Source organism: Bacillus sp. REN3 (genome assembly GCF_017912555.1).
Taxonomy (GTDB): Bacteria; Bacillota; Bacilli; order Bacillales; family Cytobacillaceae; genus Mesobacillus.
Genome location: NZ_JAERSD010000012.1, coordinates 57,672 through 115,342, shown reverse-complemented (window position 1 = coordinate 115,342; position 57,671 = coordinate 57,672). Strand labels below are relative to the sequence as shown.

Annotated in this window: 54 protein-coding genes and 2 pseudogenes (1 of these 56 only partly in view); 39 read left to right on the top strand and 17 right to left on the bottom strand. The window is 46.4% G+C overall.

The genetic code is table 11. The annotated features are described in order from the left end of the window. The first annotated feature begins 57 nt into the window (after positions 1–57). The 7 genes from JJQ88_RS12370 to JJQ88_RS12340 are packed head-to-tail and all read left to right on the top strand — an operon-like array spanning position 58 to position 5,364. A complete protein-coding gene (locus JJQ88_RS12370) occupies positions 58–333 on the top strand; it encodes a BMC domain-containing protein (protein WP_210366210.1) in 276 nt (91 codons plus the stop codon). A 2-nt stretch (positions 334–335) separates the two neighbouring features. Beyond that, complete coding sequence (locus JJQ88_RS12365; RefSeq protein WP_210366209.1) at positions 336–1,001, top strand: phosphate propanoyltransferase; 666 nt, start codon at positions 336–338, stop codon at positions 999–1,001. 15 nt (positions 1,002–1,016) lie between these two features. Next, complete coding sequence (locus JJQ88_RS12360) at positions 1,017–1,277, top strand: EutN/CcmL family microcompartment protein (RefSeq protein WP_210366208.1); 261 nt, start codon at positions 1,017–1,019, stop codon at positions 1,275–1,277. Between the two features lie 22 nt (positions 1,278–1,299). Beyond that, on the top strand, positions 1,300–2,463 hold the full coding sequence (locus JJQ88_RS12355) for an extracellular solute-binding protein (RefSeq protein ID WP_210366207.1): 1,164 nt from the start codon (positions 1,300–1,302) through the stop codon (positions 2,461–2,463). 3 nt (positions 2,464–2,466) lie between these two features. Then, entirely contained in the window at positions 2,467–3,798 is a 1,332-nt protein-coding gene (locus tag JJQ88_RS12350; RefSeq protein WP_210366206.1) for a CoA-disulfide reductase, read from the top strand. Positions 3,799–3,811: 13 nt separating this feature from the next. Further along, positions 3,812–4,645, top strand: coding sequence for a CoA transferase subunit A (locus JJQ88_RS12345; RefSeq protein WP_210366205.1), 834 nt, complete (start codon positions 3,812–3,814; stop codon positions 4,643–4,645). Continuing rightward, positions 4,642–5,364, top strand: a complete 723-nt coding sequence (locus JJQ88_RS12340) for a CoA-transferase subunit beta (RefSeq protein WP_210366204.1) — start codon at positions 4,642–4,644, stop codon at positions 5,362–5,364. The genes JJQ88_RS12345 and JJQ88_RS12340 overlap by 4 nt, the downstream gene beginning before the upstream one ends. Positions 5,365–5,669: 305 nt before the next feature. Here JJQ88_RS12340 and JJQ88_RS12335 read toward each other — a convergent pair whose 3' ends face one another. After that, entirely contained in the window at positions 5,670–6,881 is a 1,212-nt protein-coding gene (locus tag JJQ88_RS12335) for a M14 family zinc carboxypeptidase (protein WP_210366203.1), read from the bottom strand. Between the two features lie 296 nt (positions 6,882–7,177). Between JJQ88_RS12335 and JJQ88_RS12330 the strand changes: the two genes are divergently transcribed. Continuing rightward, entirely contained in the window at positions 7,178–7,867 is a 690-nt protein-coding gene (locus JJQ88_RS12330) for a SurA N-terminal domain-containing protein (protein ID WP_210366202.1), read from the top strand. Positions 7,868–8,212: 345 nt separating this feature from the next. Further along, entirely contained in the window at positions 8,213–8,614 is a 402-nt protein-coding gene (locus JJQ88_RS12325; protein WP_210366201.1) for a DUF3139 domain-containing protein, read from the top strand. Positions 8,615–8,906: 292 nt separating this feature from the next. Here the strand turns inward: JJQ88_RS12325 and JJQ88_RS21890 are convergent, their stop codons facing one another. From JJQ88_RS21890 to JJQ88_RS12310, 3 genes are all read right to left on the bottom strand, one after another. Next, positions 8,907–9,188: a transposase gene (locus JJQ88_RS21890; protein ID WP_481748302.1), complete on the bottom strand. Its 282-nt coding sequence runs from the start codon at positions 9,186–9,188 to the stop codon at positions 8,907–8,909. 41 nt (positions 9,189–9,229) lie between these two features. Further along, complete coding sequence (locus JJQ88_RS12315) at positions 9,230–9,415, bottom strand: hypothetical protein (RefSeq protein WP_210366199.1); 186 nt, start codon at positions 9,413–9,415, stop codon at positions 9,230–9,232. Between the two features lie 85 nt (positions 9,416–9,500). Then, a complete protein-coding gene (locus JJQ88_RS12310) occupies positions 9,501–9,887 on the bottom strand; it encodes a hypothetical protein (RefSeq protein WP_210366198.1) in 387 nt (128 codons plus the stop codon). 293 nt (positions 9,888–10,180) lie between these two features. On the opposite strand from JJQ88_RS12310, the gene JJQ88_RS12305 reads away from it, so the two are divergent. The 15 genes from JJQ88_RS12305 to arcC all read left to right on the top strand — a co-directional run bounded on the left by JJQ88_RS12305 (position 10,181) and on the right by arcC (position 25,891). Beyond that, positions 10,181–11,473, top strand: a complete 1,293-nt coding sequence (locus JJQ88_RS12305) for a helix-turn-helix transcriptional regulator (RefSeq protein ID WP_210366197.1) — start codon at positions 10,181–10,183, stop codon at positions 11,471–11,473. A 309-nt stretch (positions 11,474–11,782) separates the two neighbouring features. Continuing rightward, complete coding sequence (locus JJQ88_RS12300) at positions 11,783–12,235, top strand: chemotaxis protein CheW (RefSeq protein WP_349237130.1); 453 nt, start codon at positions 11,783–11,785, stop codon at positions 12,233–12,235. A gap of 243 nt (positions 12,236–12,478) precedes the next feature. Further along, positions 12,479–13,048 (top strand): helix-turn-helix domain-containing protein, encoded by a 570-nt coding sequence (locus JJQ88_RS12295; RefSeq protein ID WP_210366195.1) that lies wholly within the window; start codon positions 12,479–12,481, stop codon positions 13,046–13,048. Between the two features lie 110 nt (positions 13,049–13,158). Continuing rightward, positions 13,159–13,587 (top strand): type IV pilus modification PilV family protein, encoded by a 429-nt coding sequence (locus JJQ88_RS12290; protein WP_210366194.1) that lies wholly within the window; start codon positions 13,159–13,161, stop codon positions 13,585–13,587. Positions 13,588–13,600: 13 nt separating this feature from the next. Further along, positions 13,601–14,035: a PulJ/GspJ family protein gene (locus JJQ88_RS12285; RefSeq protein WP_210366193.1), complete on the top strand. Its 435-nt coding sequence runs from the start codon at positions 13,601–13,603 to the stop codon at positions 14,033–14,035. Continuing rightward, positions 14,035–15,264, top strand: a complete 1,230-nt coding sequence (locus JJQ88_RS12280) for a type IV pilus modification PilV family protein (RefSeq protein WP_210366192.1) — start codon at positions 14,035–14,037, stop codon at positions 15,262–15,264. The genes JJQ88_RS12285 and JJQ88_RS12280 overlap by 1 nt, the downstream gene beginning before the upstream one ends. Positions 15,265–15,584: 320 nt before the next feature. Continuing rightward, positions 15,585–16,490 (top strand): DUF2935 domain-containing protein, encoded by a 906-nt coding sequence (locus tag JJQ88_RS12275; RefSeq protein ID WP_210366191.1) that lies wholly within the window; start codon positions 15,585–15,587, stop codon positions 16,488–16,490. 18 nt (positions 16,491–16,508) lie between these two features. After that, positions 16,509–16,850: a YmaF family protein gene (locus JJQ88_RS12270; protein ID WP_210366190.1), complete on the top strand. Its 342-nt coding sequence runs from the start codon at positions 16,509–16,511 to the stop codon at positions 16,848–16,850. A gap of 411 nt (positions 16,851–17,261) precedes the next feature. Beyond that, a complete protein-coding gene (locus tag JJQ88_RS12265; RefSeq protein WP_210366189.1) occupies positions 17,262–19,007 on the top strand; it encodes an alkaline phosphatase D family protein in 1,746 nt (581 codons plus the stop codon). A 433-nt stretch (positions 19,008–19,440) separates the two neighbouring features. Beyond that, on the top strand, positions 19,441–19,896 hold the full coding sequence (gene argR, locus JJQ88_RS12260) for an arginine repressor (protein WP_210366188.1): 456 nt from the start codon (positions 19,441–19,443) through the stop codon (positions 19,894–19,896). A 27-nt stretch (positions 19,897–19,923) separates the two neighbouring features. Continuing rightward, the gene (locus tag JJQ88_RS12255; RefSeq protein ID WP_210366187.1) at positions 19,924–20,622 is read left to right on the top strand and encodes a Crp/Fnr family transcriptional regulator; all 699 of its coding nucleotides are present in this window, start codon (positions 19,924–19,926) and stop codon (positions 20,620–20,622) included. Positions 20,623–21,030: 408 nt separating this feature from the next. Continuing rightward, a complete protein-coding gene (gene arcA, locus JJQ88_RS12250; protein WP_210366186.1) occupies positions 21,031–22,317 on the top strand; it encodes an arginine deiminase in 1,287 nt (428 codons plus the stop codon). A gap of 27 nt (positions 22,318–22,344) precedes the next feature. Next, complete coding sequence (gene argF / locus JJQ88_RS12245) at positions 22,345–23,355, top strand: ornithine carbamoyltransferase (protein ID WP_210366185.1); 1,011 nt, start codon at positions 22,345–22,347, stop codon at positions 23,353–23,355. Positions 23,356–23,437: 82 nt separating this feature from the next. Next, complete coding sequence (arcD, locus tag JJQ88_RS12240) at positions 23,438–24,853, top strand: arginine-ornithine antiporter (protein ID WP_210366184.1); 1,416 nt, start codon at positions 23,438–23,440, stop codon at positions 24,851–24,853. A 75-nt stretch (positions 24,854–24,928) separates the two neighbouring features. Beyond that, positions 24,929–25,891, top strand: a complete 963-nt coding sequence (gene arcC, locus JJQ88_RS12235) for a carbamate kinase (protein ID WP_210366183.1) — start codon at positions 24,929–24,931, stop codon at positions 25,889–25,891. A gap of 442 nt (positions 25,892–26,333) precedes the next feature. Here the strand turns inward: arcC and JJQ88_RS12230 are convergent, their stop codons facing one another. The 3 genes from JJQ88_RS12230 to JJQ88_RS12220 all read right to left on the bottom strand — a co-directional run bounded on the left by JJQ88_RS12230 (position 26,334) and on the right by JJQ88_RS12220 (position 27,017). Then, the gene (locus JJQ88_RS12230; RefSeq protein WP_210366182.1) at positions 26,334–26,477 is read right to left on the bottom strand and encodes a YvrJ family protein; all 144 of its coding nucleotides are present in this window, start codon (positions 26,475–26,477) and stop codon (positions 26,334–26,336) included. Positions 26,478–26,542: 65 nt separating this feature from the next. Continuing rightward, a complete protein-coding gene (locus JJQ88_RS12225) occupies positions 26,543–26,761 on the bottom strand; it encodes a DUF2922 domain-containing protein (protein ID WP_210366181.1) in 219 nt (72 codons plus the stop codon). A gap of 37 nt (positions 26,762–26,798) precedes the next feature. After that, positions 26,799–27,017, bottom strand: a complete 219-nt coding sequence (locus JJQ88_RS12220; RefSeq protein WP_246861130.1) for a DUF1659 domain-containing protein — start codon at positions 27,015–27,017, stop codon at positions 26,799–26,801. 174 nt (positions 27,018–27,191) lie between these two features. Between JJQ88_RS12220 and JJQ88_RS12215 the strand changes: the two genes are divergently transcribed. Beyond that, positions 27,192–27,887, top strand: coding sequence for an N-acetylmuramoyl-L-alanine amidase (locus JJQ88_RS12215; protein WP_210366180.1), 696 nt, complete (start codon positions 27,192–27,194; stop codon positions 27,885–27,887). Between the two features lie 530 nt (positions 27,888–28,417). Continuing rightward, entirely contained in the window at positions 28,418–29,101 is a 684-nt protein-coding gene (locus JJQ88_RS12210) for a SurA N-terminal domain-containing protein (protein ID WP_210366179.1), read from the top strand. Between the two features lie 90 nt (positions 29,102–29,191). Here the strand turns inward: JJQ88_RS12210 and JJQ88_RS12205 are convergent, their stop codons facing one another. Continuing rightward, a complete protein-coding gene (locus JJQ88_RS12205) occupies positions 29,192–30,118 on the bottom strand; it encodes a peptide ABC transporter permease (protein ID WP_210366178.1) in 927 nt (308 codons plus the stop codon). An 18-nt stretch (positions 30,119–30,136) separates the two neighbouring features. Further along, positions 30,137–30,985 (bottom strand): ABC transporter permease subunit, encoded by an 849-nt coding sequence (locus JJQ88_RS12200; protein WP_210366177.1) that lies wholly within the window; start codon positions 30,983–30,985, stop codon positions 30,137–30,139. A gap of 205 nt (positions 30,986–31,190) precedes the next feature. Between JJQ88_RS12200 and JJQ88_RS21885 the strand changes: the two are divergent. Next, a pseudogene (locus JJQ88_RS21885) lies at positions 31,191–32,003 on the top strand (HAMP domain-containing protein); the annotation flags it as partial. Further along, positions 31,995–32,942, top strand: coding sequence for a methyl-accepting chemotaxis protein (locus tag JJQ88_RS21880; RefSeq protein ID WP_481748304.1), 948 nt, complete (start codon positions 31,995–31,997; stop codon positions 32,940–32,942). The pseudogene JJQ88_RS21885 and the gene JJQ88_RS21880, both read left to right, overlap by 9 nt. Here JJQ88_RS21880 and JJQ88_RS12190 read toward each other — a convergent pair. Both JJQ88_RS12190 and JJQ88_RS12185 read right to left on the bottom strand, forming a co-directional pair. After that, positions 32,889–33,227 carry a hypothetical protein gene (locus JJQ88_RS12190; RefSeq protein WP_349237129.1) on the bottom strand — a complete coding sequence of 113 codons (339 nt, stop codon included), beginning with the start codon at positions 33,225–33,227 and terminating at the stop codon, positions 32,889–32,891. The genes JJQ88_RS21880 and JJQ88_RS12190 overlap by 54 nt on opposite strands. 95 nt (positions 33,228–33,322) lie before the next feature. Next, positions 33,323–33,534, bottom strand: a pseudogene (locus tag JJQ88_RS12185) (alpha-amylase family glycosyl hydrolase); the annotation flags it as partial. Between the two features lie 236 nt (positions 33,535–33,770). Here JJQ88_RS12185 and JJQ88_RS12180 point away from each other — a divergent pair. Continuing rightward, entirely contained in the window at positions 33,771–33,956 is a 186-nt protein-coding gene (locus JJQ88_RS12180; RefSeq protein ID WP_210366175.1) for a hypothetical protein, read from the top strand. Positions 33,957–34,324: 368 nt separating this feature from the next. Continuing rightward, entirely contained in the window at positions 34,325–34,588 is a 264-nt protein-coding gene (locus JJQ88_RS12175; protein ID WP_210366174.1) for an IDEAL domain-containing protein, read from the top strand. A gap of 77 nt (positions 34,589–34,665) precedes the next feature. Here JJQ88_RS12175 and JJQ88_RS12170 read toward each other — a convergent pair whose 3' ends face one another. Then, positions 34,666–35,154, bottom strand: a complete 489-nt coding sequence (locus JJQ88_RS12170) for a sigma-70 family RNA polymerase sigma factor (protein ID WP_210366173.1) — start codon at positions 35,152–35,154, stop codon at positions 34,666–34,668. Between the two features lie 660 nt (positions 35,155–35,814). Between JJQ88_RS12170 and JJQ88_RS12165 the strand changes: the two genes are divergently transcribed. Beyond that, the gene (locus JJQ88_RS12165) at positions 35,815–36,363 is read left to right on the top strand and encodes a competence protein ComK (RefSeq protein ID WP_210366172.1); all 549 of its coding nucleotides are present in this window, start codon (positions 35,815–35,817) and stop codon (positions 36,361–36,363) included. Between the two features lie 67 nt (positions 36,364–36,430). Here the strand turns inward: JJQ88_RS12165 and JJQ88_RS12160 are convergent, their stop codons facing one another. Beyond that, a complete protein-coding gene (locus tag JJQ88_RS12160; protein ID WP_210366171.1) occupies positions 36,431–38,938 on the bottom strand; it encodes an NEW3 domain-containing protein in 2,508 nt (835 codons plus the stop codon). A gap of 358 nt (positions 38,939–39,296) precedes the next feature. On the opposite strand from JJQ88_RS12160, the gene JJQ88_RS12155 reads away from it, so the two are divergent. Genes JJQ88_RS12155 through argH form a run of 5 tightly spaced genes read left to right on the top strand, consistent with a single transcriptional unit; the run spans position 39,297 to position 45,953 of the window. After that, positions 39,297–40,508 carry an ROK family transcriptional regulator gene (locus tag JJQ88_RS12155; RefSeq protein ID WP_246861128.1) on the top strand — a complete coding sequence of 404 codons (1,212 nt, stop codon included), beginning with the start codon at positions 39,297–39,299 and terminating at the stop codon, positions 40,506–40,508. A gap of 16 nt (positions 40,509–40,524) precedes the next feature. After that, complete coding sequence (locus JJQ88_RS12150; protein ID WP_210366170.1) at positions 40,525–41,610, top strand: extracellular solute-binding protein; 1,086 nt, start codon at positions 40,525–40,527, stop codon at positions 41,608–41,610. 12 nt (positions 41,611–41,622) lie between these two features. After that, positions 41,623–42,729: an ABC transporter ATP-binding protein gene (locus tag JJQ88_RS12145; RefSeq protein ID WP_210366169.1), complete on the top strand. Its 1,107-nt coding sequence runs from the start codon at positions 41,623–41,625 to the stop codon at positions 42,727–42,729. Beyond that, entirely contained in the window at positions 42,726–44,417 is a 1,692-nt protein-coding gene (locus tag JJQ88_RS12140; RefSeq protein ID WP_210366168.1) for an ABC transporter permease, read from the top strand. The genes JJQ88_RS12145 and JJQ88_RS12140 overlap by 4 nt, the downstream gene beginning before the upstream one ends. 45 nt (positions 44,418–44,462) lie before the next feature. After that, positions 44,463–45,953, top strand: coding sequence for an argininosuccinate lyase (argH, locus tag JJQ88_RS12135; protein WP_210366167.1), 1,491 nt, complete (start codon positions 44,463–44,465; stop codon positions 45,951–45,953). Between the two features lie 58 nt (positions 45,954–46,011). On the opposite strand, the gene JJQ88_RS12130 is transcribed toward argH, so the two are convergent. The 4 genes from JJQ88_RS12130 to JJQ88_RS12115 all read right to left on the bottom strand — a co-directional run bounded on the left by JJQ88_RS12130 (position 46,012) and on the right by JJQ88_RS12115 (position 54,555). Beyond that, a complete protein-coding gene (locus JJQ88_RS12130; RefSeq protein ID WP_210366166.1) occupies positions 46,012–46,977 on the bottom strand; it encodes a LacI family DNA-binding transcriptional regulator in 966 nt (321 codons plus the stop codon). Positions 46,978–47,044: 67 nt separating this feature from the next. After that, positions 47,045–48,664, bottom strand: a complete 1,620-nt coding sequence (locus JJQ88_RS12125; protein ID WP_210366165.1) for a glycoside hydrolase family 13 protein — start codon at positions 48,662–48,664, stop codon at positions 47,045–47,047. Positions 48,665–49,017: 353 nt separating this feature from the next. Beyond that, positions 49,018–52,359 carry a GH36-type glycosyl hydrolase domain-containing protein gene (locus tag JJQ88_RS12120; protein ID WP_210366164.1) on the bottom strand — a complete coding sequence of 1,114 codons (3,342 nt, stop codon included), beginning with the start codon at positions 52,357–52,359 and terminating at the stop codon, positions 49,018–49,020. A gap of 27 nt (positions 52,360–52,386) precedes the next feature. Next, the gene (locus tag JJQ88_RS12115; RefSeq protein WP_210366163.1) at positions 52,387–54,555 is read right to left on the bottom strand and encodes a glycoside hydrolase family 3 N-terminal domain-containing protein; all 2,169 of its coding nucleotides are present in this window, start codon (positions 54,553–54,555) and stop codon (positions 52,387–52,389) included. 407 nt (positions 54,556–54,962) lie between these two features. Between JJQ88_RS12115 and JJQ88_RS12110 the strand changes: the two genes are divergently transcribed. The 3 genes from JJQ88_RS12110 to JJQ88_RS12100 all read left to right on the top strand — a co-directional run. Next, complete coding sequence (locus tag JJQ88_RS12110) at positions 54,963–56,231, top strand: sugar ABC transporter substrate-binding protein (protein WP_246861126.1); 1,269 nt, start codon at positions 54,963–54,965, stop codon at positions 56,229–56,231. A gap of 87 nt (positions 56,232–56,318) precedes the next feature. Continuing rightward, positions 56,319–57,206: a carbohydrate ABC transporter permease gene (locus tag JJQ88_RS12105; protein ID WP_210366162.1), complete on the top strand. Its 888-nt coding sequence runs from the start codon at positions 56,319–56,321 to the stop codon at positions 57,204–57,206. 41 nt (positions 57,207–57,247) lie between these two features. Next, positions 57,248–57,671, top strand: partial view of a carbohydrate ABC transporter permease gene (locus JJQ88_RS12100; RefSeq protein WP_481748303.1) — the 5' portion only. The gene runs 407 nt beyond the window's last position; the window shows 424 of its 831 coding nt (coding positions 1–424); it begins with the start codon at positions 57,248–57,250; its stop codon lies beyond the right edge, outside the window.

Below are 57,671 nucleotides of genomic sequence, written 5' to 3'. Positions count from 1 at the left end.
AATCAACAGTCAAATATGACATGCCTATGGAAAAATAAAAAACTGGAGGCGAAAAACATGAGTGGATCATTAGGAATCATTGAAACAAGAGGACTTACAGCAGCAATCGAGGCGGCAGATGCCATGCTGAAAGCAGCAAGCGTCGAAATCGTAGGCAGCGAAAAAATTGGCTCCGGCCTTGTGTCTGTCATTGTCAGCGGTGAGGTTGGCGCGGTCAAGGCTGCGACAGAAGTTGGAGCGGAAGCGGCACAGCGGGTGGGGGAATTGGTGGCCGTCCATGTCATCCCAAGGCCGCATGGTGATGTTGCGAAATTGATGACTGGATTGAAGTAAACATGAATGCTGTGAATCAATCAGAGTTATTGGTTGAAATTACGAAATCAGTCGTTGACGAACTTAGGAAACACAAGCTTTTAAGTGAGCCTTCCCGCAGGGAATACGTGCCTGTCAACATCTCTGCCAGGCATGTCCATCTTCAACAGGATCATGTCAGCCAACTCTTTGGGGAAGGTTACCGCCTGACAAAGATGAAGGAGATTTCGCAGCCTGGGCAATTTGCCTGCCATGAGCAAGTAACGATCCAAGGTCCCAAGGGCACGATTGAAAAAGTCCGGATCCTTGGCCCGTTGCGGAATCAGACACAGGTGGAAATCGCGAGGACCGATGCCAGGAAGCTCGGCCTCAATCCGCCTGTCCGCCAGTCTGGAAACATCGAGGGATCTTCGCCGATTACCATCATCGGGCCACGCGGGAAGGTCGAATTGCATGAAGGCTGTATCATCGCTGACCGCCATATTCATATGACGCCAGCGGACGCTGCCCAATTCGGCGTATCCGATCAGCAGAAGGTATCTGTCGTTGTTGAAGGGGAAAAGGGCGGTCTCATGGGCCAGGTGACCATCCGCGTGAGGGACAATTATGCGCTGGATATGCATATCGATACAGACGATGCCAATGCATTCGGGCTTGCAGGGAATGAAGAGTTGAAAATAATTCCCTAAAAGGGGGAGTAGATGATGATGATTGGCAGGGTTGTCAGCAGTGTAGTGTCATCAAGGAAATACCAGGAATTGCAAGGGTTCAAGCTTCTCGTCATCCAGCCTTATTTCGGCGGCAAGGAAGACTGCCTTGTCGCAGCGGACGAAATTGGCGCTGGAGAAGGGGAACTAGTCCTTGTGACCAGAGGCAGTGCCGTTGAGCACGGTCTGAGCAGGAAAGCACCAGTAGATGCTGTGGTAGTTGGGATCCTCGATCACGATCCGATTTTAAAAGATTAGGTTGACGGGTGGTGCAGATTAAATGTTTCCAATATTAAGGGTTCTGGCGGTCGCTGATCCCGCTGTCTATGCCTATACCGATCAGCGTTACAGGATTATTGGCACATTCAATGAAGTGAAGAATACAATGGTAGATTTCAAGATTGTTCCATGGGCGGAATACTATCCAAGGATGATCGAGGCGCTCGAAGGGAAGGCGGACTTTGATATCGTGATGGCTGCCGGCCATCTCTGGCCGAAGGACTTCGCAACCAAAGGCTATATTGATGAAGTGGCCTTTCCCGATACTCCGTCCTACAATCGCATGGATATCCTCCAACCCATCCGGGAGGAACTGACTCTCGACGGAAAACCTTACTTGTACCCGTCCTTTTGTGATGGCCACGTCTTGCTCTACCGGAAGTCCGCAGCTGAAAAAGCATTTGGCGGCCCGCTCCCAGAAGTGGTCGATCCGGATACTGTCATTTCCCTTGCTTCCAGGCTCCATGGCGAGGATGGAATGGCAGGCATCAGCATGAAGGCGCATGAAAGCGAAATTTTCCTTGATTTCCTCCCTTATTTGAGAAGCGAAGGAATCGATGCCTTCGATGAGCATACCCACGAACCTTGCTTTTACCAGGAAAAAGGGATCAAGGCACTCGAAAAGTACCTGTCCCTAAAGGACCTCGCGCCAAGGCATGTCCATATGTATGGAAATGATGAGGTGAGGGAAAGCTTTCAGAAAAAGCAAGCGGCACTGGCGATCACCTGGGGCGGCCAGCTTGGTTTTGTCATGGATGATCGCTGCCTTGAAAAAGAGGATGTCGGCTTCGCTGCGATCAGCACTGCATGGAACGTGACCTGGGGTTTTGCCATCAATAAGAAATCGGCCAATAAACAATTGGCGAACGAATTCCTCGGTTATCTTTCTTCCCCGCCAATCGACAGGATTGTCGGGAGCTATTCAGGCGCGCCGGTCAGGGAGTCGTCTTATGAGGAAAATCGCGAGGACCATCCCTGGTATCCTGTGCTGCATCATTCAATCAGGGAATACGCCAGGCCATTACCGAAGATGGAGGATGCAGGTGAAAGGCTAGCGCCGTTATATACTCATATCCATAAGGCGTTTACGGGGGATTTGGCACCTGGTGATGCGCTGAAAGCAGCTGAGGATGAAATCCTAAAAATAAATTCCAGGGAGAAATAGTCTATGAAGCTTATCGTGATTGGCGGGGTTGCGGCAGGGATGTCGGCAGCTTCCAAATTGAGGAGGATGGACCGGGACGCACAGATTGCCGTCTATGAAAAAGGGAGCTTCCTTTCTTATGGTGCTTGCGGACTGCCATACTATGTCTCTGGTGAGAATGATGATTACACAAAAATGATCGCCCGGACGAAGGAGCAGTTCGAGTCAATGGGAATGGAGATTTTCCTTAAGCATGAAGTTGTCAAGGTCGTCCCCGAGAAGAAGCAGGTGATGGTCCGCGACCTTGAGAGCAACAGGATGTTCCTTGACGGCTACGACAAGCTGATGGTCGCCACGGGCACCTATCCTATTGTCCCGCCATTCAGCGGCAGGGAGCTTGATAATATCCATGTCCTGAAGACATTGGAGGATGGGATTGGGCTAAAGGAGATTGCCAGCCAGCCAGAGATCAGGAATGTTGTCATCGTCGGGGGAGGCTATATTGGAATCGAGGTAGCCGAAGCGATGGGACATTTGGGCAAGAACATCCGTGTCATCGAATTATCTGACCGGATCATGCGGACATTCGATAAGGAAATCACCGACCTTGCAGAAAAAGAACTGGTCAGGCAAGGCGTCCAGCTTAACCTGAACGAGAAGGTGGTAGGCTTTATTGGCACTGGCAAGGTGGAGGGTGTTCAAACCGATAAGGGGACCTATCAAGCCGACCTGGTCCTCCTGTCCTTGGGAGTCAGGCCAGCAACGGGCTTTTTGGAAGGGTCCGGGATCGCGCTTTCCGAGAATGGTGCTGTCATCATCGACAGGGAAATGCGCACCAATATCGAAGGTATCTATTCAGCGGGCGATTGCGCGCTTGTCTATAACAAGGTAATGGAAGAAAACAGCTACATTCCGCTCGGCACAAATGCCAACAAATGCGGAAGATTGGCAGGAGCGAACATTGCTGGCAGCCATTTGAAATACATCGGGACCCTTGGAAGCGCGGCCATCAAGGTATTCGACCTTGAAATGGCGAGGACAGGAATGTCCGAAGAAGATGCAAAGAACTTAAAGATCGAATATACGACCGTGTTTGTGGAAAGTGCGGACCATCCTGGCTATTATCCAAATCAAACGCCAATCTGGATCAAACTGATTTGCGAGAAGCGTACGAGAAGGATTTTGGGAGCGCAGGCTGTTGGCAACAAAGGAGTCGTTTTGCGAATCGATATTTTTGCTGTCGCCATCCATGCGAATATGTCCGCTGATGACCTCGGGATGGCTGACCTATGCTATGCGCCGCCTTTCGCCGGTGTATGGGATGCTGTCCACATCGCCTGCAATGCAGTGAAATAATGGTGGTGATTTTATGGGAAAAGTAATGAGTTTAACCGATGCGGCGGCTCTGTTAAAAGATGGGGATACGGTTGCGTTCGGCGGGAACGTCCTTCACCGTGCCCCGATGGCCTTCGTCAGGGAAATCGCAAGGCAGGGAAGGAAGGAGCTGAAAATCGTCAAAACGGCAGGTGCCCATGACATTGACCTTCTTTGTGCCATGGGCAGTGTCTCGACGGTCGATGCCGGCTTTGTCAGTTATGAAACGAAGTTCGGCCTTGCTTCCCACTACCGCAAAGCGGTCCAGGACGGTGTCGTCAAAGGGAATGAGCATGCCTGCTATACGGTCATTTGCGCGCTCCGCGGCGCCCAGATGAATGTCCCTTTCATGCCGGTAAAAGGGTTGGTCGCGGGGGAGCTGCTGGACAAGAATGATTATTTCATGGTCGTTGAGGATCCTTTCGGCGGGGAGCCTGTCACTCTTGTGAAAACGATTGTGCCTGATCTGGCTGTCATCCATGTCCAGGAATGCGACGCCAATGGCAATGCGAGGATTTACGGACCGAAATTCGAAGATGTGCTGATCAGCAGGGCAGCCAAAAAGGTGCTGATCACAACCGAACAAATCGTTCCTTCAAGCAAGATGAAATTGAATGCAGAATATGTGGACATTCCCGGGTTTTTGGTCAGCGCTGTCGTACATGCGCCGAAGGGTGCCAGTCCGACTTCCTGCCACAGGAAATACGATATCGATGAAAAAGCCCTTGTGTCTTTCTTGGGCTTGAAAAACAGGGAAGAAATAAAAAAATATCTATCAAACTATGTATCTCGCGATCACTCAGGAGAAAGGACGGCGATCAGATCATGACCCAAATGTATCGCCCAGTCGACATCATGACATGTGCCATTTCCAATATGCTTGGGGATGGAGAGACTGTGTTCCATGGAGTATCCTCCCACCTGCCTATGGTCGCGATGAGCATGGCCAGGCAGATGCACGCCCCTGGCCTCGTCCATTTGAACATTCCTGGCGGCGTGAATCCCAGCTCCATCCAAAAGGCATCCTATTCTTCGGCAGGCGCAGACCTGCTTGACAGCGGCGAGGCTTACTTCCCTCTGGAGGAAGTCTTCGACCTGTCGATGAGAGGCAGGCTGGACGTAGCTTTTTTGGGAGGAATCCAGTTTGATATCAATGGGAATGTCAACGCTTCGGTCATTGGCGAGTACCACCGCCCAAAGCTTCGCCTTCCAGGCGGAGCCGGGAGTGCAGTGCTGATCCCGACCGCGAAAAAAGCGATTATCTGGAGGACTAAACACGACATCCGGACATTTGTCGAAAAAGTAGACTTTGTCACCACCCGAGGGAACCTGTGGAAAATCGTCACCCCGCTCTGCGTGTTTGAATTCAAGGGCGGGAAACTCCAGCTTGATACCATCCACCCAACCTCAACGCTGCAGGAAGTGCAAGAGAACACCGGGTTCAAGCTGATTTATGACCAAATCAGATACACCCCGGCACCGACAAAAGAAGAACTCCAGATGCTAAGAAGAATCGACCCTCATGACTATCGTTCCATCGAAATGTAGGCAGGGGGTGATCACTCCTCCTGAAGAATGATTTGATGGGCGCAGCGCTGTTCCCGGTCATGCATTCTGGGTGCTTTTTAATTCGATCCGATAAAAAAGGAAATCCCCCGGCCAATCCGAGGGATTTTAATTATGCATTGTCATCTCAGCCTGGCGCCACGATAATCAGCCGATCTGCAGGCAGTATGCCATATGCCAGTCCAATGCATGGCTATGGACCAAGCGTATCCTCTTCACAAAAAATCAAAAGGCAGCCCCGGATTAAAGGAGAGTGGACCGGTCCACTCTCCTTTTCAATCAATGATTCAAATGCCAGGCTGATAGGCTGTCTCAGGGATTTTTTCATAGTCGTCAGGGTTGAGTCCGTAGACACTTCCATCCGCTACACCATTGATGATTCCGTACAGGCCGGTTTCGACTGCTTTGACAAGCTGGCCTTTTTTCTTTTGGCCAAGGGTGTGGGATTGGCCCCTCACTTCAAATAATACCGTTCCGCTTCCATTCAGGGCAAAGCTGCCGAGGGCAGTACCCGGAAGGTCGAGGTTCCGCTGGTAAAGGGTGATGTTGTTGAATGGCGAGCTGGCTCCAATAGATTGGAGGGCATTGTAAGCTGCCAAGTTCAGCTGTTTTGAAAACTCCCCTTCATAGTTCCCTGCGTAAGCAGAATACTTGGCGCCTTCTGGTGTGCGGGGATCCGGGACGAATTCACCAGATAGCGACATGGTCACAAGATCGTCCGTTCCTTCCACGTAGTATTGTCCCTGATGGTGCAAGTCGATGAACACATCCACCTTCCCGAACTCGTCCTTCAATGACTTGTACACATCCCGGACAGTCTGCGCTTCCGGTGTGATGTACCATCCCGGTTCACTGGACTTGCCAGGCATATCCTCTGCTTTTGGCACATAATCCAAATCCGGGTTGAAGTCACGGTTGACATCGAAACCAGGCTTGCCGAAATAGTCCCGATCCTGGAGGATACGATCCGTATAGTAATTCCAGGTTGGACCGGAGAGCGAAGCGAGCTGAGGGAAATCCTCGACGACTTCGGCCCATGACAGATCGTTTCCGCGCCGATCCAGCTCGGAAGCGTCAGGATTCATTTTAGGCAAGGCAACGAGGGTGATTTCACTGCGGATTTTCTTCGCTTCAGGCGAGTCGCTGGAACCCAGGTATTGAAGAATGTTCAGGATAGCCTCCGTCCCTGTTTTTTCATTGCCATGGATTTCACTTTCGATCAGGACCACTTTGTCCCCGGTACCTACCCTCGCCTGGTAGATCTCCCTTCCTCTGTTCGATTGCCCCACAGTTTCGAGGGCAACCCTTCCCTGGCTGTTCCGGGCGATTTCCTGGAGACGATTGGCCATTTCCGCATGATTCGTAAAGCCTTTCACAGAGTAAACTTGTTGGTCATTGGTCAGATTCCCATTAGGGGAATTGGATGCCAGCGAAGGGGAAGCCAGGCCGGCACATAGTGCAAGTACACTTAATCCAGTCATAACCTTTTTCTTGTTCATATACTCGATCACTCCTTGGCATAGTTCATTACAAGATAAATATTAGAATATTCAGAAATAAAAGTATACTATTTACTTCGCAAAACGAAATAAACAGGAAAAACGTCCTGGCATACAACCCGACGCACGGGGACGGTTCTCCTGCTTCATCGCTGAATGGTGGGAAGAATTACTTACAAATATTAAATCCGCTATAAAAATATTAAAATCGTATAACGATTCATTTACAGTTCGTTTTGCAGGCGGAAAATATGTTAGTATGACGGACATGTTTAATGAAAGGGGACTGATCAGGAATGAAAAGAATCTTTACAAGCATCCTTGCTTTGAGCATAGCTGTTCTTGTGCTGGCCGCATGCGGCAGCGGAAGCCCGGAAGGAAAGGCGGATAAAAAGAAGAAAGAGGATTTGGTCGCGACCGTCAATGGAGAGGAAATCTCGAAAAAAGAGTATAAGAAAGAACTTGATGCCGCAAAGTCGACCTATGAACAACAGGGAATGCCTCCTGACAAAATGGACAGCAAAATGAAAAAAAAGTTGGAAAAGTCGGTTCTGGATCAAATGATCAATGCTGAACTGCTTCTGCAAACAGCGGAGAATGACGGCATAGCGGTTGAGCAAAAAGAAGTGGATGCGGAACTGGAAAAAATCAAATCCGGATTCAAAAACGATAAGCAATTCGATGACGCGCTGAAAAAGAATAAACTGACCGAAAAAGAGCTGAAAACCCAGCTGGAACAGCAAATGATGGTCATGAAATACATGGATAGCAAGATTGGCAAGATCGAGGTTTCCGATCAGGAGGTCCAATCGATTTATGAACAATATAAAAAGCAGACCGAAAGCCAGAAGCAAACGCCGGAACCATTCGAAAAGGTAAAGCCGCAGCTGGAGCAGCAGGTGATTGCCCAAAAGAAAGAAGAAAAAGCCAGCAAGCTGATCGAGGAAATCCGTAAAGCGAATGAAGAAAAAGTCAAGATTCTCTGATTTTATTAAAAACCATCCCAACTTGGAAAATAACCCGTTCGGTTGATAGGGAGAAAAACGGAAATAACCAGGCTTTTAGAGGTGGAATTAGCACGCTAATTCGCACCTCTTTTTTTCGTTAATAGTTCAATGATTTCGGTCATTTTACATGGATTTATCTTGTTAATTAGTACCACTTTGAGCATACAAATTCGCGAGCGTCCAATCATTTATGTACACTTGTTAAAAGATGTGTTAATTGGGTTATTATTTTGTGTTCAAAAATATAATAACTCGATTTTTATGGTAAAGTAGAATTATTTCTTATGTTATAATTAGTGTAATATTACACTAAGGGTGATTCTTGTGAAGAAAAAGGTGATTATTGGGATTACTGCAATTGTCCTTTTTTTAGTCTGTTTTATTGTTTGGTATGTGAATTTTCCTGGTTACAAGAATATCGCAGAAGATAGAATTGATACATATATGGAAGCTCAGAAAGTAGATTTGGAGCAAGGATACAAAAAAAGGTCATCAAGGGACTTTAAAACAGGAAGATGGATGATTGTTTATAAATTTGCTGAGGAACCAAATCTGATATATGAATACGAGTACGATAGAAATACGAACAGTGTTTTGCTTATCGTATTTGAATCACCCACTATGAATGGTGGGAGTTCAATTGAAAAAGGTATGCATTATCCAAGTCTAGAAGATGGCTGGTCTAAATTCGATTCTAATGGGAATTTGATTTTAAATTCTGACTGATGAGTAAACTATCTAGTTCACTACTGTGTTTTCAGAAATAAGGACCTTAATTGGGTCCTTGTTCCATTTATCGGAGCTTATTTTATAAGCCGGATTGTGAATCAATGCACTTAAATTATCGGGTGCTTAAGTTTAAGAAGACTGCAAATTCAAAGCAAAAGAATCAGATATAATCGATAGCCCTGCAAAATGGGTGAATATTTCATATCTAAGTACTAAAAAACAGCACCAGTTTTTTTACATATACTGGGTGCTGTTTTTGTAATTGATATCATCTAATCCCCTTTGGGGATTACTGGAGGGTCTCCTCAAGCTTTATCATCCTCTTCACATTGACGGTAAATGCCGTCAAGAAGGCTTGAATGCGCATACCAAAGAGACCACGGTATTTGGCCATGGTTAGCCCATGCGCTCTCTTCATTTCCGAGTTCTTGTGTTCAATTCGTAAGCGGACCTTTTTTCTTTCTTTATACTCAGATGACTCGGGAAATTCCATTTGTTTTTTATGTTCTTCTGACTTAATGGAAATGGAGTAGGTCTTACTTTTGCCGCCGTTATAACAACCATCCCTCATTGGACATTCCTTACAGAGGTTGATGTCAAAGAAATAGGTCATCATTTGGTTGGTCCCGGTATTCTTTCTTCCGGTTTAGCTTTTTTAATCGTCCATTGGCCAGCGGGGCACTGAACCTGATCCTTTTCCTTATCGTACCTAAATGGGTCCTCTTCACGGCCTTCAGCAATAAGGAAGGAAAGAGGCGAGGCCGCTGCGGTTTCCTTTGAAATAATGCCGTTTTTCAACTGTTTCTTTCCTCCAAGAAGGAGGGCGCGAACCGCCCACTTGTCCAATTCACTTCCACTCAGGGTCTGGGGGATTCCCTCCCTTTTAAGCTGCTTTTTGAAAAAAAGAATGTCTGCCTTGATGGATAGGGCATCTCCCGATAAAAGGGAAAAATGCGTGCCATCCTCTTCTATGCCGTGTCATTGATTGCCTCTCTAATGACTTTCGATGAAAACCTGGCTGGATGGCTGCTCCTGGCTGCGGTTCTTGCCCTAGCGCTCCATTTGCTGGTACCGAAAATGAGGGTTTCAGCCAGCTCCTGACCAGCAGGATGCCAGCGATAACCGAATAGACCGACATCGAAAAAATGGACATCGAATCGAGGTAATAAGCGATAAGTATGAGGGCAAAGACCGTCAGCATCAAACCTCTGCCGGCAAAACGGGTCAGCCGATCGCCAAGCAGTCCAGTCCGCTTAGCCTCATCAAGCACACATGAAAACCACGCTTTTTCCTTCTCCAGGTAAGACTTGTATCTATGGTAAAAATTCAGGATTCGTCACCGTCATTTGTAAACATTAAATTTATTGCTATTTTATGTAATTTATTTAGGGATAAAGGTTCGTTTAGCTTTAATTAATTTTCTTTCAAATAAGATGGTAATTAATTTCCTATATAATAACGATATAAATAAAAAAATTCATTCAGATAAAGAGGATGACACTTCCTGTTTGTTGCTACCCTTTAGTTCAGTAAATACAAACGGATCTCTGAGGAGGTTTTTCCATGGATAAGGTGCTTGGATTAAATTACAAATTGAAAAGAATGTCTCTGGGTTTGTCGCAAGAACAGCTATGTGAACAAATTCATCTCAGATATGGATATATAGTAGTTCCGCAGCAAATTAGTGAACTCGAGAATGCAAAGAGAATACCAAGTCCTTCCGTAATCAATTATCTGAATCATACTCTTTCACTTACATGGGATGATTTATTGGAGGACTATTTGAACCATATTAATGAGCCCAGGGATTTATTGGATTTACTTGAACTGCTACTTATTGATCGAAGCAGCTTTTCCAATAAAGTAATGAGAAAATTAGTAAGAACAGTCAAAGGAAACCCAACGCCAAAAAACCTTCAAATAAATATCAGGGCTATGTTCTATTATGTAATTTGGAAATCGAAATATAAGCGCAGCAAGGTTTTGAATTTAGTAAAAAAGCTGATGAGTGAGATTCCAAAAAAATCTCAAATCAACTTATTGGAGGAATTTTACCTATATTCAAATAATCATACAAGTTTACATAAATATATATGGTTCACCCGTCCAATGTTTGACATGATGATTCCATTTAAAGTAAATCATTTTACAATATTGGAGTATTATTCATCTGCGTTATTTAAGGAAAAGAGATATCTGGACATTGTATTATTATCTGAAAAAATGCAGGAAATCCTCGCAGATTCGAATTGTCCAGAGAAAGACTATCTGTCATTCACTTATCGGTTTGCCTTGTCCTACCTCTATCTTGGTTACTTTTCTGAATCAAGAGACCGGTTAATAGAAATTCTTAACAGGATAAATGATAATAGGGAGCTGAAAAGGGACTGTCATCACGCAATCGCATTTAGTTATTTTAAAGAAAAAAAATACGTAAAAGCGAAATCTCATTGGGATGAAGCGTTGAGTCTTTGTTCCGACTATGATTCGAAAAAAATAAGGATCTTATCTTATTATTGTTATACAGAAATCCTGAGTTCCAATGGAGAAGCAGCAGAAAATCTCTATTACCAGACCCAGCTTTGTCTTGATCAATTAGCGGGGGAAACTGAAGGGAGAATCGATTTAGCCCTTCATATGAGAAATGAAGCATTGTTTAGAATCAAAAACAAAGAATATAGAAAAGCCATTGAACTCCTGGTTAGTTCTATTGAAATCCTGAAAAATACACCTTATGAAGATGAAGTGATGAATTCCTGGCTTGCGGTTCTATATGGGCTGGGCCGCAATGCCATTGATTCATCAAGCAATGTGATAAAAGAGGCGGAACTAAATTCAATCATGTCTTTAACTTGATTTAGTCGCTTTTTGTCGAATACTTCCCTTTGTTGATTAAAAAAACGGAAAACCCGAAAAATACTGATTTAAAAATCAGTAAAAAAGACTTATTCTCTAATTTAGGCATTATTGCCTAATTTTTTTGCCGAGAAAGTAGGAATTTTCATGTATTAGGGATGCTATCTTGGATATTGTGAAAGAAAAAAGATTCCAGGATACCGGTCTTTGGTAATAACTGAGGCATTTGACAATGGCGGTCGATTTAACCTGTACCTTTTGCAGGACAAATAAAAGCAGCGGACCGCATTGAAATGGAGAGAACCAGTTGTGGAGCAATCTGAAAAGAGAAGGATAATTATTGTTTTTCAATTAGGGCAAGAGCACTTTGGTTTGGATATTGGCTTGGTAAAATCGATTGAAAAAGTATCAGGAATAACTTCCGTCCCGCAAGTCAATGACATCATATTAGGAGTGATCAAACTAAGGGGCGGCAGTTTTCCCATAATAGACTTAAAGAGAAGGCTTGGGCTCGGCCATACCTCGCTGTCCGAAAATACAAAGGTATTGTTTGTTCAGATAGATGGAGCCAATATTGGCCTGGCAGTTGACACAGCAAATGATGTCATAGACTTGGGCAGTAAATCGGATGGATTCCAAATCAAACCCTTCTCCGGACCAGGAAGTGAATATATAGAGGGAATAGCAAAACTTGATACTTTTGTATGTTTGCTTAATTTGAAGAGCATTTTGGAGTTTGATGAATTGATCGATTTGAAATAGGGATGAAACATTTAAAGAAGATGGAGAGCCTGGCTTTCAAGAGAACATCAATGTATGGCTTCAAGTAATTGAAGAAGCTGGGGCCGGGAAAGCCGCGTTGATAAAGATAACAGAGGTAGGGCGTCTGGTACATGGGATATTCGCTGAATGTATATATGCTCAGCAGATAATCTGGATTAATTGGAAGAAAGAGGAATAAATATCGGCCTGACTGTTAGGGATGAAAGGAGAAATTGAGTTTCTGTGAGTAAAAATCAATTAGAATTGAAGTATCTTGAAGAAAATCTTGGTTCATTGCCATTGACTACTATCGCCAAAAAAATGGGGAGGTCTGTTAAAACACTTGAAGTCACTATGAATAGGAAATTTGGCTCCTCTAATACTAAATCCCATACAGGTATGATTACTGCTGGTGAACTGGCAAGAGCCTTAAAAGTGGATAGGAACACTGTGATGTGCTGGATAAAAAGACATGGATTAAATTCAAGGCAAAGGATTACGCACACAAAAAAAAGATTTACCTTTATCGATATTCAGGATTTTTGGGAATGGTGCTATCACCATCGTGAAAAGGTAAACTTGGCATTGCTTGAAAAAAACGTCCTGCCTCCTGAACCGGAATGGGTTGAAGCGGAAAGAATGAAGCCCAAAAAAGTGCATAGCTATAAACCATGGACCGTAAGCGAGGAGACTATACTATTGGAATATATACGGCAGGGAATGGGATTTAAAGAGATTGCTGATAAGCTTGGCAGGACCTCCTTCTCTGTGGAAAAGAAATATTGCCGATTGAAAGACAAAAATGAAAGTTAAGACATGGCTAATCCAAATTAGGATTGGCCGTTTTTTATGGAAATCACACTAGATAAATAGTCTCTAGTGCTATAATCATAGTAAAAGACGTAAGCGGGGGGAGCGGTTAAATGCTGGCAGATGAAAAAGGTGTGACGCTTGTTGAAATCCTGCTTTCCATCGTGATTCTATCATTCGTGCTTATTTCTGTGATGAATCTCTTCCCACAGGCCGGTTTGCTGATCGAGAAGAATGAAACGAAGTCGAATGGAATCCATGCGGCACGGGAGCTGCTTGCATCCTGGCAAGGCTCAATGGAGGCCAAGGTGTTCCTTGAGCATCCTTCGGAAGAAAACAGGCCAGCATCGTTTGTAAAAGAGGAAGGCGGCTATTACTTCTTCCAGACGGACATCGGTGAATACATAGGAGAGATCAGGATCAAAAAGGCTGCCGACCTGGATTCCGCGCCTGCCAAGCCGCACCTGGTCCATATAAAAGTCCTTGATCAAAAGAATGAAAAAATCAGTGAAACCCACGGCTATCTTATCGTTGATCAATAAGGAGGTTGATGGCATGTTACGGAATGGACGCGGTTTGACACTGGTAGAGGTACTGGCCAGCCTGGCTATCCTCTCTTTTGTCGGTTTATTGATCTGGCAGGTGTTTTTCCAGGGCCTTGACTATTCGGCAAGGGCTGTTTCGAAGAATCAGATGCAGCAGGAAGCGAATATTTTTTCCGCGAAATTGACGCGAATCCATCAAACCTCAACCGTATATGAGGTTTCGGCATCCCCTTGCAAGGTAAAGGTCGATTTCACGAAACAAGGTGTAACGGGCGAGGAAGAATTCAGCCATCCAGGCATGTGCTTTGAGGTTGACTTTACTGGGGACATTGACCCGAACCTTGAGGATCTTCCTTTGACCCTGACGATTTACGATAAAAACAATCCAGAAAACCGGATTGTCATCGATACTTTTCTATATAGGCTGAAGGCGGAGGGGAACTGATGGACGCTGGGAAAAACGAACAAGGATATGCACTGCTGACGGTCCTGGTCATGTTTGTCATTTTCATGTCGCTCGGAATGACAATCTTCGCGCATTCCTATAACAGCACAAAGCAAAATAACAGCATTGAGGATGACAGCCAAGCCGTTGCGCTTGCCGAAATGGGAATATCCTATTTCCAGGCTGCCGTCAACAACGCCTATATTTCAAATCAGCCAGCCGTCTATGATCAAGTCATGGCGATCATGCTTGCCGACTTTGAAAAAAAGAAGGGCAGGCCGGAGGGATTTTACACAGATCAAGCCATTGCCTTGATGGCCGATTCCTTGCAAACGGACCTTGATGGAGTGGAACAGGCCGTTACAATGGAAGATCAGCCAGATGCCTCTTTTTCGATAAAGAACCTTGTGATCGAGCAACATTCCAAAGGCATCCGGATTGTCTATGACAGCGAAGGGAAGGAAGGAGAACAAGAAGCGGAACTGGGGGCGAAATTGGACATCCCAATATCAGGAGTGGATCCAACTGGCCATCCAGGCCCGGGTTCCGGTGAGGGCGGTCCGCCTTATGTGCTCCCGGATTTCAGCGTGATCCCATATCCGGAAGGTGTATCAGCCTATTGTCAAAGTCCAAGGAGCCTGAACGTTGATTGCCAGGAAATCTTGATCAATGGATCCAGAAACTATACTGCGAATTACAATCGGCTTTCAGGAAAAACAATCTATTCCACAGGATCCCTCGTAATGGGCGGGAATGGGAATAATATGGAGAACATCGAGTTGCACACGGACGGATCCTTCTCGATCGACAAGAATATGAATAGCCTGACTGCTTCGATTTTAGAAGTGAAAGGCTCTGCCACTTTTGACGGCCATCTGGAGCTCTGGCAAGATACCGGGGCATTTGTCGGAAGCAGCCTGAAAGTCATGAAACATCTGGACTTGAATGAGTCCAGCCTGTATGTCGGCGGCAGTGCAGCCATTGGCAATCAATTGAATATCAATGAAAATTCAAAGATGTGTGTAGCCGGCAACCTCTCTGCCAAATCAATCAATTTAAAGGGGAAGTTATATATTAAAGGTACCATCCAGGGCAGGATTTCAGGCAATCCTTCCTATGTGAACGACCAGCAATTCATTGAAGCATGCGGCAGAGAAGCGGAGTCCGGACAGCCGCAACTCACCATCGATTGGGGAAAACTCATCAACAATATAGAATACACCTATTAACGAAAAAGGAGCCAGCCGCCCCGTCCTAGGGGACTGGCTCCCTTTTAATTTCGGTGGCCAGAATCTGTTTTCTTCCTGGTATCCTGGTCGGTTTCCGCAGTGGCGGCGCCCGGCCAGCAAGCCAGGCCTCCTCCTTTCGCTATTTTTAAGATGACCGTGATCCAGTAAAAAGAAGATTGCCCGTTATTTCCCCGTCTGCGCCATTCGCCTCGTTAGCACCAGCCACTCGAAGGGTTCATTTTGATTGAAAGCTATTAGCATATTCTCCTGGCCCCCTTAATACAATGAATATGAAATTTGCTATGAAGGGGGGAATACCGATGCACTATCAGCCTCCGCTGCCAGGACATGTGAGCAGGGACCAGTTCAATCAGATGCTGCAGTCACCGGAATCGTTCGCTGCGAAACCCGAGTCTCTTGATGAACAGATGTTCATTGAACGGTCACTTACGGAAAATCGGTTCTGGCTCAGGATCATGAAAGAGCATGCTTTGTTCCTGGGAGAGGGGTTCAACCGCAAGGATACGCAGTTGATCCAGCAAACAGACAGGTTTCATACTTATTTTGAACAGCAGGAGAGAAAAGCTTATCAGGCACCAAAGAATACTGAAGCAGTCAGGAAACTGAATGAGGAGAGCATCGAACTGGCCCATGGATTCAGGAACTTCAAAAGGAACCTGCTCATCCTCATCGTCAACTGCAAGGTAAGCGGCTTCAACTTTCCCTTGCTCGTCGATCATATCGCTAGGGAAGCCGAATACTTCATGAGGACGCTGAAAAAATTCAACGATGGCATCCTTGACCCTATCCAAGATGCGATCATCAGTGAAAATGTGTTCTGGCTCCGCATCATGATGGAGCATTCCCGCTTCATATCTGCCCTTCTCGATCAGTCTGAAAGAAATCTTGTCAATACAGCGAGGAAATTTGGAGATGACTTTGAAACGCTCCTGAACCAGGCAAGGGATGTAGAATCCATGCTATATCGAAAGCACCCTACATACCCAATCATCGGGAAAATGAACAAAGACAGCGAGAGCGCGGCCTCGGAACTAAGGGATTTCAAGAAAGCTGGCCTGGATCTGATCCGTTCCTGCCAAATCCGCAATGTGATCAATCCGTTGCTGGCCGACCACGTCGTCAGGGAAGCGGAACATTTCCTGTATATGATCCATGTGCTGCAAGGAAGGCTGGACAAGAAAATCATGGCTGAACAAGGCCAATAACCTTTTAGGGGTGGGAGAATGGCGAAAGTAGGGAAAGACGACTTCGTTAATGGGTTTGTCCCGCATCATACTCACGGATCGGTGGACTATACCTCTGTGGAGGCTGGACATGTGCATCAATGTTTGGATGTGACTTCTCCTCCAATCCCTACAGAGGACCATAGCAGCCACATCCACTATACAGAAGGGTATGTGGTGTTTGAGAACGGGCACACCCATCATTACAAAGCCTATTCGGGGCCAGCCATTCCGGTGGGGAATGGGATGCACGTCCACTACTATGATTTTTATACGTCAGAGGATGATGGACACAGGCATCATGTAAAAGGAGTAGATCAGCCCGCTCCGGGCAACAGATAGGATAGAAGATGAATCGCCAGCCTCCTGAAAGGGCTGGTTTTTCAGTTTCATCGCAGGCTGGCGTTTTCAGTTCTCCTTTTGCCGACAGGAGAAGCAGCCAGGCTGTTCCATCTAAAGTTGTGAAGCATCGATAGTTTGGCAGGAAGGTTCCTTCCCACTCACTTTGTAATTTTTACATAAAGGAAAAGTTAAAAAAACCAGGCTGAAAAGACTATGAAAATCTCCGCGATTTTTCCATCGGCATAGGAATCTATTGGTTGAACCAATCCTCCCATCCCACAATGCCTGATAAAAAAGGCTTACTCAAACCCCGATGATCAGTTTATGCGTTTACATACTTTTACACGGAATTAAAACTAGCAATCTATAATCGACCCGGAAAGGAAAATTAATCTGAGAGGGGAAAAAATCATGAAATTTGAGACGCCTTTTGATGATTTGTTCAGGAAGTTTGATCAGGACACTTTCAGGAAGAACATGGACCGCAGAAGCTTTTTGAATGGTGCGGGTAAATTTGCAGGGATGTCCCTTGGGCTAGCGATTGCTTCATCCCTTGGCGGCTTCAAAGTGGAGGCGGCTCCGGTGTTCAGCAACTATCCATTCACCCTTGGAGTTTCTTCCGGTGACCCGCTTTCGGACAGTGTCGTCCTTTGGACACGGCTTGCACCCGATCCATTGAATGGCGGCGGGATGCCAGCCCATCTCGTTCCTGTCAATTGGGAGCTTGCGTCCGATATGCATTTCCGCCGGGTCATCAAGCGGGGGACCGAGCATGCTTCACCGAGCCTTGCGCATTCCATCCATGTAGAAGTGACGGGCCTGAAGCCAAACACTGTATATTTTTACCGATTCAAAGCCGGGAACGAAATCAGCCCTGTCGGCAAAACGAAGACCCTTCCTGCAGCTGGGGCCGATGTTGCCAGCATGACATTCGCCTTCGCTTCCTGCCAGCAATTTGAGCATGGATATTATACCGCTTATAAGCATATGGCAAAAGAGGATCTCGACCTTGTTTTCCACCTTGGCGATTACATATATGAATATGGAGCGAACGAGTATCTCTCACCAACTGGAAATGTCCGTACCCATAAGGGCCAGGAAATCATCACCCTAGATGATTACCGGAACCGCTTTGCCCAGTATCGTTCAGATGAAGACCTGAAGGCTGCCCATGCTGCTTTTCCATGGGTCGTAACCTGGGATGACCATGAAGTAGAAAACAACTATGCGAATATCATTCCTGAAAAAGGCCAATCAGTTGAAGAATTCGTCAAGAGGAGGGCAGCGGCCTATCAAGCTTATTACGAGCACATGCCGCTCCGCAAGGCGTCATTGCCAAACAATGGCGGGATGCAATTGTATCGCGATTTCGCCTATGGGAATCTGGCGAACTTCTATGTCCTTGATTCACGGCAGTACCGCGATGACCAGGCGAATGGCGATAAATCCTCCCCTCAGACGCCGGAATCGCTGGATCCTAAACGTACCCTCCTTGGTACAGAACAGGAAGACTGGCTGCATGACCATCTGGAAAAGTCAGCTGCCCACTGGAACGTCCTGGCGCAGCAAATCTTCTTTGCCCAGCGGAACTTCGGGACAAGCACAGCTCCTAGATTCAGCATGGATTCATGGGATGGGTACCCGGCTGCGCGTCAGCGGCTCACGGATTTCATCACAGAGAAAGAACTCAATAATATGATTGTCCTGACCGGCGATGTCCACGCAAGCTGGGCTGCAAACCTGACGACTGATTATAACGACCCGGAAGCCCCGATCTTTGGCGCGGAATTTGTCGGCACGTCGATTACCTCAGGCGGGAACGGGTCGGATGTGCGCGCGGACACAGAGAAGGTATTGAGGGAAAACCCGCATATCCAGTTCTTTAACAATTTCCGCGGCTATGTGCGCTGCCAGGTGACCCCGGAGCAGTGGCGCGCTGATTATCGGGTTGTCCCATACGTGACAAAGCCAGGCGCGGATATCTCAACGAGAGCATCGTTCGTTTATGAAAAAGAAGCTTCAGGACTGAAAGAGGTGGCTTCAACGGCCGTGCCGACGGGTGTCCAAATGTCTGCCGAGGTGGAGGAAGACCGCCATCGTGCCCACAGCCGCGCTCACCAGAAGCAGAAAGAGAAACGCGGTGCGGTCCTTAACTAGATTGGAAGTCCGGTAAACTAGCGTTCATTTTACCCGGGCAAAAATACAGGAAAGAATGGCAGACTTTTAAATGAGTCTGCCATTCCTATATATACTTTGATTGGATATTTTGTGTGAGTCCGTCCGTGGACTTTTCCGAATGTAAAAGGAAGACCGCCAGGCAGCGGCGAAGACGAAGGAAATGAAGTCAAATCTTGTTTTTTCAGCCATTCCGCATAGACTGCGGGACGGCTGTTTATTTTTTCAGGCATTCCTTTTCCCGGTGCAGGCCGAAATGCTTTCCGGATTGAGCAATCAAAAAAACAGGTCCTGGTTTCCGTATTGCACCGTAGGCTCATGAACAGCGATTCAATTGTTCATGATTTGTCCATACCAATTTTATACAATTTTTCCTATGATGAACTAGAGGAAACCTTTTGAAGAGGGGATTACCATGAATAAAGATTTGCGCTTGCAGCTGATCACACAGCTTATTACAGAGCAGGAGGTCAGGACGCAGGAAGAGCTTGTGGAGCTATTGTTCGAGAAAGGGCTGAATGTCACTCAGGCAACCGTGTCAAGGGACATTCACGAGTTGGGGCTGATCAAGCTTCCTTCCAGGGATGGGCGGCTGAGGTACAGTGTGAATGTGGATAACGACTGGCTCGTATCCGAGAAGCTGAGGCATAAAATGGGTTATGCCTTGACCAGTATGGAACTGATCAATTACTTCATTATCATTAAGACATTGCCAGGTCATGCCCATGCGTTTGGCGCCCTTCTTGATTCCATCGAACTTGATGGAAAGGCAGGGACAATCTGCGGGAACGATACCTGCCTGATCATCTGCCGTTCGCCTGGGGATGCCAATCAAATAAAGGAGCAACTGGATTTACTGTATCGACGGTGATCATGATTTGCGAAAGGAGAGAAAGTCATGGATTCGCTGATGGTCAACATGGATTTCCTTGCCGATTTGGAGCAATTCGAGGTGTTTTCTAACCTGTCTGCAAAAAAAATGAAAGAATACCTTCCTTCCTTTTACTTCCGATCATATAAGAAGAACCAGGTTCTTTATATGCAGGGAGATCCCCGCGACAAAATCTTTTTCCTGCTCGATGGGTATGTGATGTTCGAACGGAGCAGCGAAGAAGGAAATATGCTTTATTTGGATTTTATTAAAAAAAATCAAATGTTCCCGTATGGCGGAATCTTTAAGGACGAGGTCTATAAGGATTCTGCCATTGCTCTCACAGACGTGTATCTCTATTTCATTCAGGCAAGTGTCCTTGAAGAACTGCTTAAATCCCAACCGAAAGCTTTGCTGCATATCATTGCGAAGCTTTCCGATATTTTGACACTTCATCAAAGGCGGGTGCAGCAGATCCTTCTCCCTCACTCCACCGATCGGGTCCTCCAATCCCTTCACTTTTTAATGGACGATCTTGGCGAGAAGCATGGCGGGGAAATTGTCATTCCATGTCCATTGACGGCTGCCTGCATTTCGAAAATTTCCGGCACCACCCGGGAGACGGTAAGCTTATTGATGAACGAACTCAAAAGAGCTGGAATCATCTCAGTCGAATCAAAAATCATCACTGTCCATCAGCCGGATTATTTCAGGAATATCAAATAGGACGATCAAAAGAAGCTTTCAAAAGGTCATCGTTTGACCTCTTGAAAGCTTCTTTTCCATTTTATAATAGCTCATTCCCTTCAAAAGACTGGCCAGGAGGACAGATTCTATTACCCAATTGATAGGATCCTGCCTTGCAAGCGAAAACAACATGAACGAATGAATTTTCTTAATTTTAGAACATTATTTGTGAACTTTCTTTGACATCCATTGAATATGCGATGCTGTCTGATAAAATCCATCCTTATTCATGAATGTATTCATAATTATGCAATTGGATTAGGGACAGTCAGTAAAAAAGTGTAAGCATTATTACATTTGCAGTGTAAGGGAACTAACAAAAGAAAGGGTATTCATCGCTTAGAATGAAGGTGTAGCAAGGATTCAATAAAGAAGGAGGAAAAGAAGATGAGCGGTATTTTGGTAAATGCAAAACAGGCGGAGCCACAGAACCAGTTAAAGCACCCGATCCATGTCACATCGGAAATCGGCACGTTGAGAACCATTGTGCTCAAGCGGCCTGGAAAGGAAGTCGAAAACCTGACACCTGAATATCTGCAAAGACTTTTATTCGATGATATTCCTTACTTGCCAATCATCCAGAGGGAGCATGACTATTTTGCCGAGACATTAAAAAATAGAGGCATAGAAGTTCTATACCTCGAGAAATTGGTCGTTGAGACCTTAAGCAAACCAGAAATAAAAAAACAATTTGTCGATGATATTTTACGAGAAAGCAAAGCCAATGTCAATGGGGCTGCCAACGTGTTAAGGGATTACCTACTCTCATTCCCTACTCCGGAAATGGTAGACAAAGTCATGAGCGGAGTCCTGAAACGGGAGATTGAGCCGAGCAAGAAAACGCATCTATACGAGTTGATGGATGATCATTATCCATTCTACCTGGATCCGATGCCAAACCTGTATTTCACCCGTGACCCGGCAGCAAGCATCGGGAACGGATTATCGATCAACCGGATGCGGGAACCAGCGCGTCGGCGCGAATCGTTGTTCATGCAGTACATCATCAAGCATCACCCACGGTTTGCGGGCCATGATCTGGATATCTGGCTGGACCGGGACTATGGATTCCCGATTGAAGGCGGGGATGAACTTGTTCTCAGTGAAGAAGTCATCGCAATCGGCGTCTCTGCCCGTACTTCTGCAAGGGCAATTGAAAAACTCGCGCTTAATCTGTTTAAAAAGCAAGATTCCATCAAGAAAGTCGTAGCTGTCGAGATTCCAAAGAGAAGGGCGTTCATGCACCTGGATACAGTCTTCACAATGGTGGATTACGATAAGTTCACGATTCACCCGGCGATTCAAGGGCCGAAGGATTTCATGAATATCTATATCCTTGAGAAAGGCCCGGATGAGGAGCATGTGAACATCTCCCATCGGACAAACCTGAAGGAAACCTTGCAGGAAGTCCTTGGACTGGATGAAATCGTCTTGATCCCATGCGGCGGCGGTGATGAAATCGCAGCTTCGCGGGAACAGTGGAACGATGGTTCCAATACACTCGCCATTGCGCCAGGCGTGGCCGTAACGTATGACAGGAACTATGTTTCGAATGAATTGTTGCGTTCGCACGGAATCGAAGTGATTGAAGTCTTAAGCTCCGAACTGTCGCGGGGACGGGGAGGCCCACGCTGCATGAGCATGCCGATCGTCCGTGAGGATTTGAAAAAATAAATTTTTGAATGCAAAGGAGAGGTCCATATGCAGACAGTCAACATCCCCAAATTACATGGTAAAAGCTTTCTTGCGGAAAAGGATTTTACAAAAGAAGAATTTATGTATTTGATTGACTTCGCTTTCCGGTTGAAGGAGGAAAAAAAGAGCGGTATCCAGCATCGGTACCTTGAAGGGAAAAATATTGCCCTCCTTTTTGAGAAGCCATCCACACGGACACGCTGTGCTTTCACCGTCGCTTGTACCGATTTAGGGGCACATCCTGAATATTTGGGAAAAGACGATATCCAGCTGGGCAAAAAAGAATCAATCGAAGATACAGCAAAAGTATTGGGACGCATGTTCGATGGCATTGAATTCCGGGGTTTCGAACATAAAAAAGTCGAGATGCTTGCGGAGCATTCAGGCGTCCCTGTCTGGAATGGCCTTACAGATTTATGGCACCCAACCCAGACGCTGGCAGACCTTTTGACTGTAAAAGAAAACTTCGGCAGGCTGGAGGGCATCAGGCTTGTGTATGTGGGCGATGGCCGCAATAATGTCGCGAACAGCCTGCTCGTGGGAGGCGCGCTAGTTGGAATGGATGTCCGCATCTGCGCACCGGAATCCCTGTTCCCGGCGCCTGAAGTCGTTGAATTGGCTGAAGGCTTTGCCAGGGAATCAGGCGGGCGGGTGACTATCACAAGCGATGTCCTGAAAGGTGTCGCTGGAGCGGATGCGATTTATACAGATGTATGGGTATCCATGGGGGAAGAAGATAAATTCGCCGAGCGGATCAAGCTTTTATCCCCTTATCAGGTAACAATGGAAATGATCAAGAAAACGGGAAATGACAATGTGATTTTCCTTCACTGTCTGCCTGCATTCCATGATCTTGAAACTTCATACGGAAGGCAAACATTTGAAAAACATGGTCTGCCAGAAATGGAAGTAACGGATGAAGTCTTCCGCAGCAAGCATTCAAAAGTATTTGACCAGGCCGAGAACAGGATGCATACAATCAAGGCAGTCATGGCCGCAACACTAGGAAATATTTAATCATGCAGCAAGGGAGGGGCTTCTTTCTCCCTTCCTTGTTCATTCATTCCCAATTCCAATCCATATGGAGGAGTGAGGTAAAATGGCTGGTGGCAAAAAATTAGGGCTATTTTCATTGATCGCGATTGTCGTCGGTTCGATGATTGGCGGCGGTGCTTTTAACCTGGCCACTGATATGGCGGCAGGGGCATCGGCAGGCGCGATCATCATTGGCTGGCTGATTACTGGTATCGGAATGATTGCCCTCGGACTCAGTTTCCAGAACTTAACCGATAAACGGCCAGATCTTGACGGAGGGATCTTCAGTTATGCAACAGAAGGCTTCGGGAAGTTCATGGGCTTTAATAGTGCCTGGGGCTACTGGTTCTCAGCCTGGCTGGGAAATGTGGCATACGCAACGCTGGTGTTTTCATCGATAGGCTATTTCTTCCCTGTTTTTGAGGGCGGCCAAAACGTGGCATCGATCATCGGAGCCAGCTTTATGCTCTGGATGGTCCACATGCTTATCCTCCGCGGTGTGCAGTCTGCGGCCTTGGTCAACCTGATCACTACGATCGCGAAGCTTGTGCCAATTTTCTTGTTCATCATAATCGGAATCTTCGCATTTCATTTTGATACCTTTACGGCTAACTTTTGGGGAACTGGCGGCGGATTCGAATTCTCCGGTGTCATGACACAGGTGAAAAGCACGATGCTTGTAACGCTCTGGGTGTTCATCGGGATTGAAGGGGCAGTCGTCCTCTCAAGCCGCGCAAAGGATAAGAAAGATGTCGGGAAAGCAACAATCATCGGTTTGCTTGGAACCCTGGTCATTTACATCCTGATTTCCGTCATGAGCATCGGGATCATGGGCAATCCTGAGGTGGCAAAGCTCGGCAACCCTTCAATGGCTTATGTATTTGAGAGTGTCGTAGGAAAGTGGGGAGCGACCGTTATTAATGCCGGCCTGATCGTTTCTGTTCTTGGGGCGTGGCTTGGATGGACCTTGCTGGCCTCAGAGATTCCTTACCTGGCAGGAAAAAGCGGATTATTCCCTAAATGGTTTGCGAAAGTGAATAAAAACGGAGCGCCGGTCAATTCCCTTTGGCTTACCAATGGTTTCATACAAGTATTCCTGATCACCTTCCTGTTTACTGAGAAAGCTTACAACTTTGCCTTCTCGCTTGCCTCATCAGCGATATTGATCCCGTATGCATTTTCGGCTTTCTATCAACTCAAATACTCGATCCAGACCAGTTACCAAGACAGGGCTAAAAATATCATCGTCGGGTTGGTCGCGAGCGTTTACAGCGTGTGGATGATCTATGCGGCCGGAATGGGCTATCTGTTATTGACGATGCTTCTCTATGTGCCTGGCATTCTCGTATTCAGGCGGATCCAAAAAGAGTCGAATGTCGAGCATCCATTCAAAAGGGGGGAATTCGCGACAGCCCTTGGATTTACGGTATTGGCGGTCATTGCGATTTATCAGCTGGCAGCCGGCATCTTAACGATTTAACAGTATTCGGTTATGACCATACAAAGGTGGAGGAACTTTGGCCTCTATTGACTATCGGATCGGAGGTTCATCATAATGAAGAGGAAAAAAGTAGTCATTGCTTTAGGGGGCAATGCCATTCAGTCAGGCGACGCTACGGCGGAAGCCCAGCAGCTGGCGCTTGAAGAAACTGCGAGGCAGCTTGCTGATTTTATCGAACAGGGAATAGACATTATCATCTCACACGGCAATGGTCCCCAGGTGGGGAATATCCTGCTGCAACAGGCAGCGGCGGATTCAACGAAGAACCCTGCGATGCCGCTTGATACCTGCGGGGCAATGAGCCAAGGGATGATTGGCTATTGGATGCAAAATGCGATGGATAAGGTATTGAAAGAAAGAGGCATCTTTAAAAATGTGGTCACGGTCATTACAAGGGTGATTGTCGATCAGGACGATCCGGCGTTCGCTAATCCAACCAAGCCAATCGGACCTTTTTACAGTGAAGAAGAAGCCAGGAAGCTTAGCGAAGAAACGTGCAGCATCTACAAAGAGGATGCAGGGCGGGGATGGAGGCGGGTCGTTCCATCGCCAAAACCGGTAAGCATCAAGGAGCATGATGTCATCAACACACTTGTCGAGCAAGGAAATATTGTCATTGCTGTAGGGGGCGGAGGCATTCCGGTTGTCGAGACGGCCGAAGGATTACAGGGGGTTGAAGCAGTCATTGATAAAGACTTTGCTTCTGAAAAGCTGGCAGAACTCGTCAATGCGGATGCTTTGATCATCTTGACCGCAGTTGACCATGTGTATATTGACTTTAACAAACCAACCCAGAGGAAATTGAGCGATGTGTCAATCGCAGAACTAGAATCCTATATTGCCAGCGGGCAATTCGCGCCGGGAAGCATGCTTCCAAAAGTAGAAGCAGCCATCAGCTTTGCCAGAACCCATCCAGACCACAAGACGATCATCACATCATTGGAACAAGCGCAAAACGCCCTCTACGCCAGGGCAGGGACGATTGTCACCATGGACACAGCTTCGATTGCCCACTAGGAACAGAAGCAGGACAAAAAGGAAGAACCATCCACTTTTTCACATGTGGATGGTTTTTATTTCACGGCTTTGTTAAAGACCAGTGTTGATTTTTGAATACTTGCTGGCTGGAGCGGAAGGCACGCAGACTCCTCGAAGATGCTAACGCATTTCCTTCGTGCGTGGGCAAACTCGAGAGAGCCCATTCAGTGTCCAGCGGGAATAGGGGCAGGGGAGACCCCGGAGGCGCAAAGCGCCGAGGAGGCATCCCCGCACGTCCGCGGAAAACGGCCGACTAAAACCGCCGCGTCCTGCGGCAAAGTCAGCACTAGGACTTCCTGTCCATCGAAGTGCCTGGAGTGGAAATCAATAGTTAAATTTCTCAGGGCCTATTTCAAAAGCTGCTGCATGTTATTAAGCGACTTAAACAAATATTCATACAATAAATCCTTTGCGGATCTGGTCACGCTTTTTCCTGCATTCTCGCTGGCAGGCTTTGGATCGATTGGACAACGGTATCGAGCTTCGCCTCAATCCGGTGAAGCAAGTAAAGTGTCACGACGATTGGGAACCCTACCTCGCTGATGAAGGGAATCAGCTGCTCCATTTTTTGTACCTCCTCTCATTGTTATGGAAAAAGCCGGTGCCAATCAGGCAACCGGCTTACACTCATTACACAAGTTCGTATTCAGTCACGCTGCGATCGATGACACGGGCACGGCCAACGGCCACAAGTGCGCCAGACCTGGTCTGGAATACGCTGGACGCGATGATTTGCTCCATTGCCAGCTTGACAGCCGCTGGATCAATCGGTTCCTTCGGGTTATCCACTGTAAGCTTCGCGTTCTTGCCAAGGTCAGTGGCAAACTCCAATTCAAGCGTCTTTGCCATGTTTTTTCACCTCCTGTCAGATTATTTCGAGCCAAGATTAAATGATTTCGAAGTTCTCGGAACGTTCAATCGCTCCCAGCGGAAGGGTGCTAAGGCTTCCAAGAGCATCCGCAGCCTGCTTGACCTGATCCACAGTCGCCTCATTCTTCACATAGGCGTAAGTCTTGCTCTTGTAGACCGGCCTTCCAAGCTCATCGACTCCAGTCTCGAACTTCAGCTTCATGCTTGATTGCTTAAAAACTTCCATCGCCATCATCTCTCACCTCCTCTCACCACCTATATACAAGCGAAGAGATAAAAAAGACAGGCAGAAGAGAAAAAAGGGAGCAACTTGTAACGAAAGGGATATTAAAATCATAAAAAGGAATCCTGGCCAGTGAACAGAATTATTATAAGAAGATTTATACGATGGCAATTTAGGGGAATGACGATGAAAAAGAGCGGAATGGCAGTCTTTGTGTTTTTGATCATTTTGATGGCCGGGTGCGAGTCCAGGGGCGCAGTGACAAAAACGCAACCCGAAAAAGCAAAGGTTGCCCCGGCAATGGTCCAGATTCCTGTAGTGAAAGATTTCTTGCCGAAATTTCATTTTGAACGCCGCCAGGAGACCAAAACCCATGTGGTGCTCCATTTTAGCAGCAATGCGGCAATGAATCTTGAAAATCCATATATTTACGAAGAAATCAGGAAAATTTTCGTGGAATATAATGTTTCTCCACACTATTTAATAGACCGGGATGGTATTATTTATTTCTTATTGCCCGAAAATAGGGTGGCTAGACATTCTGGCAAGGGGGAGTTGACAGGATATCCTGGATACAAAGACCGGCTGAATGATTTTTCAATCGGGATTGAACTGATGGCAATCGGAACAGAACTCGAAATGCAATCAATCATTTCTTCGGAAGACTATAAAAAGATCCCTGAACATCATATCGGGTATACAGAAGCCCAGTACACCGCCCTGAATGCATTACTTGATGACATCCTTACCAGAAACAAAAACATCAAAAGGGACCGAAAACATATAGTGGGACATAACCAATACGCCCCAACCCGAAAAACAGACCCAGGCACCCTATTCGACTGGACCAGAATATTGAAGAAAGCGGACGGTTCGGATTAAGTGAAAAACTAGCTTTTTTCATAAAATTTTATTACGCATCTAAAAAAGTAGGGAAAATCCCTTTTATTAAACAAATTTGCAGAAAAAAAAGAGGATACGATCTTTGCTATCCTCTTTAAGCTACAGTTATAGCGCCAGTTTTGATTGTATGGACACGATACTAGGCCATGCCTGCTGGCTAGGGATAGTCCGTGAAACCTCTTGAGTCTTCGCGTTTTTTCCTTCGATGGTTGTTCGCTTTTGATATTTTTGTTTGTTGGTATTTTTAGAGGATGCTGACCCTTCCCTTTGCTATTAACATGCTCCACAATTGCCTAGCCATCTATTAATCTGGAACAACCACAGCTTATCCGATATCACTTCATTATTTACCGGCATTTTTTTACACAAAATAGCACAATGGCGGCCAAATGAAAGTGAGAATAGTTATAAGGAGCAACGGGCAGCCTGATGAATTTTGTTTACAGCAACCCATCGGAACAGATAATATTACATATGATTGAACGATTTATAAAAGGAGATATCTCAGAATGAAGCGGATGATGAAAAGGGTTTTTGCAATGAGCATGGCTTTACTGGTACTAGGAGCCTGCAGTAAAGAGATCACAAATGATAAAGCTGTGCAAAAGGATAAAAAAGAAGAGTTAGTGGCAATCATCAATAGCGAGGGAATTACAAAAACAGAATATGAGGCTCAATTGGAATCAGCTCAACAACAGGGCCTGTCTTTTGAGGGCATGGACAAGAAAATGCAGGATAAAATGAGAATGTCGATTTTGAACCAGATGGTCAATGCCGAGCTGCTGTTACAATCAGCCGAGAAAGAAGGCGTAGAACTTGATCAGAAGGATCTTGATGCCGAGATGGAAAAGATCAAATCTGGGTTTGAAAACAAAAAGGAGTACAAAGAAGCGTTAAAGAAGAACTTATTAACCGAGGATGAACTGAAGAGCCAGGTGAAAAAGCAAATGCTCGTGACGAAGTACATTGACAGCAAGGTTGGAAAAATCAGTGTCGATGAAACCGAAATCAAAAAAATGTACGAAGAATACAAAAAAGAAACGGAAGGCTTGGACCAGGCGCCAAAAAAATACAAAGAAGTTAAGCCACAGCTGCAGCAGCAGATGATTGCCAAAAAGAAAGACGAAAAAGCAACAAAGCTAATTGAAGTTCTCAGAAAAGAGAATGAAAAGAATATTGAGATCAGGCTTTAAAAGATTTTAATAAGAATAATAAAGAAAAACAGCGAGCGTGATGATATCACGCTGCTTTTTTCTTTTCTGGAGAATCGTCACCGTGAAAACTTACCTACTCTTCCGCAGATTATCTTTTGTGTTGAAAAACTCTTTCAATGACTGATTGATCATGGCGACGCTGATGGCTGTAAGGATGAAGAATAGGATCGGGACATAGACGATCCACTCACGGGTGAGCATGAATCTTTTGTTTAGGCCGATTAGGCCGGCCCATTCATGGGTTACCGATGTTGGAGGGCCGCCGTCGCCCATGATGGTACCGCCGAACAGGACGAGCAGCACGCCAAGGTGGACGAGCAGGGTGAGCACCTGCAGGAACTGCTGGCCGAACATCAGTATCCATTCTTCATACAATTGCGGAAGGATGTGCTTGAAATAGATATGCCTCTTGCTTCCGCCCATCACGATGGCCGATTCAATGAACTCTTCCTGCCACACCCGCCGTTTTTGCTCAATGAGCTGCACGGTAAGGGACGGCAGGGCAACGGCGATCAAGATGACGAATTCATAAAAAGCCCTTACCCAGAATGGGTGATGGAAGCCATCCATCGTATACATGATAACTGTTCTTAGCAGGAAGTATGCGATCAGCGTCTGCGGGAAGAACGACAGCGGTTCAGCCACGGTTTTGATCCATTTAAAAACGGACTCCGGAACCCGGAACAGGAAATAGCTAAGCCCGATTGAAAACAGCATCCGGAAAAATGCCACAATCAAAACAATGCCGATCGAATACTTTGCGCCCTCGATCACGGTATGGAGCATGTCATATCCGTACATGTCCGAACCAAACAAATAAACGTCGCCGGGCGGATAGGGCGGAGCTTTCTCCAGTTCACCTTTTTCATCATAGACAAGGAGAGTCTGGCGGATTTTCCCATCATTGAAAATCGTGTTGGATATGCTGAGGAGCAGCAGAATCACCAGAAAGGAAGCCCCAATCAAGAATTTTTTCTTTTTCAATAATTTCCGCATCAAGATAACCTTCCAATCCTACCGTCTTAGCTCTATCAAGCGAAATAAGATGAAGAACGGCGTGAAAAATAAAATACAGGTGAACACAAAAAGGTCCACTGACATATTTTTAATGTTGAACAGCATCAGCCCGTCCAAGTTGAAGATATACTCAACCATTAAAAGGGTGGAAAGCATGATCCAGATAATCGTCTTGAAATGGCTGAGCAAATTGCCGATGATGTTGCGGATGACATGGATATTCAGCATGTACACATACGATAAACCTTTTGATTTGGCAAAAGTGACGTATGGTTTATCCAGCTCTTCGAATATTTTCAGTACAATCAATTGCGTCAAATAAAGAAACACCGGTAAACTCAGGCTGATGAGCGGGATGAGGACTGCCTGGTTTTCCGAACCAAGCGACACGGTTTGAGCCAATTTCACCCCGTATGCCTTATAAACCAGGATAATGGATGTCTGGAGCAGGAACATGACAACCACATCCGGTATGGACTGAATGATTTCAAACACACCCAGAATGGCATCTTTTCTTTTTTCGAAAAAAATAACGATGACATAAGAAAACAAGAATGCGAGAATCAAAGCCACAAGAAACGCAGTGGCCAGCGTAGTCATCGACAGGAGGAACCGGTCTCCGACGATCGGCAACAACGGCTTTTCGCCTCTGAATGTAGAATAAGTCAAATCGCTCATCGTCAAAATTTTAATGATCATAGATTTGACGGTGATAAAATAACCTTCGAAATCGTACGTCAAATCCCGCAGAAAAACCGGCAGGGCGCCGATCAGTATAAAAAGCAAGACCCCGATTATGTATTGCACAACAATCCTCATCAGCGGCAAAATTCCTAATTTGGTCATATTGGAACTCCTTGGAAATTAGTATGAATACATTATATTCTAAGTGTTTGATATTTTCTATTTTTATAGGAAACATAGGTAATGATTACGAATTTTTAGATGAAAGTGTGTCTTTTATAAGAATTTACAGTTTGAAAGGTAAATAAACTGTTACCACAAACGATATTAGTTTTGTTATTTAATTTTAGATAAATTGGAGGCCATCATGAGAGTCAGGTCGGAGCAAAAAAATTATTACTCAACGAGTGAAAAAGACTTTGGTGAAAGCAAAATGAAGTTGAATATGAAAATCTTCTTGTTCCTTTTCGGGTTATCAGCGCTCGCAATTGGAATCATAGCGCTTTCTAGTTATGCAATCAATACTTCAAAAAATGAAGTCAATGATTTGCTCAATGAAGATTTAGTCTTTTTGTCGAATACAAAAGAAGTTTATACACAGGGATTGCAGAGAGGACAGGCTGTCCGGAACCTGATTCTTAATCCTGAAGACGACAAGGCGAAGGAGAACTTTGATGCTGCGGCAGGGAGGTCCCTTCAAATAGTGAAGGAACTAATTGCTGTGGCAGACAGATATGGACTTGGAAAAGAAATGAGCGACCTTAAGTTACTCACAGAGCAGGATATTAAAATACAGAAGCAGGTAATTGAAATTACAAAGGGGAATAAAGAGGAAGCTTTACTATTAATAAAGGAAAAGGAAACGCCGATATGGAGAGAAATAAAAGAGAAGTATTTTTCGACTGAAAAAGAAATCGTCAGTGTTTTTGAGAAGAGTCAAAAACAAACGAATAAAGACATCGAATACAATCTTATGCTAATTTATATTTTATTGGCTCTGTTTGTAGGCGTTTCTATCTTTCTGTTTTGGTATATGCGTAAAATCATTACCATGCCAATCACTCGTTTGAGTCGGGAATTCCTTCGATTAGCAAATGGAGATCTTACAATAGAACCGATGGAATCAAAAACCAAAGATGAAATTGGCATGTTGATCAGGTCTTTCAATAAAATGATCTTGGATTTAAGGCAGATGGTTACTAGAGTAAAGAACTCCGCTGAAAACGTAGCCGCTTCTTCGGAAGAATTGATGGCAGGAGCAGAGCAAACCAATAAAGCAACTGAGCATATTGCCTCAACAATGGAGCAGTTGGCGGCAAGTACAGAAAATCAAGTTATAGGTGTCCAGGAAACTTCTGTTGTAATAAATGGAATGACAGATGGTCTGAAGAATATAGCCTCAAGGGCAAATTCAGTGTCGGATTCCTCCATAGAAACTAATGACAAATCACTTACTGGTCAACTATCCATTTCTAAGGTAAAGGAGCAAATGGATTTGATCAATGAGAATGTGGACCAGCTGTCAATTTTGCTTAAAGGACTTGGTTTGCGGTCGCATGAGATCGGAAAAATTATTGAAGTGATTACCGATATTGCAGCTCAAACCAATCTTTTGGCACTCAATGCTGCAATAGAAGCTGCCCGTGCTGGAGAACATGGCCGTGGCTTTGCGGTGGTGGCAGACGAAGTAAGGAAGCTTGCCGAGCAGTCGGCCAGTTCAGCAGCGCAGATTGCAGATCTGATTACGTTCATCCAAACAGAGACAGAACAAGCTGTTTCTTCTATGGACCTTGTGACAGAGGGGGTTGGACAAGGTCTGAAAGTAGTAAACCAAGCAGGTGAGGCCTTTGAACAGATCAAGGAATCGGTGAATGGAGTTGCCGGACAACTTCAGGAAATAGCTGCTGAGGTTCAGGAATTGAGCCAGGGCACAAGTAAAGTCATTTATTCCATGGATACAGTCTCCCGCATAGTAGAAGAGAATTCTGCCGGCTCTCAGAGTGTATCTGCCGCAGCTGAAGAACAACTCGCATCAATGGAAGAAATCTCATCCTCGGCAGTTGACTTATCCAATATGGCCGAAGAACTGAATCAGACAATAGGAGAGTTCAAGGTTTAGAGCAATCTTTGGGGCCTGCTCCCCACCGCTTAAAAGCGATGGGGGGGGCAGGTCCCATTTTGTTATTTTTTTGTTGCCTGGGTAATCTGTCACTTTCCGGTTCAGCTTGATGAAGACGATGGTCAGCGGATCAATGGTCAGGGTAAGCTGGTTGAGTTTGAAGCCTGAGCTTTCAGATACTGGCTTTGTTCTGGCTTCGTCAGTGTCGGCAAGGACCTTGCAGCCCGCAAAGTTGTAGTCTCCCGCCGTCAGTGTCGGCGGTTTGTTGTCCGCATTGACTAACACATAGTAGTTCCGGTGCCATCTGTTGAAATGTTTTTGTAAGCGATCAGCAGATCGTTTCCGTTGATTTCAGTGAACTCCAGCAGGTCAGGTTATGGGAAATATTCCATTATTCCGAAGTGCGGGTTCAACTGGTCGAAATTGTTCGCCCAGTAGCCATGGTAGGCATAAGAGGAATGTCTTTAGGGTTATCGTAACGGACATCGTGCTTGATGTTTTCGACAATCGGGCTGACCCAGATTGTATTGACGCCAAGCTTGTCCAGGTAATCCAATTTCTCCGTGATATCCTTGAAATCGCCGCCCTGGTAATGCTTCGGTCGCTTTTCGATTCATAATCCAGGTTGTCCAGCGTTTGTGAAATCGTTTGTGTAAGAAGGCGAAAAGGTTCGCATAGTATGCAAACACATTTCCGTAATTTTACAGTATGTCAAATTAAAAGGGCAACACATTCCGCGTTATTATTAAAAAACAATGAATTACCTATAACAGTAGGCCGCCTGCTCTCATGTGTTGGGATCAGGCTCGACTGGACTGGTGGCCGGCAGTGTCAAAGCTTCAGATAAAGAATATCCATGTTACGGTAGATTTTCATAGGGATTGCGAACGGAAGCGCCACACAGAAAATGGAGACAGCAAGGTAATTGAAACAAAACACTGTGATTGCCCTGTGCTCCTGGATGCTCTTTCCCTTTTGGAATGGCACAATGCCCAAATGAAAATAGTTGAATGAACATGCCTGGCAATCTGAAAAGGGATTGATGTCAAATTGGGCAGAGGATCCAATCCATCATAATCTTTTTTAGGTTTTGGCGGCGGCAAAAATGGGAGGGAACGTTACAAGGAGCTTCAACGAGGTCAAGATACTGTGAACAAATAAATAAAGGGTTAAAATGTGAAAGCATTTATTTTTGCGGATATCAAAGACAGTTTTCTTCACGGAAACTCGGAGCTGGTGCCAGGAAAAGTGAAGAGGGAAGGTGATTGCCATGTTTTTATGGATCAAATCATTTCGATAATAACTCTAAGAGGTTATTTTTCTTGAAAATTGGGTAAATAGTAACTAATTAAGAACCCAAAAGAAAGTAGGGATTGGCTATGATGAATGACAAGAATTCCAATTTTTATAAACAGGAAGCGGACTTGAATTTATACGCAGATACTATGAATGATCCTGATAATACGAATATGATCCTGACCCGGGAAAAGACAAGGTATACCGAAGGTGCGAATGCGATCATCGAGAAAGTGCAAAAGGAATTCCTTGAAAGGAAACGAAACGAGGAAATTGACCTTGCCCTGGAAAAAAAGGATAAAAAGAGATTCATGGAGTTGACTTCGGAAAACTGGAAGGATGTCCTGTAAATTGAAAATGAGCAGACGATTGGAAGGATAACGAGCCTGGAACCGCGCATGTTGAATCGGTTTCAGGCTCAATTTTTTTAGTTCGTACTTGAGTGTCGGCTCCTTAATTTTTTCAAGGCCCCTGCACGCCATTGCTTCACAGCGGATGGGGAGACATTTTCTTTTTCAGCAATATCCTTTACTGACAGGAAATCGATGAAGTGGTATAAAACCCATTTTGTTTCTTTTTCGCTCAAACCATTGCAATAGCCAAGCAGAATCTCCGTTTCAAGCGGATTTCCAGGATAATACTCCTCAACAGTTTCCCAGTATTCCTCTTTTGGGTGCACGACCCGTTCCTCGCGCCTGATATTTCTGTTCATTTCATTCAAAATTTGTCCCCTTACATACGTGAAAGCATAGTTCAAGAACCCGCCTTTATCCGGATTGTAAGTGTTTGCTGCTTCCCAAAGGCCTGTCCGTCCGATCTGCAGATACTCATCTCTGTCCTTATAAATATGAAGGGAGTTGATGATCTTGTGGATCATTGGCTCATACTGTTCTGCCAGCTGCTGAAAACTGTCCATTTGCGTACCCTTTCAGGCCGCGCGCGTTCCAATGTATTCCCGGGTAACTAAAACATACTTCGGGGAGCTATGGATGAGCCAATCTTGAAAATTCAATTTTCATAGGCTAAATCATCAATTTTGAATCCTTTTTGGCTTCAAAATTGATTTTTCGAGGAAAAAGGGAAATTTTCAAACAGAAGGCATAAGAAAACCGGGCTTAATTGTGACATTTTTTCAACAAAGAAGGAAAAATAATTTTTCCGCAAAGTGATACACGGAATTAACAGTGACAATAGGGGGAAGGGGGTATTTTTTCAGCGGATGTAACCGAAAAAGAGCTCAATAATGAGCTCGTGGTAAAAGTGAAGTTTACATTATACTAATAAAATAAAATCATGGCAATATTCCATAATGACTATTTGGCTTGCAAGTAAATAATTATCCTAAGATAAGATTTACAATTTAAGACAGCAATTACTATAATATACCTGTAGGGGTTTTGTTGAATTTTGGCAAATAACCATGATTTTAGCAAGTGAGGAGGAGGATTCCATCAAGAAACAAAAAAAGACACGGGAAGACGTCATGGCCGACAATCCCGTGGCTTCGTGTTGGGTATACCAACTATGTAAGTATACCCTTATCTCTGTAAAAAACAAGATGGCGGAGGGGTAAATATTGAGGACAGACTATATCGTTAATCAGGAAACAGTCTTATTAACAGGCGAATATGATCGATTTGGCAAGCTTTGCACACGAGTGATCGAGGGGAAAGAGACATTCCTTGTGAAGAAGAAACCTCTGGAAATCATCAATGAAACCTTGCTTGGCCTTGGTTCCGATTTCCGCGGGGGGAGGGAGAGTTCCAAGAAAATCCTTGGCACCACTCATATGTGTCCGATCAAAATCAATTGCCAATTAGGAATCTGGCTGTTCCCGACAAAATCATATAACCATGATTTTTGTGTCTGGTTCTCGCTGAATCATGTGAAAAGGACAAAGGCAAGGGGCATCCGGAAAACAGAGGTATTTCTCAGCTATGGCCATAGCTTTGTGATCGGCATGAAGGAATCCTCCTTCAATAACAAACGCCAAAAAGCGGAGGATCTCAGGGAAGAAATGCTCAAGAATTCCAAAGGCCCATTGACGTATTACATTGAAGAACCACGGAAAGGAATCAATATCCGGGAAGACGAAGGAGAAAATCCGTACAAAATCAAATCATAACAAAAGAAGCAGGGGAAAATTCTCCTGCTTCAGCCAATTTGTGAAGCAGGAGAACCGTCCCCCTGCTTCATTCTGATCCGTAGCTGATCAGGTTGGTGAAGATGCGATATCCGCCTGGTACTTGGCTTTGGATTTGCCGGTAGAATACTAGGTTGGTGTACAGGTAGGTACCTTTCCCGTATTTGGCCATCAGGATGCCGCCGTCAAAAGGCGCTTCATTCGGATCGGCCATGCTGACGAAGGTTTCGTATTGCGGTGCCCACGCCATCGGGTAGTACAGTCCTCTTTCCTGCACCCAGTTATCCCAGTCGCTGCCGGTAATTTTGTTCGGATAGTTGAAAAGCGGCGAGTCGGGCTTCAGCACATTAACCGCTGCGTTTTCGTCTGTCACCCTCCATTTAATTGAAGGATTTCCAATCGTTAATGGATAAGGTGCGGTCGTATCTTTATTCCAGCCATCATTTGGCTTGTGGTATTGGACGACCAAATGGCCGCCATCTTCAACGAATTTCAGGAGACGTGCGTTGTTTGCCAGCAGGTCGGCCCTTGATAGATACGCACGGATTCCGACAACGATCGTGTCAAACTGGTTCAGGTCTCCTTCAGCCAGATCAGATTCGGTCAGCTTCGTGATGTCCAGGCCGGCATTCGTTAAATAATCGGCTACTTTATCAAAGCCGCTGTCGATATAGCCAACCTTCAGATTGTCGTTTTTCAGTAATTCAAACGCAACCCCTTTCACTGTGGCCGGGTACTGGTAGTAGAAGGTGCCAATATGGCCATATTGGATTTCCTGGATGGTTGAATCGAATGACTTCCCGTTGACTGTGGCTTCCGCTGCGATTTCAAAGTTTCCTTCCGTGATTCCTGCTGGCGGTGTCAGTGTGAAAGCCACTTCTTTTTCTTCCAATTGGCTGTTGAAGTCAACAGTGGCTGTCTTCGGTTCGACTTCCCAGCCGGCAGGGACTTTCAATGAAACGGCCGCCTGGCTATTCCCGTCTACATAATTTTTGACCTTCGCTGTTACCGGAATTTGTTTCTGGACATCTGCGGTGTTGACGATGATGTCTTCGGGCGACAGGGTAACAGCAGCGTCAGGCAGGACAGCGATCGTCCCTTCCAGCTCCTGGGTTTTTACCGTTTTGGATCCTCCATTGACAAAACCCACTTCAGCCTTTAATGCGGGTTCATCGTACGGATGGTAGAACTCGGCATCTTCCGGTACCTTCACCTGGTACGTGACTTCAGCCGATTCGCCTGGCTCGAGCGTGCCGGCCTGGTCAGCGGATGCTACCGTCCATCCATCAGGGGCAGTCAGCGCGACCTTCGCATGCTCCAGTTCGTGGCTGCCGTTATTCTTCAAGGATACTGTAACAGTCGTTTCGGCGCCTTTTGTAAGCGCGTTTTCTGCTGCGGCAGCCGTTACCTCAAGGCTTGAGGAGACGAAGCTCGCTTGCTGCAGTTGTTCTTCTTTCAAGCTCAGCTTGTGGAGCAAATCCGTTTTCAATGATTCATCAAGGGCTGCTTTCTCTGTTTTCATCTGTAAAAGGCGAACTGCCTTCAATGCCTTTTGTGTCTTGGCAAAAACGGCATCCCTGTCAGGATAGGCATCAACGATGGCGTTTAAATCCTTCTGGAGTTTCGTTAAATGGACCTTTAAATCGTTCGTGTTTTTCGGCAGAAGCTGGGCCCATTCTGCGAAATCATATGGAATGCCTTCGAAAAGCTCCGTGCTGCCATTTGAGTTTGTTTTGTCAAAAAGCAATTCGAGGTGTACCTGCCTCGGTTCAGCAGGAATATCCTTGCCCATTCCCTGGCTTTTGTGCATATAACGGGACTCCTCGCCAAGCTGAGGATAAGTCATATTGTAAATAGGGTCATACATGCCGATTTCGATTGAAGTTGTGGCTGTATCCTTCGAAGCAGCAGGAAGGAAGAGCTTTTTAGCCTGCCAGACGGATAGTCCATCCTTCAATTGTTCCGGGTAGATCTCTGGATCCGCAGCATCCTTGAAGGCGCGTTCGCTGAGGATTTCCATTGCCCGGTGATGTCCGTGCTGGCTATGGTCATTCCGGAAGGAAGGCATGATGATATCAGGCTGATATGTGCGGATGAACCGGATCAACCTTTCATATGTGAGATCCTCGCCCCATTTTTCCAGTGTTTCTTCAGGGCTTTTGGAAAAACCGAAGTCATAGATCGGGTCGGAGGTGGTTTCGCTTAGGTGGTAGGCTTTGACTCCAGTAATCTTGGAGGCTTCAATCATTTCACGGGAGCGGATGATACCAAGTGCATTCCCTAATTCATTGCCGATTTCATTCTGTCCGCCCTCACCGCGATTGGCAATCAGGCTTGCTGTCGTGACGCCGAGACCCCTTGACAGATAGGCAAGGAAATCGCTCCGCTCATCATCTGGATGGGCGCCGGTGTTCAGGAAGGTGACCGTTGTTTCAAGAGGTTTGACCGCATTCCACAGGTCGACATCTGGTTCATTGGTCTCAAGTGCCGTCCCGCTCACAGGCAGCAGGGAAACAACGAGAAGGAAAGAAAGCAATCCGATAAAAATCTTACGCATTTTGTAACCCCTTTCATTTTTAAATAAGTGGAACAACGACGAAAACACTCCTTTCCAAAGTATGTATTGTTAGTTAATCTACTTAACTAACTAGAGGGAATCCTCTCATTACAAGATAAACACAGCCAAATAATATTGTAAATCAAATAATTATCAGAAAATTAAAAATAGTAATTAAGACCTAAACCCATCCCTTGCTAGCAATCTCAGATGTGAATAATCCAAATCATTCGGAATATAAGTGAAAAGGACTGTTTTTAAATTTTCTAAAAATTCTCTTGTAAACGATTACAAGATAGGATATATTTTTAGTTAATTAGTAAAACTTACTAACCAAAAAGATTAAGGCCGTGATGTTATGAAGGGAAGTAGAACACCGATACAGCTGAAATCACTCAATAAAAAAAGAGTCCTTCAGTGTATCCAGGAAAGTGCACCTGTTTCAAGGGCGGAAATAGCAGCAAAGATCAAAATCAGCAAGCCGACCGTTTCGTTAATAGTCGATGAACTGCTCCAGGAACAATGGATCGTGGAAAAAGGAATCGGCGAGTCAACGTCGCAAGGCGGGAGACGTCCGATCCAGCTTTACTTCAACGAAAAAGCAGCATACATAATTGGTACCGACATCGGCGGGACAAAAGTGAAGACAGTCATCTGTGACTTGAACGGCAACATGATTGCGAGCAGCAGCTTCAGTACCCGTCAATACCTTGAATCAGGGCTTTTGAAGCAAGTGGCGAGGGAAATCGATATGATGGTTGAAAAAGAATCGATCGACCCTGGGAAAATTTTAGGCATGGGCGCGGGGGTTCCTGGAATCACCGATACAGCAAACGGAGTCGTCATCGAGGCGCCAAGCCTCAATTGGGTCCGTTATCCGTTCATCAGGGAAGCAGGGCGGTTTTTCCCATTCCCGGTCCATGTCGACAATGATGTCAATGTCGCTGCGCTTGGCGAACAGTGGCTTGGCAATGCGAGAGACAAGCAGAATGTTCTTTTTATCGCCGTGGGAACCGGAATCGGCAGCGGCATCCTCATCAATAACCAACTTTACCGTGGGGCAACAGGCGCCGCTGGCGAGATGGGGTATATGGTCACAGATAAAAACGATTTGAAAAATGAGTTCAAGCCGGTTTTCCACCGCTACGGCTATCTTGAGAGTGTAGCTGGCGGGAAGTCGATCGTTGACAGGATGACAGAATGCATCCAAAAGGAACCGGAACATCCATTGCACAAACAGGCGCTGGAAGAGGAACTTTCCGGGGAGATGGCCTTCAGGCTGGCAAAGGCAGGCGACAAAATCGCCATCCATGTCATAGAAGAAGCGATTGAGCACCTGGCATACGGAATCGTCAATGCTGCCAGTTTGCTAAATCCGCAGATTGTCATTTTAGGAGGTGGTGTCTTAAAATCATCCGAATTCATCCTGCCGAGGCTGCGTGAAATCGTGAATCAATACCTTCCAAGTCCAGTAGAGTTGAAAACCTCCCAATTGGGGGACAATGCAGGTGTCCTGGGCGCAGTATCCCTTTTCATGAGGGAACATGAAAGTTTGGTCAAATACAATTGATTAGGGGGAATCTTTTATGAAAAACAAGAAAAAAGTTTCGATTATCACGGCGCTGACTTTGTCCGCGACACTGCTTCTGTCAGCGTGCGGTTCAGAGGGAAGCTCAAGCAAGCCAGCTGGAGACAAAGACAAAAAGAAGCTGGAAGATAAGGTTGTTATTTATTCACCGCATGGAAAAGATATTTTATCAGAATTCGAGAAACAATTCGAAGACAAGTATGGAGTCGATGTTGAATGGCTTGACATGGGATCCCAGGAAGTCCTCGACCGTGTCCGCTCCGAGAAAAATAACCCGCAGGCCGATGTATGGTGGGGAGCGCCTTCTGTCATGTTCGACCAGGCAAAGGATGAAGGGCTGCTGGAGCCTTACGAACCATCGTATGCCGGCGCGCTGGCGGAAGGCTTCCGCGATCCTGAGTGGCACTGGTCAGGAACGAGCCAGACGCCAGAAGTCATCATGTACAACAGCAAGGAGCTTTCAAAGGAAGAAGCGCCAAAGGATTGGGATGAACTGCTTGATCCTAAATGGAAGGATGAAATCATCATCCGCTATCCACTGGCATCCGGCACGATGAGAACCATCTTCTCGGCAATGATTTACCGCGATTTCCAGGATTCCCAGGACCCGGCGAAGGGATATGAGTGGCTTGAAAAGCTGGATGCGAACACAAAGGAATACTCCGCGAATCCGGAAATGATGTACAGCAAGGTTGCAAAGGGAGAAGGTTCCGTATCTGTCTGGGCAATGCCTGACGTGGTCATGCTGAAGGAAAACAAGAATTATCCATTTGAGTTCATCGTGCCTGAAAGCGGAACGCCTGTCCTCACTGAAGGGATCGCATTGGTTAAGAATGGCCAGCATCCGAAAGCCGCAGAAGCTTTCTATGAATTCGTCAATACTCCGGAGGCCGCAAAGCTTTTAGCTGAAAAATACTACCGGATCCCTACTAGGGACGATGTCAAAGACCTGCCGAAATGGATCACGGATACAGAAATCAAGCCAATGGATATTGACTGGAAAGTATTCCAGGAGCGCAGTGATGAGTGGATGAAGTATTGGGATGAGAACATAAAGAGCGGTGACAAAGAAATCAAGGAATAGGAAGTGTAAGGTATGGCGTCGATTAAAATAGAAAATGTCCAAAAAGCCTTCGGGAAGGTCATTGCAGTAGATCAATTGAACCTCGAGATCAAGGATGGGGAATTCTTTACGTTCCTCGGTCCAAGCGGCTGCGGCAAGACAACGACCCTCCGGATGATTGCGGGATTCTACTATCCTACCAAGGGTGTGGTGCGATTTGGCGAAAAAGATATGACGCGTGTACCTCCAGAAAAAAGAAATACGGGCATGGTTTTTCAAAACTATGCCCTTTTTCCTCACATGACGGTTTTTGAAAATGTCGCTTTTGGGTTGAAGGTAAGGAAAGTCGGCTCCAGTGAGTTGAAAGCCCGCGTCCAGGAAGTGCTTCGAAAAGTGCGGCTTGAGAAATACGCAGATCGTCAGGTGAGTCAATTAAGTGGAGGACAACAGCAGCGTGTCGCCCTTGCCAGGGCACTGGTGATCGAACCGGAAATTTTATTGCTGGATGAGCCGCTGAGCAATCTGGATGCCAAACTGCGTGATGAAATGCGCAGCGAAATCCTCCGGCTGCAAAAAGAATACAATATCACGACGATTTATGTCACGCATGACCAGGCCGAAGCCTTGTCGATGAGTGACCGGATCGCTGTCTTCAACTTCGGTGTCTGCCATCAGGTGGGGACTCCATCGGAAATCTATAATGAGCCTGCCAATGATTTCGTTGCCAGTTTCATTGGCGAAATCAATCTTTTGCCTGTGAAAATCGGAAAGGTCAGTGAAGAGACGATCAGCGTGTTCACAACTGGCGAAGCGGGTGTGAACAATTTCACTGTACATAACTCACCTTTTAATTTCAGCAGCGATCACCAGGGACGAGAGCTGGCGCTTTCCATCCGCCCGGAATCGGTCAAGATTTTGACGGAACATGCCGACAGGCCGAATGTGTTCAAAGGGAAGGTCGAGGAGGTCCAGTTTTTCGGGACGATCATCAATGCGAATGTCAGGGTGAATGGGCTGCTGCTGGAGGTTAACCTGCTGAACCATATATCCGCGAACCTGAAGCCAGGCGCAGAAGTCTGGGTGGAACTTCCAGAAGACCAGATCCGGCTGATTCCGGTCATAAGCGGTGATGTGTCATGATGAAGAACCGCGAACACCGCCTTACATTGATTTTATTGCTTCCTGTACTGCTTGTCTTGATTGCTTATGTCCTCTATCCTTCGCTTCGTACCATTATGGAGAGCTTAAACAGGGATGGCAGCTTTACGCTTGTGAACTATCAGGATTTTTTCACGCAGGAATCGAAGACAAACCTGGAAGCACTATGGAATTCTGTGTATATTTCGGTCCTGAGCGTCCTTGCCAGTGCAGCAATCGGCATTCCGCTGGCATTCATCTTCAACCGCTATGATTTTCCGGGTAGAAGCTTTTTCTCGACGGCGGCGATCATGCCGATTGTCCTTCCTTCCCTGGTAGGGGTCATGGCATTCATGTTCCTTTATGGAGAAACAGGGCTTGTGCCGAACGCGATCAAGGATCTGTTCGGCCTTGAAAAAGTTCCTTTCAAAATCGGCGGCATTTCGGGCATCCTGATTGTCCATGCCTATACGATGTATGTTTACTTTTACATGACGGTATCGTCAGCGATCAATAAAATCGATCCGTCGCTGGAGGAATCTGCCTACAACCTTGGTGCAAGTCGCTTCCAGGTGTTCTGGAAGGTGACGTTCCCGCTGCTGACTCCGGCCATAGTTGCCGCATCGCTGCTCGTGTTCATGATTTCGATGGCCTCGTTCAGTGCGCCGTTCTTGCTGGCAGGGGGCTTCCGGGTCCTGAGTCTGCAAATTTACTTTTCCAAAATAAATGGCGATTTGGAAGTCGCGGCAACGCAATCGGTCATCCTCTCGATTGTCTCGATTTCCTTCCTGCTCTTCATGCGCTGGTACCAGAACCGTAAGGATTACCGGATGGCGACAAAGGGAATCGGGGCGCACCGCAGCGAAGTGAGCAACCCGGTGTTGAAATGGGCATTGGTCCTTTGCGGCGTCATCGGCGTCATCGTCCTGCTCCTGCCTCATTTCACGATCCTGCTACTGTCGCTTGTGCCTGACGGAACGTGGACCTGGCAGACATATCCGTCCGTTTTCAGCTTTGAGAACTACCGGCTGCTGCTTGAAGATCCGAATATTTTCAAGCCATTGAAAAACAGCTTGATCCTATCCTTTATCGCCACAGCAGGGAACCTTGTCTTTGGTGTCCTGGCATCCTATGTGCTTGTCAAAAGGAAATTCGTCGGAAAAAGCCTGGTCGACATCCTCGTGATGATTCCATGGGCGCTGCCTGCGACCGTCATTGGGATGAACTTGATCTTTGCCTTCAATGAACCGAACGTTTTCTCATTCGGGAACATCCTTGTCGGCACGTTCTGGATCCTGCCGCTGGCTTATTTCATCCGGCATATCCCGCTGGTTGTCCGTTCGACGAATGCTGTCCTTGAGCAGCTGGATGATTCGATTGAAGAAGCATCAAGGAGCCTTGGGGCGAAATGGTCCTACACTTTCAGGAGAGTGATCCTGCCGATCATCATGCCAGGAGTCCTGTCTGGAACATTGCTTGCTTTCGTCGAATCGGTTGGCGAGTTTCCGACATCCGTTTTGCTGTATACGCTGTCGAACCGCCCGATTTCCATTGAAATCATGAACCAGCTGCGGATGTTCAACATGGGACAGGCGGCTGCTTATGGAATGATCCAAATCATGCTGATTGCCCTTGTCCTGTTTATCTCGAACCGATTCTTCGGCGTGAAGGCAGAGAAGTCATTGTCATAACGAATAACCGGCACTTATTTTTGCCGTAAAAGTGGAGATGAAAAAATGAACAAGCTAGAAGATTTTATCAAACAAGAGGGAGCTGCTTTTCCGGGAAAAACCTATGTAGAAGAGCTGTTGAAGCCTGTTTTCAATGACCAGCGCGACTATTTGTTCCATGTCATGTTCGACATCCACCGCGCGCATGTGATCATGCTGGCAGAGCAAGGGATCATTGAAAAGGAAGAAGCGAAAGTCATGCTCGGCGGAATCAATAAGGTGGCAAAGACCGATATCGGCCAGCTAAGCTACCAGCCCCAGTTCGAGGATCTTTTTTTCATGATGGAAGCGAAGATTGGCGAAGAAATCGGGGAGGAGCTCGCAGGCAAGATCCATATCGGCCGCAGCCGCAATGACATGGGTGTAGCCATGTATCGGCTGGTGCTTAGAGAGCACCTGGTGAACCTGCTGGGGAATGCTTATCAATTATGCGAGGCTCTCCTTGAACAGGCAGATCGGCATACGGAGACGGTAATGACAGGATATACACATACACAGCCGGCACAGCCGACGACCCTGGGCCATTACTTCCTTGCCATCCATGATGTCCTGAACCGTGATATGAAGAGGCTTTGGTCTGCCTATGGCACCGTCAACCAGTCGCCGCTCGGGGCAGCTGCCCTGACGACGACCGGCTTCCCGATCAGCCGCAGCCGTACATGTGAATTGCTCGGCTTCGATAAAATCGTGGAGAACTCCTACGATTCGATCGGCGGAGCGGACTATCTGCTCGAGACAGCATCCGCGCTCATGACAAGCATGATTGATACCGGCAGGTGGATCCAGGATTTCCTTCAGCATGTCACGCGGGAGTTCGGTACTTTTTACGTGGCCGATCCGTATGTGCAATGCAGCAGCATCATGCCGCAAAAAAGGAACCCTGTATCGATCGAGCATTCGCGTTCGATTGCGAGCAGCGCGTATGGGGATGCCCTCGCTGCCATGAACATGGTGCACAATACACCGTTCGGCGATATCGTCGATACCGAAGATGATTTGCAGCCGCACCTGTATCGCGCCTTCAATAACGCGAACCGCGTCTGGAAGCTGATGTACGCGGTCATCGCCACCCTGAAGGTGAATGGCGAACACACAAAAGAGATGGCGAAGAAATCGAGCATCACGATTACCGAGCTCGCAGACACACTGGCGCGCGAATACGGTGTCCCGTTCCGGAAAGCCCATTCCATCGCCAGCCATATTTCAAAAATGACCATAAAGGCCGGCAAAGAATTATATGAATGGAAGGTAGAAGACATCAATGACGTCATCAGCCAATTCGTCGATGTCTCGCTATCTGAAGCAGAATGGCAAAAAATCATCTCCCCGGAGTACTTCATTGAAATCCGCAGCATCCAGGGTGGACCGAATCCCCAGGAAGTCAGAAGGATGATCGGGGAGAGGAAGCAAAGACTCACCAATGAACTTGGGAACTACAGTGAAGTGGTCCGGAAGCTTGACAGCAAACGAGAAGAGCTGCTGAATTTCAAATTATAAAGCACAAAAGGTGCCTGACCCTCCCGCCGCTTCAAAGCAGCAGGAGGCAGGCACCTTTTTATACAGTCCCAACTGAATCCCCCGGAATTAGGGTGACATAAATCCTTTCATCTTCGACCGGTTCATTCGCGATCAGTTTCAATAAATGCTCAGCGGAGACCGCGCCCCATTTCCGCTCGGAATAATCGATTGTTGCTAGTCTCGGCTGAGTGTATTGGGAAAGTTCGATATTGTCAAAGCCGATGATATGGATGTCCTTGCCGATTTGATACTCCGTTTTGGCAAGGTAATTATACATGCCGATGGCCATTTCGTCGTTCAGGCAGAAAACCGCGGCTGGCCCGGTGTATTCACGGACGATGTGCTCCGCTGCCAGTTCGCCTGCTGGTTTGTTGAAATCCCCGGGAATTTCCTCATACTCTACGTCGGCGAATCGTTCGACAGCCTGGCGGACTGCGATGATCCGTTGATGGGCATCATAAGAACCTTCCGGGCCTTTAACTGCATAAATCTTCCGGTGTCCTTTCTCGATCAGGTAATCGACTGCCAGTGTGGCGCCAGCAGTGTTATCTAACAGCACCTGGTTAATATTCGGGTGATCCAATTCCCTATCCATCACGACGAGCTTGTGTCCGGAATCCGCGTGTTTAATCAGTTCATCGCTCGAAAAAGAAAAATCAAGGACAATCGCTCCGTCAATCATTCGTTCCGGAATGAAACGGTGAGATTCTTTGCCGCTGCAGACAATCAGCTCATAGCCCTTGCTGCTAAGAGCATCCTGGATTCCCTGCAGAAGCTGACCATAGAAAGCCCCTCCATAATTGGTCAAAAACACGCCGATGATTTTCGTTTCCCGTTTTTTCAATGAGCGGGCTGCAGCATTTGGAACATAGTTCAACTCCTTGGCTATCGCAAGGATTTTTGCCGCCGTCTCTTCTGTGACCTTCGGACTGCCGTTCAGAGCATAGGAAACAGTTGAGATCGAGACACCCGCCATTTTCGCAATATCTTTTATACCTACCACAATTCTCTCTCCTGTCTCTTCAGTAAGCTTATTTATTATTATACATTGTAAGGGTAGCCATCTATAGTCAATTTTTTACTTTATATACTGCTACTTCGTATGGCCGTAATGTCTGGTTTGTGATTGGGGAGCCATAATTTTGAAGCATGATCTCTCCTTCTGCAATTGTTCCGAGGAGGCGGGAATGAGTTTTCTTGCCGGAAAAATTGCAGGCTACATACCATTTTTCACCTTCAAACGTCCTAGAATAGGAGAATATCTCCTTTTCGCTTTCAAGCAATTCATAATCGCCATATATGAGAGCATCATTGCTTTTTCTCAGAGAAATCAGCTTTTTGTAAAAATGGAAGATTGATTTATCCGCAGTCATGTCAGCCATTGCATTGATTTCGGTGAAGTTCGGATTGAGTTCGATCCAGGGGGTACCGGTTGTAAAGCCGCTATTCTTGCCAGCATCCCACTGCATCGGTGTCCGGGCGTTATCCCGTCCTTTCGCGTAGATCGATTCCATGATGTCTTCATGCTGGAAGCCTTTCTCTAAACGGTCATGATACAGATGGATCGTTTCAATATCACGGTAAAAAGAAAGCTTAGGGAAGCGAACATTCGTCATCCCGATTTCTTCCCCCTGATAAATATAAGGAGTTCCCCTCATACAATGAAGAAGGGCTGCAAGCATCGTGGCACTTTCATAACGATATTCTTTATCATTGCCCCATCTTGAGACAATCCTGGGCTGGTCATGGTTGCACCAGAATAGGCTGTTCCATCCTTTCTCCAGGAGTCCAAGCTGCCATTTGGACAAGACATTTTTTAAATCATCAAGTTCTAGCGCCTTAATATCCCACTTCTGCTTGCCTGCTTCTTCGTCCAGGGCAATATGTTCAAACGAAAAGACCATATCCAATTCTTTACGACTGGCGTCTGTATAAAGAAGAGCCTGTTCCAAATCCGCTCCGCCCGTTTCGCCGACGGTGACAACATCTGCGCCTTCCAGGACTTCCCGATGCATTTCCTGCAAATATTCATGCAGCAGGGGGCCATTGCCAATGATGTCCTTGTCAATTTCCTTGGCAATCAGGTCGATGACATCAAAGCGGAAGCCCTTGATTCCTTTGGCGATCCAGAAACGCATCACGTCATAAATGGACTGGCGGACAGGTGGATGGTGCCAATTCAGGTCCGGCTGTTTTTTGCTGAACATATGCAAATAATATTGGTCTGTCTTCGAGTCATACTCCCACGCACTGCCACCGAAAAAAGACGCTAACTCACTCGGCTTTCCGGCATCCCTGCCATCTCTCCAAATATAAAAATCTCTGTAACGGTTCTGCTTGCTGCTTCTCGATTCGATGAACCACGGATGCTCATTCGATGTATGATTCGCGACAATGTCCATCATGATAGCAATCCCTCGTTTCCCTGCTTCAGAAATGAGCAGCTCCATATCAGCCATGGTCCCAAATTCAGGGTGGATCCGGCAATAGTCGCTGATGTCATAGACGTTATCTTCATTCGGTGAAGCATAGACAGGACAAAGCCATATGAGATCCGCGCCGAGGGCATGGATGTAGTCGAGTTTGGAAATCAGCCCCTGCAAATCGCCGATGCCATCGCCATCCGAATCCATGAAGCTTCTCGGATAGACCTGGTATACAACGCTTTTATGCCACCACTTCGTTTCCATGAAAATGTCACCTCCAATATGTGGATCATTAAGGGATAGAAAGAGGAAGCGGCCAGGCTGGCCGCTTATTTGTTTTTCATCGTAATTTGTTTAGGGACATTATTCAAAGTCGATTTAAGCCGAGTCCATCGCCATACTGGCAGCTTAAAACGCTTCTGTAAAAAGAAACTCTAACATTCAGGACCACTCCTTTTCAAATCCGGCCCCGAGTTGCAGCAGAAGGGGGAAGGGATAGGTGTGCCCTTAAAACGCCGGAAACTATCAGAAGTGGTATCTAAAAAAGTGACCAAGGTTCCGAAACCCTGAGAAAAAGGATTTCTGAAGCTGGTTGTTCCTCAAAACCAGCCATCAACCTATATGAAAACGTCGATGGAATTATGGTTTTCAGACAACAATGCATCCAGTTCTTGTGCATCGACTAAAAATCCGCCTTCCCGGTAAGGGTTGGAGACATTCTTGAAACGCACACGCTTGCCGTTAATTTCGACTCCCCGTTCTTCTTCGTGGCAGAGGTGGTAGCTGAAAATGACTGGTTTGCCATCGATGTTGAATTTGAATTCCAATCCATCCTTATCCTCGGGGAGCACCGGATCGATCACAAGGTCCCCAGCTAGCCTCCGGATGCCAAGCGCGTTCGAGATAAGCTGATTCATGTAGATCCCTGGTCCGCTTGAATAAATGCGCCATCCGCCCTTTACAGGCGTGGAGCCATCACGCAGCTTCCCGAATTTTTCCGCCGCTTCATAACGGGTACTGAACTTGCCGTCTGAGCTGCTGAAATAGGCGTTGCTCTGGCGAAGTTCAGCATTCGGAACTGCTTCCTGGATCTTGATAGGGTTGATGGTCTGCAGTCCTTTCCAAACTTCGTCCACCTTCCCCAGCTTGGCCATCGCTTCGATGAAACGGATATGGGCATGGACGTACTGCAGCCCGATTTCCCGCCCGAAATTCGCTGCTTGTTCCGCGCGCTTGAAGTTAGTGCTGACACCGCCGGCATAGGTGGCCGGACGATCCATCAGCCTGACTCCATCAGGATGGTAGAGCCTTTCCCTGATGATTCGGTAATGTGCCTCTGCCTGTTCAAGGGTAACCAGTTCGGCAATCATGCTTCTTGTCATCGGCAGCAGGCGATATTGAATTCCAGTCTTCGTATCACTGGGGTGAACCATCAATTCAGGCTTTTCCGGCCGCTCCATGTAGATGAAGCCTGGTATGGTTCCGTCAGAAAGCATGTAACGGTTGAAATCCTGCCTGATCCCTGCAGCCATTCCGGTCAATTCATCAGCGAGCTGTCCATCAAAATTCCGAAGCAGGGAAGCGAAAGCATGAATCACCTGGTAGGTCAAGGCGACTGTCCAACTGCTGGCCATGTAGCGCTTCAACTGGGCATTGGCAGGCTGGAGGGTGTCATCCCAGTCTCCATCTCCATATGAGGACAGATAGGTACCGTGCAGGAAGTTCCGTTTGATATAGGCAATCTGCTTATGGATATGGAGAAGCAGGGGCGTCTTCTCACTGGTGAATTCAAAGCTTCCGCGTTCGGTATAAGGAAGATTCTCCTGTAAAATGGCATAGTCATTGGTTGCATTCAAATATTCAACAACGAGCTTCAACGGCCAGACAATGATATCCCCATGGCTGTCATCCTGCTGGAATTTATAGTAACGGTCGAACATGAACCATTGCGGCCAGTTCCCGTCATCCGCGTACTGATGGGAATAGACGGTTTTAATGATCCTTTTGACAACTTCATCCTTTTGCGTGGCAATGAAATACTCTGTAGGCCCCTGGCAGACATCCCGTGTCCCCCAGGCTGCACCGCCGTATTGTTCAAGGCCGTGGGGCACGGAAAAATGGACAAGCATATTATGGGTATACCACCAGGCAAGGGCATTCATCTTATTTAATTCCTCAGTCACCTGGCCAGCTTGGGAGAGATGGAACCCGTTCATGGTCTCAGCGAAAAATTGCCGGTATTTTTTGATTTCCGTTTCGGCATCCAATGCTCCAAAGTGAGCTTCTTTTCCGTCAAGGAGTCCCTGGACAGAGATGTTCCATTCTGTTGCTGCATCAAGTTCGAATACCATCAGGGATGCGGCATCCGCTTCAACACCATCGCCAAAGATGCTGGAATCCTGCAAAGAGAAATCCGCGCCGTTTATTTTCATCCGGTAGGTCAGCTCTGGGAAGACAGCGGCACTGTCAGAGTGTTCGCCAGCCATGACGCTGATGATATTTCCATCTGCAGCGATCTTATATGGATGTTCGTATTCATTGTTGTTCATCGTTACCTGGTTCGTGACCAGGTAACGGTAAGCTTTTCCTTTTGCTGACCGGACCTCCAGCTTCAATTCAGGTGAATCTGCCGCTGTGAAAGTGGTGATGATGAGTGTGTCATCTTTCGTTTTATAGTACCAGCGGCCATAATTGAAGCCCATTTCGAACATGGATGGCATTGCCAGCAAATGGTATGTGCCGTCATGTTCAATATAAATCCTTTGTCCGGATGTTTTCATGACATTCAAACCATTCCTGGCATTCGTCAACATTTTATTGAAGGAAGTGTTTCCGACTACCAGCTGGGAATTGAAGATCCCATACATATACAGGGTCGATGTCAGGGTATTTTCGATATGATCGATATTCCTGCCGGACATCACGATATGGCCATGCGGCCGTTCGACCCGTAACTCTTTTTCCTTAAGAACGATATGCTCGTAGGTATTTGTGAAAAAGCTGAGCAGGGTGTCGCCATCCCATTCCTCCTGGTGCCGGTCTGGGAATAGGTCGGCAATTTCCTCTTTTGTCATTGAAAATGTTTCCAGTGGCTTGCCGATATCCCGTGAAAGGAGAACAGGCTGCAGACGTTCCGCACTTTCGTCTTTCCCATCCGGGATCCTGTTCCATGCTTCATCGATTTCCGGACCGAATTCCAATCGGGTAATGGCGTCAGGATGGTCATCTTTGAAAAGGCCATAGAATATAAACTGGGCCTTTCTTCCGCCAAGCTTGATTTTTTCAGATTGCAAGGCGGTATAGGCGAATTCATATTGATATATTTCGTTTGCAAGTGAAGTTTGCAAGAGGGCCTCCGGAACGTTCGTTTCTTTATAGGACAGCCCGAAAAATTGGAAGCCGTCTGTTGAGAAACCAACCGCTTTAGTGAGCGCCCCTTGCTGGATATAAGGGAAACGGCCGCCGCTCATCGGCTGGTTTTGCCGTGAGCATATGACGTATCCTTTGCTGGCATCTTCAAAAACCTTGTGGTCGACATATTGAGACATATAGGCTTCATTCGTCCTGACGGCTGCCTTGTCAGCAAGACCTATATCCTGCCCATAAATCACATCGACTGTTGCATCATCACCGAAAAGTTCCACATCCCAGAACCAGATGCCGGCATCAGCAAGCGTAAAAGTCACCTTATATTGAACGCTGGCTGCGGCACCTGTCCATACCAATTGCCTGCCAGTCCGGCTGACCATGCTCTTTGATTTGCTTCCGAGCAGCGGATACACCTGGATGCCATCCACACTGTGGATTCGAAGAAATAGATTGTTCATGGAACCATCAATCGTATTCGACAGCCATTGATTGATCATGGTCGAGTCATTCGCTATTTCGTATAAATCACCGCTGTTCAAAAAAGTAAAGGTTAAATCCCTTGCCTGGAGGGTGAATTTTGGCTGGGTCATCGCTGTCAACTTCTTTCCTGAATAGTTTTAGTCAATCACGAGCTCGAAAGGGAGGCCAAGGTTATCCTTGCTGTTCGTTCCGACATAGGCCATGAACTTACCCTCATCACTTTTGAAGGTAAGATCGGAATGATGATAACGTAGTAATTCTTCTGTGATTTCAAACGTCACAACCGTTTTTTCGCCCGGTTCGAGTATCACGGATTTGAAACCTTTCAACTCTTTCACGGGACGGACAACCTCACCCGAAATATCCTGTATATAAAATTGGACAATTTCCTCTCCTGCCAGGCTGCCTGCATTTTCGATTTCCACAGACAGGGTGATCGGAGTGGATGGAGAAAGGAAACCGGCTGATAATCCAGCATTCCTGTAGGTAAAAGCAGTATAGCTTAAACCGAAGCCAAAGGGCAGCAATGGATCATTAGGGATGTCAAGATACTGTGAAACATAACGTTCCTCTGCTTCCAGGGCTTCCTTTGGCCGGCCGGTATTAAAATGGTTGTAATAAACCGGCACCTGTCCAACTGAAAAAGGAAAACTCATCGTCAATTTTCCGGAAGGGTTCGCATCGCCAAACAGTAGATCGGCAATCGCATGCCCGCCTTCCGTACCTGGGTACCATGCCTCAAGGATGGCATCGGCTTCGTCCCAAATACCGTGGAGGTCCAATGGCCTGCCGTTGAATAGCACGGTGACGATCGGCTTGCCTAGCCTCCTCAGCTTTGCTGCAAGCTTAAGCTGGATTTCCGGCAAGCGGATATCCGCCCGGCATCCAGCTTCACCGCTCATTTCTGAGGCTTCCCCGAGGGCGAGGACAATCACATCGGCACCTTCAGCAGCCTTGATTGCTTCAGCCATCTGTTCTTCTGATCCTGTTTCAATATCGCAACCCTGTGCCGTTGTCAGAAGGGAAGGAGCGAGCTTTGCCTTTATGCCATCATACAGCTGGACTGCTTTTTCCCTGGAACCAAGCCATGACCAGGGGCCAAGGATGTCGCCATTCTGGGCGAAGGGACCGATGAGAGAGATTTTTCTATCTTTTTTTAGCGGGAGGACTCCATCATTCTTTAATAGGACCGAAGATTTAACGGCAAGCTCCCTTGCTGCCCGGCGGTGTTCTTCACTCAGTACGACCTTCTCCTCGAGACCTTCATCCGCACCGCGGTAAGGATTTTCAAATAAGCCCAATTTGTTTTTCAAAGTCAAAACCCTAAGCACCGCTTCGTCGATCAGACCTTCATCCACTTTGCCGGCAGCGACAAGCTCTTTAAGATGGTCAACATAACATGAAGTCATCATTTCAATATCGACCCCGGCGCTGATCGCTTTCAGCGCTGCTTCTTTTTCATCTTCGGCGACTCCATGGGGAATCAATTCCTTCACTGCCCCCCAGTCGGAGATCAGGACACCGTCGAACTTCCATTCATTACGCAATAGGTCGCGCATCAGTTTGCTGTTGCCTGTCGCAGGTATTCCATCAACAGTGTTGAAGGCTGTCATCACCATTTCGCAGCCTTCATCGAGCGCCGCTTTATAAGCGGGCAGGTATGCTTCCCGAAGCTGCCGTTCCGACATGTTCACGGTATTGTAATCCCGTCCGCCCTCGGGAGCTCCGTAGGCAGCAAAGTGTTTGACGCAGGCGGCTACAGTCTGCTTGTCATTTGCCAGATCATTGCCCTGGAAGCCGCGCACAAATGCCCTTGCGAATTCGCTATTCAAAAAAGGATCCTCACCTGTCGATTCCATCACCCTGCCCCAGCGCGGGTCGCGGACAAGGTCGGCCATTGGCGCGAAAGTCACATGTACACCGGCTGCAGCTGCTTCCTTTGCAGCGATTTCAGCGCTATGCCGGGCTTTTTGCAAGTCCCAGGAACAGCCAATCGCCAGAGGTATCGGGAAAATCGTTTTATAACCATGGATGACATCCGCCATGAATAGCAAGGGGATGCCCAGTCGGTTGTTTTCGAGATGGGCCCTCTGGATATTGATGACTTCGCTTGCGCCAGAGGCCCCAAGTACAGATCCGGCATCCTTGATATTTTCATCTGATATTTTCATAGAAGCGAGAGGGCCTGTTATTTGTCCTTCATTTTTGGCACCTTTGAAAAAAGGAGCGGCCAATTGCAGCAGTTGAGCAATCTTTTCATCCAGTGTCATTTCCTTTACTATAGAAGTTAACTTCCGGCTGTCCATATGGTTTTCCTCCTTCTTATGGCAGAACCTTTTATAGAAACGTTTCGAATATAGTTATACCTGCATTATAAGCGCTTTCTTTTTTTGAGTCAACGCTTTATCGAAACGTTTCAAAAGATATTTTTAGGGAAAATGATTAAATCCATAAAAATGACTTGAAAACGATTACAATATGGCATATAATAACCGTATCGAAACGTTTCTACCGGTTCGTCAACTTGGTTTTCTGCTGAATGGTTTTGCTGGATGAATCGTTTCGTCAAGATCTAACTATATTTTTTTACTTTGTTTTCGAAACGTTTCACTATAAGGGGGGTCATCATTCTTCTGCTTACCTATTAGTATTTTTATTGCCAACACGGAAAGCTAAAAAATAATTCCATTAAAATTTTCAGGGGGTAATATTGATGAGCCGAAAAATGTTCCGAGTCTTCAACAAAAAAATTGCCGCTGCCTTCATGGTTGGAACCTTGGCAGTGTCTGGCGCCCTTGCAGGCTGTTCATCCGATTCGGATTCTGCCGGTAAAGAGGGTTCCAAGACAATCACAGTCTGGGGCATGGGAGAAGAAGCGAAAACCTTGCCGAAAATCGCTGATCAATTTGAAAAAGATAATCCGGATATAAAAGTGAAGGTACAGGCTATCCCATGGGATCAGGCGCATGATAAACTATTGACTGCGGTAGCATCCAAGAAAGGTCCGGATGTTGTTCAAATGGGAACAACCTGGATTCCTGAATTCGCATCCGCAAATGCATTGCTCGATTTGCAGAAGTATACAGATAAATATCCTGAACTTGCTCCTGACAACTTCTATGAAGGCTCTGTCGAGACAACGAAGTATGATGACAAGGTCGTTGGCGTTCCTTGGTATGTTGATACCCGCGTACTTTACTACCGTACCGACATCCTGGAGGAAGCTGGATATAAAGAGGCACCTAAGACATGGGAGGAACTGAGCGACGCAGCCAAGAAACTGGCAGATCGCGGCGACGATAAATACGGCATCAGCATCGATACAAATGAACAAAGCCTTGCATTTATGCTTGCACGCCAGAATGGTTCCGAATTGATTGAAGGCGACAAGGCTCTTTTCAATGAACCAGAGTTTGTGGAAGCTGTAGAATATTTGAATGGATTCTTTAAAAATGGTTCTGCTCCGGTGGATTTAGGACTCGACATCATCCAGGCATTCAAGGGTGATGGGATCCTGCCAATGTTCATCAGCGGCCCGTGGATGGTCAAGCTGATCAATGACCAGGCGCCAGAGCTTGAAGGGAAATGGGCAACAGCGGTACTGCCTGCCAAGGAAACGAATACATCAACTCTAGGTGGCTCAGACCTGTCTGTCTTCCAATATTCCAAGAACAAAGAAGAAGCACTTAAATTCCTTGCCTTCATGAGCAAGCCTGAAACACAAATTAAATGGCTCGAAATGACAAACACACTGCCAGCGAACAAAGAAGCATGGAATGATAAGCAGCTTCAGGAGAATGAATATTACAAGGTATTTGGCGAACAGTTGAAGAACGCCCAGCCAATGCCGGTCATCAAGCCTTTTGAAAAAATCGCCCAGACATTCCTGAGCAACTTTGAAAAGATTTACCGCGGCGGAGCGGATGTCCAGAAGGAAATGGATGATTTTGATAAAAAAGCAGAGGAAATTCTCGCTGAATGATCTTAAAAAAGCAACTGGCAGGCAGACCGCCTGCCAGTTGGTTACATTAGTCCAGCCGACCGTGGACTGAGAAGGAAGGGACTTACAATGAAAAGCTTTATGGCAAACAAGACTCCTTACTTTTTTATAGCCCCAGCCATCATCTTATTGACGATGTTTTCGATCCTGCCTATTTTTGTCGCGCTGATCATCAGCTTCACAGATATTGATTTGGCCGGTATTGCCGACTGGTCAACGATCAGCTTCATCGGCTTCGAGAATTATAAAGAAGTTGTAAGCGACCCCATCTTCGTAAAATCGATCTTAAATACGTTGTTTTATGTGGTTTTTGGGGTGCCTCTTGTCATTATCTGCTCCCTTGGAATCGCGCTGCTGATCAATTTCGGGAAAGCGCGGATCTTCAAAGCCTTCCGGGTTATCTTCTATATGCCTTCCATCACGAACGTGGTCGCAGTTGCTGTTGTCTGGAGCTATCTTTACAACCCCCAGCTCGGATTGTTCAACTATGTGCTGAAACTCCTGGACTTGCCGGCTGTACCGTGGCTGCAGGACCCGACCATGGCTAAGGTTTCCCTGATTGCCCTTGCCCTCTGGAGAGCGATTGGTATCAATATGATCATCTTCCTTGCCGCATTGCAAGGAATCCCGAAGACTTATTATGAAGCCGCCCAGCTGGACGGAGCGAACAATTGGAAGCAACTGACGAAAATTACCATCCCGCTGCTGAGATATGCGATTTTTTTCGTGTCGATCACGACGATGATTGGCTGGCTGCAATTTTTCGAAGAGCCGTTCGTCATGACCAATGGCGGCCCGCTTGACGGCACGACATCCGTTGCATTGTTCATTTACCGGAATGGCTTCCAGTTCAGCAACTTTGGCTATGCGGCCGCAGGATCATTCATCTTGTTCATTGCCATTATCATTATTACAATGATTCAATTCAAGCTACAGAACAAACAGCAGGATTATTGAGGAAACTGAGGTGATCACATATGAAACCGAACGCGCAATCGTTGAATAGCGAAGTCAGGCGGGAAAGGACACAGCAATGGGCTGCGGGCATCATCCTGGCATTCGGCGGACTGCTTGTATCCATCCCATTCATTTGGATGATCCTGTCAGCGTTTAAACCGGAAAGCGAAGTCATGCAGCTGACACCTTCGCTTCTGCCAAAAGATTTTACTCTGGAAAACTTCCAGAACCTTTTTCTGAACATGAACTTCAGCATGTATTTGAAGAACACTCTCATAGTCGTGATGTGGTCGTTCGTCGGATTATTTTTGAACGCGATGGCAGGCTACGGATTCGCAAAATTTGACTTCAAAGGAAGGAATAAATTATTCTTTCTTGTCCTCGCGACAATGATGATTCCCGGCCAGGTAACCATGATTCCGGTCTATCTGATCCTCAACCAGATGCAGTTGACGAATACAATGG

Bases quoted from the DNA above. Each gene is read 5' to 3' on its own strand.
- JJQ88_RS12175 (WP_210366174.1), top strand. From the start codon at position 34,325: ATGAATGACAAGAATTCCAATTTTTATAAACAGGAAGCGGACTTGAAT.
- JJQ88_RS12200 (WP_210366177.1), bottom strand. From the start codon at position 30,985: ATGACCAAATTAGGAATTTTGCCGCTGATGAGGATTGTTGTGCAATAC.
- JJQ88_RS12330 (WP_210366202.1), top strand. From the start codon at position 7,178: ATGAAAAGAATCTTTACAAGCATCCTTGCTTTGAGCATAGCTGTTCTT.
- argF (WP_210366185.1), top strand. From the start codon at position 22,345: ATGCAGACAGTCAACATCCCCAAATTACATGGTAAAAGCTTTCTTGCG.
- JJQ88_RS12265 (WP_210366189.1), top strand. From the start codon at position 17,262: ATGAAATTTGAGACGCCTTTTGATGATTTGTTCAGGAAGTTTGATCAG.
- JJQ88_RS12335 (WP_210366203.1), bottom strand. From the start codon at position 6,881: ATGAACAAGAAAAAGGTTATGACTGGATTAAGTGTACTTGCACTATGT.
- arcD (WP_210366184.1), top strand. From the start codon at position 23,438: ATGGCTGGTGGCAAAAAATTAGGGCTATTTTCATTGATCGCGATTGTC.
- JJQ88_RS12355 (WP_210366207.1), top strand. From the start codon at position 1,300: ATGTTTCCAATATTAAGGGTTCTGGCGGTCGCTGATCCCGCTGTCTAT.
- JJQ88_RS12115 (WP_210366163.1), bottom strand. From the start codon at position 54,555: ATGGACAGCCGGAAGTTAACTTCTATAGTAAAGGAAATGACACTGGAT.
- JJQ88_RS21890 (WP_481748302.1), bottom strand. From the start codon at position 9,188: ATGAGGGATGGTTGTTATAACGGCGGCAAAAGTAAGACCTACTCCATT.
- JJQ88_RS12105 (WP_210366162.1), top strand. From the start codon at position 56,319: ATGAAAAGCTTTATGGCAAACAAGACTCCTTACTTTTTTATAGCCCCA.
- JJQ88_RS12140 (WP_210366168.1), top strand. From the start codon at position 42,726: ATGATGAAGAACCGCGAACACCGCCTTACATTGATTTTATTGCTTCCT.
- JJQ88_RS12160 (WP_210366171.1), bottom strand. From the start codon at position 38,938: ATGCGTAAGATTTTTATCGGATTGCTTTCTTTCCTTCTCGTTGTTTCC.
- argH (WP_210366167.1), top strand. From the start codon at position 44,463: ATGAACAAGCTAGAAGATTTTATCAAACAAGAGGGAGCTGCTTTTCCG.
- arcC (WP_210366183.1), top strand. From the start codon at position 24,929: ATGAAGAGGAAAAAAGTAGTCATTGCTTTAGGGGGCAATGCCATTCAG.
- JJQ88_RS12270 (WP_210366190.1), top strand. From the start codon at position 16,509: ATGGCGAAAGTAGGGAAAGACGACTTCGTTAATGGGTTTGTCCCGCAT.
- JJQ88_RS12370 (WP_210366210.1), top strand. From the start codon at position 58: ATGAGTGGATCATTAGGAATCATTGAAACAAGAGGACTTACAGCAGCA.
- JJQ88_RS12120 (WP_210366164.1), bottom strand. From the start codon at position 52,359: ATGACCCAGCCAAAATTCACCCTCCAGGCAAGGGATTTAACCTTTACT.
- JJQ88_RS12360 (WP_210366208.1), top strand. From the start codon at position 1,017: ATGATGATTGGCAGGGTTGTCAGCAGTGTAGTGTCATCAAGGAAATAC.
- JJQ88_RS12365 (WP_210366209.1), top strand. From the start codon at position 336: ATGAATGCTGTGAATCAATCAGAGTTATTGGTTGAAATTACGAAATCA.
- argR (WP_210366188.1), top strand. From the start codon at position 19,441: ATGAATAAAGATTTGCGCTTGCAGCTGATCACACAGCTTATTACAGAG.
- JJQ88_RS12290 (WP_210366194.1), top strand. From the start codon at position 13,159: ATGCTGGCAGATGAAAAAGGTGTGACGCTTGTTGAAATCCTGCTTTCC.
- JJQ88_RS12255 (WP_210366187.1), top strand. From the start codon at position 19,924: ATGGATTCGCTGATGGTCAACATGGATTTCCTTGCCGATTTGGAGCAA.
- JJQ88_RS12275 (WP_210366191.1), top strand. From the start codon at position 15,585: ATGCACTATCAGCCTCCGCTGCCAGGACATGTGAGCAGGGACCAGTTC.
- JJQ88_RS12210 (WP_210366179.1), top strand. From the start codon at position 28,418: ATGAAGCGGATGATGAAAAGGGTTTTTGCAATGAGCATGGCTTTACTG.
- JJQ88_RS12145 (WP_210366169.1), top strand. From the start codon at position 41,623: ATGGCGTCGATTAAAATAGAAAATGTCCAAAAAGCCTTCGGGAAGGTC.
- JJQ88_RS21880 (WP_481748304.1), top strand. From the start codon at position 31,995: ATGATCTTGGATTTAAGGCAGATGGTTACTAGAGTAAAGAACTCCGCT.
- arcA (WP_210366186.1), top strand. From the start codon at position 21,031: ATGAGCGGTATTTTGGTAAATGCAAAACAGGCGGAGCCACAGAACCAG.
- JJQ88_RS12155 (WP_246861128.1), top strand. From the start codon at position 39,297: ATGAAGGGAAGTAGAACACCGATACAGCTGAAATCACTCAATAAAAAA.
- JJQ88_RS12305 (WP_210366197.1), top strand. From the start codon at position 10,181: ATGGATAAGGTGCTTGGATTAAATTACAAATTGAAAAGAATGTCTCTG.
- JJQ88_RS12205 (WP_210366178.1), bottom strand. From the start codon at position 30,118: ATGCGGAAATTATTGAAAAAGAAAAAATTCTTGATTGGGGCTTCCTTT.
- JJQ88_RS12350 (WP_210366206.1), top strand. From the start codon at position 2,467: ATGAAGCTTATCGTGATTGGCGGGGTTGCGGCAGGGATGTCGGCAGCT.
- JJQ88_RS12170 (WP_210366173.1), bottom strand. From the start codon at position 35,154: ATGGACAGTTTTCAGCAGCTGGCAGAACAGTATGAGCCAATGATCCAC.
- JJQ88_RS12220 (WP_246861130.1), bottom strand. From the start codon at position 27,017: ATGATGGCGATGGAAGTTTTTAAGCAATCAAGCATGAAGCTGAAGTTC.
- JJQ88_RS12225 (WP_210366181.1), bottom strand. From the start codon at position 26,761: ATGGCAAAGACGCTTGAATTGGAGTTTGCCACTGACCTTGGCAAGAAC.
- JJQ88_RS12345 (WP_210366205.1), top strand. From the start codon at position 3,812: ATGGGAAAAGTAATGAGTTTAACCGATGCGGCGGCTCTGTTAAAAGAT.
- JJQ88_RS12285 (WP_210366193.1), top strand. From the start codon at position 13,601: ATGTTACGGAATGGACGCGGTTTGACACTGGTAGAGGTACTGGCCAGC.
- JJQ88_RS12110 (WP_246861126.1), top strand. From the start codon at position 54,963: ATGAGCCGAAAAATGTTCCGAGTCTTCAACAAAAAAATTGCCGCTGCC.
- JJQ88_RS12215 (WP_210366180.1), top strand. From the start codon at position 27,192: ATGAAAAAGAGCGGAATGGCAGTCTTTGTGTTTTTGATCATTTTGATG.
- JJQ88_RS12150 (WP_210366170.1), top strand. From the start codon at position 40,525: ATGAAAAACAAGAAAAAAGTTTCGATTATCACGGCGCTGACTTTGTCC.
- JJQ88_RS12125 (WP_210366165.1), bottom strand. From the start codon at position 48,664: ATGGAAACGAAGTGGTGGCATAAAAGCGTTGTATACCAGGTCTATCCG.
- JJQ88_RS12280 (WP_210366192.1), top strand. From the start codon at position 14,035: ATGGACGCTGGGAAAAACGAACAAGGATATGCACTGCTGACGGTCCTG.
- JJQ88_RS12340 (WP_210366204.1), top strand. From the start codon at position 4,642: ATGACCCAAATGTATCGCCCAGTCGACATCATGACATGTGCCATTTCC.
- JJQ88_RS12230 (WP_210366182.1), bottom strand. From the start codon at position 26,477: ATGGAGCAGCTGATTCCCTTCATCAGCGAGGTAGGGTTCCCAATCGTC.